This is a genomic window from Desulfocicer niacini, assembly GCF_054657595.1.
Genome location: NZ_BAAHYK010000002.1, coordinates 1 through 57,671 on the forward strand (window position 1 = coordinate 1; position 57,671 = coordinate 57,671).

The window sequence follows — 57,671 nt, forward strand, 5'->3', positions numbered from 1 at the left end:
AGCCAAAATCATGGATGTCGCTCCTGTTTAAGGGCATTGGTGCGTCCTCTTACCGGAAATCGGTGAAAAGAGCACAATCGGAAACAAAATCGAATAAAATTCGTTCGAATTTGCTTCAAATCAGACGTTTTTTCGATATTTTTTTACTATTATTTTATTGATTTTTAATTTTTTTTACAGCGGTTATAAAATCCTGGAGAATATGCTTTTCTTGCAAAGCTCTCCAGGTATATTTGGCTGAAAAATCCCGATAAATTTAAAAAAGACCAATCAAAACAGCTTGAAGAACTGAAAATTCCGAAATTAAATCTAAAAATAGCCAGAGCTTATCACATCAAACTGAATTTTCAGGAGTTTTGGACACAGACACCGGAAAATGCAGAAGCGTTTTTGAAAAAATGGTACTTCTGGGCGACTCACAGTAGGCTTGAACCTGTCAAGTAGGCTGCTTATACCGTTAAACGTCATTGGGACGGCATCTTAAGATGGTTTCATTCCCACATTAATAACGGAATCCTTGAGGGCATCAACAGTCTGATCCAGGCGGGCAAAGCAAAAGCCAGAGGGTATCGTTCGTCTCGAAACTATATCACCATGATCTACCTCATAGCGGGTAAGCTGGATTATACGCTACCCACATGAAACAGCGAGGAGCCATATTTTTTATTAAGATAAAATATATAATATTTCAGTATTTCCCGAACCTTAATAATTGATTTCATATTAAAATATTTCTTCAATTGACGAATTATCTTTTCATCCTCAAAAGGTGGTTGTCCTAAAAAGTCAAAACAACACTGCAAATCTATGTGTTGAGATGCATAAACATTCTCTTTTCGTTTCTTATTTAGATTTCCACAATGAATTCCGCTTCCATCGTGTCCGTGATTCCTTACCTTCGACACAGAGGGAAAGACGCAATATCGATCATAAATTATATTATTTATAAAAACAGAAAAATCTCCGATTCGTGGTGTATTTGTTCTTATAGAAGTTAAGGTGTTATAGTAATGCCGCCCAGACAGCCTATTTAATTCTCTGACATTTTTTCCGTCTAAAATAAATTCTTTTAATTTTTTGGGATTGAGTCTTGGTATTTGAAATTTACTTTTCCAAATTCCGTTACCCCAAGCAGAAAATTCTCTATGAAAATAATAATTATAGGTATAAGACGAAGGCATTTTGATTGGATAGTTATAACCACATATTGAATAAACATTTTGCCAATTTTCAAATTTTTCTAAGCCTTTGTTAATATATTCCAAAAAATTAGGTGAAAATTCATTATCATCTTCAGACAAAATCATCCTGTCATATTTTTCAAAAATACTTTTTCTTGCATCATATATATTCTCCTGAGCCCCAAAATTTTTTTGTCTTCCTATAATATTAACAGAATTGAAGCCTTTTATGTCCTGCAGATACGCTTTGCTTTTTTTATAACCATCCCAATGAGACTCTGATAAAGGATAATCCAGAGCAACATACAAATCAGTTTTATCAGCATGCGTGCATGCTGATAATGACTCAACACACCTTTTGAAATGCTCATATCTGTTTAGCGTAGGAATTAAAACCGGAGCAAGATTTTCCATAATTACCTTTTTAATTTAATTGCCTTTTGGGCTACCCACTTAAGGCGGACAGCCTTTAAAATTAAGGTTCTTAAAAACTCTTAAATTGGGGGACTGCAATCAACTTATCCAAAAGCCTTGAAAACATCCCGGCTTAAGTGGGTAGCCACCTTTTTCAAGGTAAATACAATGACTTTTCGTTCAATTTTTCCTAACCTGACTAAATTTATCCACGAATTTTGAATCTCAAAAATATTTTTTTAATAATGCCAATTGCAAATATCTTCTCTTGCTTTTCCAATCCTACAAAAGAAATTGCTATAAAAAGCACACAGGTCGAAAAGAAAGAAAAACAAAAAAAACGTATGGTACCATAATGAAAAATATTCTTGATAAAAAAAAGCGGTGCTATCAGTAGAACAACGTATAATATTCTCAAATACGAAATTTTTATAAAATGTTTTACATCAAAATCAATAATTCTTTTTAATAAAACTTGTCTTACAACAACATTTATTAAGGCTGTAGAGATAAAAGCAATTTGTATTGAATATGGTGGATAGCCTGCTTTAAAAAGAAAGTATGCAAATGGTAGACTCATCAAAGATGTTGAGCTTAGAATAATTTGAAAATATTTTATTTTTCCGGTTGCCTGAATTACAGCAGGAATGCCAGCACCAAGACTTCCTATCAATGCATCAAAAATCATAAGTTGACAAAAGATAACCGCATATGGAGGCACATCTCGCAACCAAATATTTAATAAAAAATCAGTTTCCAGCAAAATAGGCAATGATGGAATTAACATTAAAAAACAGGTATACTTTGAAATATGGCTGGCCAAGTCAATACTTCTCTTGGTATTACCACTGCTAAAGCTTTTTGTAATCTGGGGAATGGCCGCTTGTCCCAGATTTTTAGAAAACATCAAAACCACACTGTTAAGCTGTCTGGCTATACCAAAGGCAGCGTTTAGAGTAGTACCAAAGAAAGCATTAATGATAAGAGCAGAACCCTGCATCTTTCCCACAGCGGCGGCAGCTCCGATCATAATCCACCCTGAAAAGGTCAACATTTCTTTATATTTGAAACGATCTTTTTGAAACGTCCATCTGGTTATTTCTTTATATTTTTTATTGCAATATATCCAAAACAGCAGTGCTGGAGTACCATTGGCAATAGCTATAAGAATAGCGAATAACCTGAGCTTCTCCTCAGAATAAAAAATTATTATCGCTGCGCAAAAGGCCAACAAACTTCTTACGATTTCTATGCTTGCCCGCACAACAAAATTCTCATTTGCTGTTACCAAGCCCTGATAGGGAATACTTGCCACGGAAAAGAAGGTGGCCAATGCTGAAAATCGCATTACAAACAAAGCATCGGCAGTCTTGCCAGGTTCAACCTGGAGATAATGCTCCACATAAAAGACACCTGCTGTTTCAGCCAAAATTAAAACCAAAATCGCTAAACTAAGATGTATAACCAAGCTGATATTAAAAATTTTATTGACACCGACAGCACTTTTCTTTCCCATCTCAAAAGTTATGAAACGATATGTTGTCGAAATCATGACGGTGTTAAGAAAGGCCAGCATGGCTACAATACCGCCAACAACACTGTAAAGTCCAAAATCTGATACCCCCAGCCCCTGGATAACAAAACGCGAGGCAAGTAGGCCCAATATCGACGTAATGATCAAGCGAGCATAAAGGATTCCGCTATTTTTAAGTATTAAAAAATTATCTTTTGTCACTCGATTGTGTCAATTCCAGTTAATTTGGACATTATTGGGGTAATATCTTTGATTATTTTGATAATTTAGGGAGGAAGTTATTGCTTTGGGCTAATTTTTTTTAATTATTCTCGCTGGATTACCAGCCACAACAGTATGAGAAGGCACATCCTTCAAAACAACAGACCCCATACCAACAATACTGAACTCCCCTATCGTAACATCCTCACGTATGGTCGAATTACTACCAATATGCACACCTCTCTCAACACACACATTCCCTCCTACAGTTGCATTATTGGCAACAGATACAAAAGCCTCCAAGGTTGAATCATGTCCCACAAATGAATTGGGCAGCAAAAAGCAATGATCCCCAATTTTCGTATCAGGACTCAAGTGAGCCAAAGGGGCAAATAAGACACCATGGCCAATTGAGCAGTAATCCTCGGGAATAAAGGCCGTAGGATGAATCAGGCTAATAAAACGATCTTTTTGAATACCTAATGCACTTATTTTTTCATACACAGGTAGCTTGTCCAACATCCCCAAATAAGCAATGAAAAAATTGACACTTTCATCATCAGCATATTTTTCAATTTCCTGTGATGTGCCAATGACCTCAATGTTTTTATATCGCCCGACTTTTTGCCCCACAGGGACAACATCATTAAGGAAGCCCAATAATTTATAATCAGGATACGCATCAATTATGGAGGAGGCAATCATTCCAATCCCCCTTCCCCCCAATATAATTATTTTCTTTTCCACTGAGCCCCCTTTTTAGTTTTGCTTTCCCATAGATTCCACTTTATCAATATCAACAACTCTCTTTAATAACTTTTTAGCCTGCTTCAATGTCGGAGGAGAAACAAAATTACCTTTTACGATAACAATCCCTCGCCCTTCCTTTTCTGCTTCATCCGCAGCTCTGACGATGTCTGTGGCAGTTTCTATTTCTTCTGCACTGGGGGTATAGCATTCCTTTGCAACCTGAATTTGCCTTGGGGACATGACAAGCATCCCTGACATACCAAGATCCCGGCCAAGGGTGGCAAATCGCTCTAACCCATCAAGATCATGCACTTGTACATAAGGAGTATCAAGTGGTTCGACACCAGCAGCTCTGGCAGCCATGGCCATCATGCTTCTGGGTGCAAACAAAGAACGCTCCTCGATTGAATACCGGCTTTCCATTTCAGCCATGTAATCTTCACAGCCAAATAACAGGGCTACAACTCTGTCAGATGCGGTTGCAATTTCGTATGCCTTTAAGATAGCAAGTGGAGTTTCCACTAAAACCACTATTGAAAAATGCCCTTTTTGCAAGTCCAACTGATTTTCCATCAAGCTTAACTGTGCATCAAAGCTTCTAATATCATCAGGAGTATAAGCCATGGGGTAGACAAAACCGTCCAGTTCCTTGCATGCCACCGCCTGTAAATCAAGCAATGTTAATCCGGTATCCATTGGATTGATGCGAACAAAAACAGGCTTATTTTCAAACAAGCCCTGGGATAAAACTTTTCGAATGGTTTTTCTGGCATTTTCTTTTTGATCGTATGGGACGGCATCTTCCAGGCACAATGCCACACAATCGGCATCCGACTGGCTTCCTTTTGTTAGAAATTTTTCTATATGACCCGGCACAAAAAGAAATGTTCTCATTACCCAGGGGCCTTTATATGGTTTGTCCATATTTTATCTCCTTAAATTGTCTATATTTTTTTAGGTAATAACACACGCCTTCGTAAAGTGATCACTTGTTCCTTTTTCTGGTTAAAAGCAGCGGTTTCAACATAAATTATTCCCCGATCAGCTTTACTTTTAGATTGCCTTACCTCTAAAATTTTTGATTCTGCACAAATAGTATCCCCTATAAACACAGGCGCAATATGGGCAACTTTTTCATATTCCAAGTTTGCAATGGCAGCCCCCGAAATTTCAGGCACTGACATGCCAACAACAAGACTTAAAACATAGGTGCCAACAACCAGTATCTGCCCATGCTGACTTTTTCTTGCCAATTCAAAATCACTGTGAATGGGGTGATGATTCATAGTTAAGAGACAAAACAGATTGTTATCGCTCTCGGTTATGGTTTTGGGAGGATAGTGTTTGTAGATTTGTCCAACCTGAAAATCATCCAAAAACATTTTGTATGGTTTGTTCGTCTGCATATTACCCCCTTTTGGCTAATATATCGCATACCTTGTTTACATCATCTTCTTCCAAATCCATATATATGGGTAAAGTCAATATTTTCTCGGCCACTTCCTTGGCTATGGTTAATGGGCGCGTGATGGACACCGATTGGTAACAGGCAAATTCATTGAGCAAAGGATAAAAATATCGACGGGCAAAAACATTATATTCTTTCAACTTCATATACAGGTCGTCTCGACTCATTCTAAATTCTTTTTCATCAATCAAGATGGGCACATAGGCGTAATTGTATTCAACACTATTATCTGGGTCGGGGCTGAAAGAAATTCCAGGCACGTCTCCAAGTCGCTCTCTGTATATCTGATAGAGTTTCTTTCGCTTGGCTACCAACTGTTCCATATATCTCAACACCACAGATCCCATCAGCGCCTGCATCTCGTTCATCTTGGCATTGGTGCCGGGCATGACCACTTCCGTCTCACTTTTAAACCCAAAATTTTTCAGGTAATTAAACGTCTGAGAAAGACCTGAATCTTTAAAGGTGAGCATACCGCCTTCAATTGAGTGGTAAAGCTTGGTGGCATGGAAACTGAACATACTCAGGTCACCATAATTACCTATGGGGTTGCCGTTGACACGAACGCCAAAGGCATGGGCAGCATCATAGATCAGGGTCAGGTTATGACGTTTGGCAATATCTGCCAGGGCCTCTAACTGACAGGGCCTTCCAAAAACATGCACCGCCAGAATGGCTGTGGTCCAGGGAGTTATAAGCTCTTCCACTTTGGCCGGGTCCAGGGTGAAATAGTCCGGTTCTATATCACAGAACACCGGGCGGATCTTGTTCCAGTAAAGTGCATGGGTGGTGGCCACAAAGGTAAAAGGGGTGGTGATCACTTCCCCGCTGATCCCCATCCCCTGCAGTGCAATCTGCAGGGCAAGGGTGCCGTTGTTGAACAGGCAGATATTGTCGGTTTCACAATATGTTTTAAGTTCTTTTTGGTATCGCTGCAGCACAGGCCCATTGTTGGTCAACCACTGATTATCCCAAATTTCTTTGAGCCCTTTACAAAACTCCTCCTGGGGTGGCATAAAGGGCTTTGTGACGTAAATGGGCTTGTCAAATTTTTTCATATTTAAAATCCTTGCGACAACAATTCTTGATTGCTTTAAACGGTACAAGCCATTTCAAATGCCATGGTGTTGTAATCAAAGCTCGAACAGTTTCAACATATTTTTTAGGGGATCACAACCGATCGGGGAAGGCTTCACACCACTGAGCTCAACATGAACCTTTTTTAATTTTTAACAGGCAACAGGCTGTATAAATATGTGCCATAGCTTGATTTTTTCAATGCGTTTGCCAATACTTCGAGCTGATTATGGTCAATAAAACCTTTTCGGAATGCGATCTCTTCAATGCAGCCAATTTTTAATCCCTGACGTTTTTCAATGGCCTCCACAAAGGTTGCCGCTTCCAGCAGGGATTCATGGGTGCCGGTATCCAGCCATGCAAATCCGCGACCTAAAACCTGTACTTTCAAATCACCCCGTTTCAGATAGGCGTTATTGACATCGGTGATTTCCAACTCACCCCTGTCAGACGGTTTCACTTTGGATGCAATGTTCACAACGTCATTATCATAGAAATAAAGCCCTGGTACCGCATATTTTGATTTGGGTTTCTTTGGTTTCTCTTCTATGTTCAACGCATTTCTGTTTTCATCAAACGCTACAATGCCATATCGTTCCGGATCTTTTACCTGGTATCCAAAGATGATCCCACCTTTTTTAAGGCTGGTGCATTCCTCCAGTATTGGATGAAATCCATGGCCATAGAAAATATTATCCCCCAGTATCAGACAGACGGAATCTGATCCGATGAAGTCTTTCCCCAGAATAAATGCCTGGGCCAAACCTTCTGGCTTTGGCTGCGCCACAAATGAGATATCAAGACCCAGTTGACTTCCATCCTGGAACAGAGATTTAAAGCTTGGCAGGTGTTCAGGACTGGATATGATCAGAATTTCCCTGATACCGGCCAGCATCAGAATCGACAGGGGGTAATAAATCATGGGTTTATCGTAAATCGGCAGAAGATGTTTGTTAACTTCCCGAGTCACCGGGTACAGCCGCGTACCGGAACCGCCTGCTAAAATAATGCCTTTCATTCATAACCTTTTTAAATTCGGGGTTGTAATTCTTAATTCGGGGTCTGACCCAGATAAGTCTTTGTTATTTAATATCAATCGGTTCAAAAAAGCGCAGATTCAGCTCTTAAAACCCACTTTTGGGGGGCAAAAACAGCTGTTTAAGGATCACAGTGCGTGGGATCAGGCCTGCATTGTTGTCGTCCTTGGGGGTTAAAGTATGCTTGTTTTGCATTGTGGATGTGGGGTCACATGGGCTTATGGGCGTTTTAAGAAATCCTTGTAGGCCAGCTCGACACCTTTTTTCAGGTCTGTTTTGGGTTTCCAGCCTAAGTTCATCAACCGGGTGGAGTCCATAAGTTTTCTGGGGGTGCCGTCGGGTTTGCTGGCATCAAAGAGCAGCTTGTTTTTAAATCCCACAACCTCCCGGACGGTTTCGGCCAGCTCCCGGATGGTTATCTCCCGGCCCGATCCGATATTGATATGGGCCTGGATCGTGCCGCTGGCATCTTCAAAGGCAATGTTTTTGTAATTGATATTTTCCAGGAGGAACACGCAGGCTTCGGCCAGATCATCGGCGTAGAGAAACTCCCGCAAGGGGCTTCCGGTTCCCCAGATGGTGACGTTGTCGGCGTTGGTCTCTTTTGCTTCGTGCATGCGCCGGATCAGGGCGGGCAGCACATGGGAATTTTCCGGATGGTAATTGTCCCCCGGACCATAGAGATTCGTGGGCATGGCCGAGATAAAATTGGTGCCGTACTGTCGGTTGTAGGCGTCACACATGCGGATACCGGCAATCTTTGCAATGGCGTAGGGCTCGTTGGTGGGCTCCAGGGGCATGGTGAGCAGGGCATCTTCCTTCATGGGCTGGGGAGCAAGCTTGGGATAGATGCAGCTGGAACCCAGGAACAGGAGCTTTTTTACGCCATGGGTGTGGGCTGCGTGGATCACGTTGGACTGGACCATTAAATTCTCATAGATGAATTGGCCCCGGTAGGTGCTGTTGGCACCTATACCGCCTACTTTGGCCGAGGCCAGTACCACGTATTCGGGTTTTTCCTGGGCAAAATAGTCTTCCACATCTTTTTGGCGGATGAGATCCAGATCGGCGTGGCTCTTCCCGATGATGTTCGTATATCCTTTGGCGGCAAGGCAGCGATGGATGGCGGAACCCACCATGCCGCGGTGGCCTGCTATGTAAATTTTCGAAGATTTCATCATATTTGGGGTCTGACCCAGTTAAGTAGTTGTTTTTAAAGCGTTATGGATTCAAAAAAGGGGGTTTTTTGCGCTTAGAGTGCACTTTTTGGGGTCAAAAAGTGGTGTTTAAGGATTTTGATTCTTGTTCTTGGGGCTGGTTACTCATTGTAATTGTAGGTGTTGAAACCGTGGGTTTGGCACAGGTTATCTTTTTTGGCGTCTTCCAGATCATGCTGCACCATTTCGGTTACAAGCTCTTTAAAGGATATTTTGGGGGTCCAGCCGAGTTTTTCTTTGGCTTTGGCCGGGTTGCCAAGCAGGGTTTCCACTTCTGTGGGCCGGAAGTATTTGGGGTCCACGGCCACAATAGTGTTGCCTGTTTTAGTATCGATACCCTTTTCATCAATGCCGGTGCCTTCCCAGGTAATATCTATTCCCAAGGTGGTGGCAGCGATAGTTACAAATTCTCTCACCGAATGTTGCTCACCTGTGGCAATGACAAAATCTTCGGGCTGGTCCTGCTGGAGCATGAGCCACTGCATCTTAACGTAATCTTTGGCATGTCCCCAGTCGCGCTTGGCATCCAGGTTACCAAGGTAGAGACAATCCTGAAGGTTGAGGCTGATGCGGGCCAGGGCACGGGTGATCTTGCGGGTGACAAAGGTTTCGCCGCGCAAGGGGGATTCATGGTTAAAGAGGATGCCGTTGCAGGCATATATGCCATAGGCTTCCCGGTAGTTCACACAAATCCAGTAGGCGTATAGCTTGGCCACGGCATAGGGGCTTCGGGGATAGAACGGGGTGGTTTCCGTCTGGGGGACCTCCTGTACCTTGCCGAACAACTCCGATGTGGAGGCCTGGTAGAACTTTGTCGTCTTTTCAAGGCCCAGAAGCCGGATGCCTTCCAGGAGTCGCAGGGTGCCAAGACCGTCGGTGTCAGCCGTATATTCCGGAGATTCAAAGGAGACCGCCACATGGCTCTGGGCCGCCAGATTGTACACCTCATCGGGTTGCACCTGCTGCAAAATACGAATCAGGTTGGTGGAATCAGTAAGATCACCATAATGAAGAATAAAGCGCCGGTTGGCTTCGTGGGGTCCCTGGTAAAGATGATCAATACGATCTGTATTAAACAGAGATGCGCGGCGTTTGATGCCGTGGACTTCGTAACCTTTTTTCAGGAGGAACTCGGCAAGATAGGCGCCGTCCTGCCCGGTGATTCCGGTTATCAGTGCTTTTTTCATATGAGATTCAATCCTAATTTTTCTTGTTTCTTGGGGTCAGGGCCAGGCTTGGCTTATGGGTGTTATTGAATGATTAATTTTCCATATGCCCAAGTATTTTTTTAAACAAGGGAAGAGTTAAAATGACTCTGCTGTATATCTCTTCAAACTGCTTGTTGTTATATATGTGACTGAGCATATTCCTATCGTTTATCATTTCCATGACCTTTTCGTACTCTTCAGTTGTCAAAAAGTCTAAGGCATAGTAATCTTTTATCACTAATTTTGGACTTTTTGAATCTATCCCATTCACTTCCCATAGATATATTTTTAAAGTCTTCCACAATAGCTCAGTACAAAATTCAAATTTCTGAATCCTTCCGCTTTTAACACTATCGGCAATTTTTTCTGACAACTCATCAATGTTTATTGACAGTGAATCTTCAAAATTTTTCAGCGCATCCTTATATTGACAAATTTTGTATTTCAATCGGTCTTCCATATAATAATGTCTCGCTTTGCAATTTTTTTGAATTCAGAATCGGCATGATCAAAATAAACAAGGTCAACTTTATGAGGGACAATGCTTTCTTCCCAGAAATCATCAAATTTTACCTTCAACCGCCTGAAAGTATTAAATTCTACAGATTCAATTCCAATATCAAAATCAGAATTTTTCCTGAAATCTCCTTTTGCCCGCGATCCAAACAAAAAAATCACAGCCCCTGTACCCTCAAACAACTCAAGGAGTTTGTTTTTTATAATCAGTTCATATTTTTTCATTTATGATATGATGGGGTCTGACCCAGCTAACACTTTGTTATTAAAGTTTAATTGCTTTATAAAACATCAATTTCATCTCTTAAACCCCACTTTTGGGAGGCAAATTGTCTTGATTTTGCTCGATATATTGACGGCTGTCCACGGCCAGCAGATGGATATGGTTGACTGGGCCAGCCCCCTACGCTTCCTTACCATAATAGGCCGCGTAATATTTCTGGTAATATTTGTAGTAATAACCACCTTTTTTGACATCCACACGGTTCAGCACCACGCCCAGGATGGGCAGTTTGGCCGTGCGAAATTTTTCCACCACCTCTTTAATGACCTTTTTATTGGTATGCCCGGAACGCACCACCAGAAGAACACCGTCGGTGCGGGGGGCCATTAAAAGGGCATCCGTGGCCGGCAGCACCGGGGGGGTATCCACCACCACAAAATCATAACGCTGCCGGAGCACATCCATGAGAAACTCGGCTTTATCCGAACCAATGATTTCGGCAGGATTGGGGGGAATTTTACCCGAAGGAAGCAAAAAAAGATTTTCCGTATCCGTTGAGAACACAGCATCATCAATGGCTTTATTGATATAAATCAGCTCATCGCCCTGGCCGAAAAAATCCCGGTAAAGTTTCTCAAAATCCAGGCTGGGCGCAACAGCCGACTTCACATCCTGCTCCTTTAAAGCCGTAAACTTAAAGCTGCCCTGGGTCATGAGAGATGCCACACGCAGGGCTTCAAGGGCATTCATGCCAAGTATTTTTTCAAGTTCAGGCCTGGCAACAAACCCCATGGTATAAAAAATATCCCCCAGACGTTGTCGGGTTTTTTTCTGGTGCTCCAGGGCAATACCGGCATCTTCTCTGGTGATTTTTTTCTGATTCATCAGTTGAGCCACAAGTTTCCGGGCCGGCGGACAGGTATTCCACAAAATATCGGTGACCTTACCGTTGATCACATAAAAGGTGACCAGATTTTCCGAAGCATTCACCTTCAAAATCCCGGTGCGCTTCTGGTATTTCATAAATTTTAGAATATCCCCGATGGCGTATTGGGCAAGGTTTCCCGAGGTAACTTCCGAACCCAATGTGTCTGACACAAGATCTGTAAACCCGATAAGCCTTTTCCTGTCAAACATTTCTGTTAAAAGGGGTTTTCGAAGATCGGCATCCACCAGCAGGGTTCGTTTTCCTGTCTGGGCAATGGTAAAGGCAAGGTTTGTGGCGGTGTTAGTTTTACCTTCGGCAGGGACAGTACTTGTCACAATCATAGATCGAAGGTTTTTTTCCATGGCTGAAAAATATAGGTTGGTGCGAAGGTTACGATAGGATTCAGCATACCGGGAGCCCGTGGGAAAATCAGTCAGAAGTTTTTTTTTACGTAGTTCCAGATCCGCTTTCTTATTTTTTTTATTACTGAATAATTTCATCGTCTGGCTCCATAGGTGTATCCATATCCGGAACTTTTATCGGCTTCGGGGATGACGGAAAGTACGGACAGGTTCAGATAGTTCTGAATATCCTCTTCTGTTCTCAGGGTCTGGTCCAGGTATTCAAAGAAAAAGGCAAGCCCTACCCCCCCCATCAGCCCCAGAACCATACCCAGCAGCAGGTTCCGTTTTTTATTGGGAGACACCGGAACAGGGGAAATGGCAGCATTTTCAACCACACGGATATTGGAGGTATCGCTGGTTTTTAAAATATCCGACTCCTTCACCCGGGTCACCATGATGTCATACAGGTTCTGGCTGGTGTTTACGTTACGCTGGAGGATGGTGTATTTGAGCTCTTTGCCGCTGGTATCCAGGGCATCCTGCTCAAACTCTCCAATGGTTCTCTCCAGCACATCCTCCCGGGCTTTCAGCACCGTACGCTGGGATTTCAGATTGGCAAGCTCCTTGGCGAGTTCTTCATTCATGCGGGTTTTGCTCTTGGCAAGCTCGCTTTGGAGCTGCACCAGCTTGGGATGCTTGGACTTGTAAACCTTGGAAAGCTTGGAGTACTCAATTTCAAGATCGTTGATCTTGTTATAAAGATTTTCAATGAACGCATTGTTTAAGAGGGATCGCACCTTGGCAAGCCCCCGGGAGCTTTCCAGATGCTTCTGGAGCTCAGAAATCTTAGAGTCCAGTTCCATGCGCTGGTTCCGGGCCTCCAGATATTTGGTGTTGAATTCAGAAATTTTCTGATCCACCACCTTCTGCTTGCCCTCCATGGAAAAAAGTTTGGACTTCTGCTTGTACTCGAAAAAGGCCCGCTCATCATCTTCGAGCTTTTTCTTTAACCGGTACAGCTCGTTGTTGAGCCAGTCCAGGTTATCCTTGGATGATTCCACCCGGTTGGAAAGGTTGAAGCGGATATATTCCCTTGCCAGGGCATTGGCAATATCTGCGGCCATGACCGGGTCTTTGTCTTTGACGGAAATATTTAAAAGCCGGGTGTTTCTCACCTCTTCAATGTCTATTTTTTTCTGAACACCCTCTACCAGGAGATTCATTTTTTCCGTGGCCGGATCAATGAGGGGGGCGTCCTTTTCCATGGTGGTATCATCGGCACTGGACAAGAGCAAAGCCACATTTTCCTTGAGCTGGCGGACAAGGTTTTGTATGGGACTGATCTCCAGGTCTTCTTCCTTCATCTGATCCAGGCGAAGGGTCCCCACCACATTCTGAATCACCGGGGTGGATTTAATGAGCTTAAAGTGGGTCTGAAAAGTCAATGTCTCAGAGGCATACCCTTCAAACTCCATGCGTTCCCCGGTGATGGGGGAGGTATTTCGCTCTTTGTCTATGATCAGCTGGGCCGTGGATTGATAGATGGGCGTGGTCTTAAGGGTGAAAAGAACCGTGACAAGCACGGTCAGAACAAAAAACAGGATAATGAGTTTTTTTCTTTTGGTCAGAATCTCGATGTACTCGGACAGGTGAATCTCTTTTTCCGGAAACATCTCATCTGAAAAAGGCTGCTCCTGAAACTGTCGCTGGTGGAACTGGTTTTCCATAATCACTCCAGAACGGATAAGGGGGTTGGGTACTGGGTAACTGGGACCCGGTCAGTCAAAACTGGCAAGAAGGTTGATTTGTGGGTTCACATCAGAAGGGTTAAAGCCAGGATTCGGGGATGAAAATACGATCACCTGGTTCCAGTGGAAAATCAGGTTTATCTCCCCGCTGTACCTTTTCCAGGTTTATCTTAAAAATCTCCTGCTCTCCGTCCGCTGTGTTACGGATCACTCTTGCCCGGTTGGGCGCCGCATATTTGGCAAACCCGCCAGCCATGATACAGGCACTGAAAGCCGTAAGCCCCGGCTGATAATCAAACACTCCGGGGGATTTCACCTCCCCTTCCACATATATCTTGGTAAAGGTCTGATTCAAGGATTTATTCAGGGGAATATAAACCGTGTCTCCGGACTCCAGTATAATATTTTCTGTCATATCCCCCTGGTCCAGGAGTTTGAGTAGATCCACCCGGATGGGCTCCCGCTTGATGATGGCATTTTCCAGGACATCGGCATCCGTTGTGCCGGCAAGCAGTTCGCCTGTGTCAACCCCCTTGGCTCCCCGGAGGATATAGGCCACGTTTCCACGGCCTTCGGCTGCACCGCCTGCCTTGGCAATGAGATCCATGATGGTGGGATGAAAGTTGAGCTCAAACATCCCGGGATTTTTCACTGCACCGGAAATAAAATACTGAAGGCTGTGATAGGCCGTTATCTGTACCTGAACCTGGGGGTTCACAAAATAGTCCCGTTCCAGGGGAGTGCGGATGACCCGTTCCAGCTCCTCCTGGGTGAGCCCCACAGCCCGGATACTGCCCACCAGCGGCATATTTATGTCGCCACTGCCGGTGACCACCAACTCCGTGGACATCTGGACCTCACCGCCGGCCAGCACGGTTATCTGGATTACATCCTGGGCTCCCAGTCGATAATCGGCAGACCCACCAGGCTCTGCTCCAGAAACCGTAGAAACACCACCAGATAAGATCATTATGGCAAACACCGCCTGCACCACAAATGCCATAACCCGTTTGGGGTAACATAAAAGCAGGTGGATCTTCCAGACATCCTGCTCAGGCTGGTTTCCATCATTTATATTTTTTTCATTTGTCATAGGACACCCTGGAGCTGTTTATTTCAAGGACTTCTGTGTCCCTGCCGACATAAAAACTTATCATAAGAACAAAAAAAGCATGGAAAGTGGGGATGAACCACCCGAATCGGGCACTTTCCATGCCGGTTTATTTTTTTGGTTTCACCCAGCGTTAATCAATCCACACCAAAAGTTGAGCAAGTGAGTTAACTAAGGGGCTACATTCTGCCGCCAAGGTCATATTGAGCCTTTACGTTGAACAGAATATAGGTATTATCATAGTCCCTTCCGCTTTCATTGGAATCCCTGGTTTCATAACCGGGTTCCAGAGCAAAGGAGAACATGTCATTGAGTCGATAGTTGGCACGACATGCCAGTGACCACTTGTCATCTTCCCGGGGACTGTATTCATAATCACTGTTCTGATACAACCCCTTCAGGGTCAGGTCAATTCTCTCCAGAAACGTATGACCTGCCATTACTGCAAATTTTGTGGCGGTGTAATACGCTTCTCCGGAACCGGAGTCATTATAATTCTGACTCAAAACTACGTCCAGCCAGCTTTTAGGTGCAGATTCATCACTGGAGCCCGTCTGGCCTTTAAACCCGAGTTTCCAGGTCATGCCGTCAAAATCCTCCCGGCTTGCCAGATCAAAATCCCTTTCCTGATACCCGGCCCCTGCCTTTAAAGCAAAGTTTTTATAGGTTTTTTTCAGATTGAGCATTACCTGATTGGAGGTGTAATCCGAAGTTGCGCCTTCATAATCCCTGGTCCACACCTGATAGTTCAACTCCAGCAATGTGGAACGGTTAAGATTGTAATTCGCAACAAATGTTCCCCGGTTCTCATCGGAATCTTCACTGATACCTTCTGAGTAGTCGGTGATAAGATTTGTATATTTCGCGCCAATGCCGAATTTTTCACCAAAACGGTAAAACACATTGGGTGAAAAACGGTTGATGGAGTATTTATCCCGTGCCACATCATTGGAGTATTCATCGGAAGATGCAGGATCTCGGGTCTTAATGTAATCGTTTTCTATTCCCATGGTGAGGCGATCGGTCACCTGGGCTTTACCCAGAAGTTTTGCCAGATGTCCCGTGTAGTCGTAATCGTCAATATTACGCTCTCCGCTGTACTGGTTCACATCCAGAGAATAATCCAGGGTCAAACTGCTTTTGTCAGTCTTATATCCCAAACTGATCCCGGGACGAATAATAAAAGTATCAACACTTCTTTCATTGCTTTCGGCTTTGAAGTAATTGGAATCATGGCGGTAATCCAAATCAAGCTTCGGAACAACAGTCATCCTTTCTGCCCGAACATTCTGAATAAAACCGCCGGACATGAGGAAACATAACGCCAGGGCGAATATGATATTTTTTTTCCTGTTCAGCATTTTTTTCTCCGTAATTTTTATTTTTTCTGACACGTCTCTAGTTTCTTCATAGTGTATCATGTCGGACTGCCGGCTTCGGCATCTTCAATGGTGATGGTATCCTGAATGTCAGGCGTATCTTCATTATCAAATCCCTGGGGCTGAACAGAAGGTCCACCAGGCTCCTGGGGCTGGGGCTGACCTGGAAACTCAGGGGGTGTCGCATTTTCGGCGGCAATGGCGTCAATGGGCTGTGCAAGGGTGTCACTTTGGGTCGCCAGATCCGTTGAAGACTCTATTACAGTATCACCATCAGGAGAAATAAGGGAGACCGTGACATTTCCCGACACCTCTTTGGTGGTGGTTCCATCCGCATTGGGGGTGTAGGTTGTCACGGTAACCGTTTCCGTCGCCCTTGTTGAGGTGGTGCCATCATCATTTTGGACAACCTCCTCAACCACGGCCTTCTGTGTGATGGTCTGTTTCACCGCCACACCGTTCACGTAAGACGTCTCCGTAACCACCACGGAACCATCTTCGGCCGTGACGGTTTCAGCTACAACCACCGTGCCATCTTCCAGCGTCTTTGTAACCGTACCATCTGCTGCGAACACCACCGCTGAGAACAACAGACATGACATTACCAGCGCAACTGCCATAATCAGGCCCACTCTTTTTTTACATTCTTTTTTCATTTTCCCATCCTCCCTTATCTATATATATTACACTGTGCACTTCTGAATTCCAGTACTGAATTGGATCCTCATTTTTTGGGATTACTTGGACGCACTCCCATTTTCCCGCCTTGCTCACAATATGGCCTACTTGTCATAATTGGCCTGACCCCTCCCTGATTAAGCGTCAAGCCCTGATTAAGCGTCAAGCCTGGAAAATGGGGAATGCGCCCGATTACTCCCTCTTTCAAGCCATGGTGTTGAAAGGTGCCGCCATGGCTGTCAATTCACAATATTGCCGAAACACATTATCTCCGGTGATTTTATTTAACAAAGCCATGCCCCTGGCCATGGCAGGGGGTCGATGTGTGGCGGAATGGGCATCCGAGCCCAGAAAATCCACAACGTCCATGCCGGCAAGACGCACGGCATGTTTTTTAACATTTCGACCGAACTGTCCGGTGAAACTGCCTGCAGTCACCTGAAACAATGCTCCCCTGAAATGAAGCTCTTCCACCATGGACATGTTGGACATGAGCGCAGGATTACGCTCAGGATGGGCAATAATCGGTATGAGACCCAAAAATCTGATCCGTCTCACCATCTCCGGCAGGTACTGGGGAAGCACATGAAGGGGAAGCTCAATGAGAAGGAAGTTAGAGTTATTAAGGGTCAGTACCTGGTCTGCATTTATGAGATCAAGCAATTCCGGAGTAAGACGCACCTCCTGGCCGGGCAGAATATGCACAGGCACCCCCTGTTGCACCAACACTTCATTCAGTGCACGGCATCCATCAATTACGTCCGCCTTACGGGTATTATATACCCCGTCGCAGGTATGGGGTGTGGCCACCATGGCGGTTGTGCCCTCCGCAGCCGCCATGCGAGCCATGGCAACCGCCTCTTCCATGGTAGCGGCTCCGTCATCAATGCCGGGCAGAATATGGGTGTGTATATCAAACATTAGGAGAACTTTACATAACCCTTCTTTTTTCAGGCGTGCGGCCTGTAATGCCTTGTTGATATTAATACTAAATCTTAACGACACGTATTATTCAAAGGTCTCGGAAATATCAAAATACCGGAAATTGTGTTGATATAGCTCCGCCTTTTGGATTACAAAACATAATCACAACAAAATAAATCCAGGCCCATTGGCAAAAAAACAGTAAAAATCCAGAAGGATATAAAAGTGCCTGAAAATCAAATTTAATATTCTATCATTATCAGACATAAAGTCAAATTAAGAATTCAATTTGACTCATGTTGTGACCAAGCCCTTAAATTTTATGGGGCTGATATTGAGCATATTGGCTTGGTATATCAGACACAAAGAAACAAATTGAGACCAATCAAAGCATTGATCATAAATATCGGCCGGTTTCTGGCGGGTTTGGTCATGATATTTTTAGCAAATGTTTATTTTTATACATTATACATATGGTTTTTTACAAGTTTTTTATAAAAATTTACAAGCTTTTTATAAAAAAAGGATCACACCCCCATGCAATCGGCAATCACCTCACAGACATTGCTGCATATCCCCTGGGTCTGCTGGGGATCCGGTCCTTCCACCATCACCCGCAGCAATGGCTGGGTACCGGAATAGCGCACCAGAATACGCCCCTGTCCGATCAGGGTTTTTTCCGCGGCGTTTATGGCCCGGGCAATGGGCGCAATGGCCATGAAATCAGGACGGTCGGGACTGACTGGGACGTTCTGCAACACCTGGGGATAGACCTTCATGACCTTGGCCAGCGCAGAAAGGGGTTTTCCTGTTTCTGCCATGACAGACAGCAGTCGCAGGGCCGTAAGAATACCGTCCCCTGTGGTGTGAAAATTGGAGAAAATCACATGCCCTGAATCTTCGCCCCCCATGGTGGCACCGGATCTCTGCATGGCTGCCATGACCTGGCGGTCTCCCACCCCGGTAATCTCATGGTCAATACCAAGGTCTGCCAGGGCAAGCCCCAGACCGATGTTACTCATGACCGTACTCACCACACGGTTATGGGGCAGTTGTTTTTGGGCGGCAGCGTGACGGGCACAGATGGCCAGAATAACATCCCCGGTAAGCGGCACACCGTTTTCATCCAGGGCAATGAGGCGATCGGCATCCCCATCAAATGCCAGGCCTGCCCGGGCATTGTGCTTTTTCACGGCAACTGCCAGATCTTCGGTGTGCTGGGACCCGCACGCTTCATTGATATTTCGTCCATCGGGCGTATGATGAATAAACCGGGCATCCAGCCCCAGCGCTTTGAACACCTCCTCTGCCACCCCCGATGCCGCCCCGTTGGAGCAATCCACCACCAATGGGGTCAGGCTTGGCTTATGGGTGTTATTGAGGGTAATGCATTGTTTTAAAAAGGCAACATAGCCTTTTCGGGCATGGGACATGGTATAAATCCGTCCCGGTTCCGGCGGGGTTTTCAGTCCGCCATGGGAAAGATCCGAAGCTTGGGAATCATCCATACCATCCATACCGGAAATCAATGCCAGCACCCGGGCCTCCACGGCGTCTTCTTGTTCATCAGAAAGTTTATGCCCATCCCCCGTAAAGAGTTTTATCCCATTGTCCTGGTAGGGATTGTGAGATGCGGAAATGACAATGCCCGCCCCTGCCCCGGACGTCCGGGAAACCAGAAAGGCCACCCCCGGGGTGGGAATTACCCCTGCAAGGGACACATCCAGGCCCTCTGCGGTGATACCGGCTGCCAGAGCTGCTTCCAGCATGGTGCCGGAAAGACGGGTGTCCCGGCCAATAATAGCGCTTTTTTTTCCCTGTTGTCTTATAAAATCTGCCACGGCCCTGCCAGTGGCCATGGCCACATCCACTGTCATGGGGTATTGATTTGCCACCCCGCGTATGCCGTCGGTTCCAAAGAGCTTTCCCATTGTTTTCCTTCAATCCATGTCGTATTAGAGTCTGACCCCGTTAAGCACCCAGTGTGAGGGGTGAAACATCTTATGATCAAGCCCTTTATTTCAAAACAAACTATCAATAACACAAGCTGGAATTCACATTGTTGTCAGAAATCACCGCCAAGAGATTCAAGCCAAGTCATACCAAGATGACGCATGTCCGGAGACAGTGCCTGAATCACCGTCACATAATCGGCACCGCACCTTCGGATACCACGCTCCACGGCCGTTAAAAAAGATTCCGGTGCGTTGGAAAAACGGGGAGCCAGGGCAAAGGTTTCCATTCGTTCCCGGACATCGGGCCAGGTGTTGAGAAGGGCAGAATGGGAATCCATCTGGGGAGAGGGTTTTTTATCTGCCGTTCCCGGCATTGCCTCCCGGGAACGCAAAATATTTTTACAGAAACCGTCCAGTCTGTGGATGCGTTCTATAATGCATTCCTTCAGGGTAGACTGCATGCCCTTGAGAAGTTCCCGGGTCAGAACATCAGACACCAAAAGGCTACGTACCTGTTCATACCAGGCCAGCAGGGCACACAGCCCGTTAATATACGCATAATTTTTTTTAAATATCCCTTTGACATCCCCAAATATTTTTCTGGAATTGGGAATGGAACCAGCTTTTAATGAACCGCCATATACAAGTCTGTTCGGATGGATCTGATCCGCGCGACAAATGGTACCGGCTGCCACAACCGTGCCAAAAGCAAGCAAACGAGGCCCCACAAGCCCCCCCTGCCCCCCCAGAAAAATGGGGGGTTGATCCAGCATCACCCCCTGATGAACATTGCCGATCATGGAAGGGGTGGCCTTGTCCTGATTGGGGGTATAATTGAAATGGATATAGGAACTGCCCACCTCGGAATGATTTTTCCGGCTGGTACCTCCGGACATGAGAAGATCGCAGAAGTTTATGAGGCTGCCCAGGGTGACAAAGGGAAAGAGGATGGTCTGTTTTAACCCCACGGTATGGGCGGCACAGGCCTCTTCTTCCAGGATGGTCCCCCCCCTGACGTGGGCACCGGAGCCAAAGCTATTCTTGCCTGCAAAGGCAGCATTCTGGAAAAAACCACCCTTAAGCCGGGTGTCTGAACCGATGTAGCAGTTATCCACGGTTACGGGGGCCTCTTCTCCCAGTGTGGTTCCAGACAGAATCAATGTGTTCTTGCCGATGATGCGGGTGCCGGGGTGAAGCGTAACGTTGTCGCCTGCAATGCGGTCAACATCCACCTCCGGACCTATGTACACCGTGGCGGGCAGGGGCATTTTAACCCCTCGTTCCATGAGGATTTCCACGCTGTTTTTAACCGGATTTAATTCCATGGCATATCATTTCCAATTTTTTGGATTTGGCCTGTCCAGGTTAGGGATTTTCCCATAATCGTTATTAAAAATAAGCTCCGGTCAAGTTCTAGAAGCGATAAGCTACGCCCCCCCAGGTAAGCCCGGCTCCAAATCCCACAAACAAAATGGTATCACCGGGTTTTCCCACCACACCCTGTTCCAGGGCTTCATCCAGGGCAAGGGGAATGCTGGCAGCAGTGGTGTTGCCATATTTATGAATATTATTAAACATCCGGGATTCATCAATCTTCATGAACTGGGCATAGGCCTGATTGATCCGAAGATTGGCTTGGTGGGGAAATACCATGGTGATATCATCCATGGTGATCCCGGCCTTTTCCAGGGTTTCCCGGGTGACCTGGGGCAATTTGCGAACGGCGGTTTTAAAAACGGCCTGGCCGTTCATGGTGGGGTAATACCGCTCGGAATCTATGGCAAGGCCCTTGGGAAAACGCTCGGGCAGGCGAGAAGCGGGAAGTTCCGTCATAAGGCTTGCCGCGCCCCGGCCATCAGCATGGAGACTCGATGCCAAAACCCCGATGTTTTCGTCTGTGTCCACGCCTTCCACACACACGGCGGCGGCCCCATCACCAAAAATCACGGCCACGTCCCTGCCCCGGGTTGTTTTATCAAGACCCGAAGAATGCACCTCTGCACCCACAACCAGAATTTTATTGGCAAGGCCACTTTTAACGTAGGCATCTGCGGTGGCAATCCCGTAAAGAAAGCCTGTACACTGCTGACGGATATCAAGGGCCGGGGTGGCTGTCAACCCCAATTTTTCGGCCAGCAGACATCCGGAACCCGGAAAAAAGATATCCGGGCTCAGGGTGGCAAAAATGATAAAATCAATGTCATCCGCCTGCCATCCGGCCTTTTCCAGGGCCTTGTGACTGGCGGTGAGGCCCAGATCCGATGCCCCCATTTCCCCGGTTTCCGGTACCCAGTAGCGCTGCTTTATGCCGGTACGCTGCTGAATCCATTCATCCGTGGTGTCCATGATCTTTGAAAGATCGTCATTGGTGACAAGGCGAGGGGCCAGGGCACGACCGGTGCCTCTGATGACGGTTTTTTTCATGAATTATTCCTTTATCTTCATTCCTAAATCTGAGTATCTGAAATAACACAACTTATAATATTTCAAATCCAAAGGCAAGAATCATATTGATTCATCAGAAAAAAAATGATGGTTAAAGGAATATTAAGTCGGGTTTCAGCCTTGGCTCGTATATGCTGTTTAAAAAAACAACCTATACAAGCCAAGCATGACCTAAAATTACAACGTTCTTAATTATAAGAGATTCCCTTAGAAGTCCTTTTTTGGGGGGGCAAGCCGATAAAAGATATAATTGGCTAAGGTATTATCACGTCAGATCTATTTAAATTCAAAATATCTGTCGGGGTCAGACCCCAAAGAAACGGTGATATTCTGGCCGTCCTTGATGGTGCCGTTTAAAAGCGCCAGGGCCAGGGGATTTTCCAGTTGCTGCTGGATGGTACGCTTCAGGGGTCTTGCCCCAAAGGCCGGGTCATAGCCGGATCGTGCCAGGGCCGTCTGGGCCGCTTCGTCCAGGGTAATCCGGATTTTTCGTGCAGCCAGTCGGTCATTGAGCTGACGGATCTGGATGCCGGCAATGGCCTTGATGTCTTCCATGTCAAGGTTCTGGAAGGTGATGATTTCGTCGATGCGGTTTAAAAATTCGGGCTTAAAGGCATCTTTCAATGCCCGGGCAATGGCGGCCTGGATCATCCGATCTTTTTCCGCTGGACCCTGGACATCAGTTTGTTCCCGATGGCCATCTGCAGCACTGACACCATGATGCCGGAAGCTGTCAATTCCTTCATGGAAGGAGTTGTCCTGTGCGCCATCCAACCCGGCATCATGATCCATGGCACCGATATAACCCACATCCGAGCTGATGCCCGCAGCCTCCTGGATAAACCGGGAACCCACATTGGAAGTCATGATGATGATGGTATTGGTGAAATCCACGGTGCGGCCCTGGCCATCGGTCATACGGCCGTCATCCAGCACCTGAAGCAGCACGTTAAACACATCGGGATGTGCCTTTTCTATCTCATCAAAGAGCAGCACCGAATAGGGTCTGCGGCGCACGGCCTCGGTGAGCGCCCCGCCTTCATCATAGCCCACATATCCCGGGGGCGCTCCAATGAGCCGGGCCACGGAATGTTTTTCCATGTATTCGGACATATCAATGCGCACCATGGCGGCCTCGGAGTCAAAAATAAACTCAGCCAGGGCCTTGGCAAGCTCGGTTTTTCCCACCCCGGTGGGTCCCATGAATATAAAGGTACCGATGGGTCGATCCGGGGACTGCAGGCCGGAACGGGCCCGGCGCACGGCATTGGACACGGCATCTATGGCTTTTTTCTGGCCGATGACCCGTTTTTTAATCTGGGACTCCATCTGTATGAGCTTCTCCTGTTCACCCTTTAACATGCGCGACACAGGAATACCGGTCCAGGCGGACACCACATCGGCAATGTCGGACTCGTCCACATCTTCTTTGAGCATGCGAAGTTCCTTCTGGGCCTGATCCAGTTCTGCTTTTTTATCAGCCAATGATTTTTTAAGGGTCTCCATGGTGCCATACCGAATCTGGGCCACCTTGGCCAGATCCCCTGCCCTTTCTGCCACCTGGGCCTGGGTCTGGGCCTGGTCCATCTGCTCTCTTATGGCGGTGATCTCCTGGATCAAGCCTTTTTCCATGTTCCAATGGATCTTCATGGGCTGGATCTCGTCCTTCATGTCGGCCAGGGATTTTTCAAGCTTTTCCAGGCGCTCCCGGGAGCCATCGTCCCTTTCTTTTTTCAGGGCCTGGCGCTCGATCTCCGCCTGGGTGATGCGGCGCTGGATCTCGTCAATGACCATGGGCATGCTGTCAATTTCTATGCGCATGCGAGAAGCAGCCTCGTCTATCAGATCAATGGCCTTGTCCGGCAGAAAGCGGTCGGCAATGTACCGGTGAGACAGGGTGGCCGCCGCCACAATGGCCGAATCTTTTATGCGCACCCCATGGTGCACCTCGTATTTTTCTTTCAGTCCCCGGAGGATGGAGATGGTGTCCTCCACCGTGGGTTCGGCGGCCAGCACCGGCTGGAACCGTCGCTCCAGGGCCGCATCCTTTTCTATGTATTTGCGGTACTCGTCCAGGGTGGTGGCCCCCACACAGCGAAGGGTACCCCGGGCCAAGGCGGGCTTAAGCATGTTAGAGGCATCCACCGAGCCCTCGGCGGCCCCGGCCCCCACCACGGTGTGCAGCTCATCAATGAACAGCACGATCTCCCCCTCGGAGGCCTCCACTTCTTTGAGTACCGCTTTTAAACGATCTTCAAATTCACCACGGTACTTGGCACCGGCCAGCATGGCCCCCATGTCAAGGGCAATCACCCGTCGGTTTTTAAGGCTTTCGGAAACATCCCCTTCAATGATGCGCTGGGCCAGACCCTCCACAATGGCGGTCTTACCAACCCCGGGCTCACCGATGAGAACCGGGTTGTTCTTGCGCCGCCGGGAGAGCACCTGAACAATACGGCGGATCTCCTCATCCCGGCCGATGACCGGGTCCAACTTCCCGGCCCGGGCAAGTTCGGTGAGATTTCGACCAAATTTTTCCAGGGCCTGGTATTTTTCTTCGGGGTTCTGGTCGGTGATGGTCTGGTTGCCCCGGATATCCCGCAGAACCTTTAAGATGGCATCCCTTGTAATACCCTGGGCCTTTAAAATATCGGCACAGGAGCCTTTGGCATCGGCCATGGCAAGCAGCAGATGTTCCAGGCTGACATACTGGTCTTTCATTTTGTCGGCTTCTTTAAAGGCCACATCAAAAAGGGACTGGGACTCCCGGGACAGATAGATCTGGGGTGCACTGCCGGTTATCTTGGCCTGGCTGGTCAAGGCACTATCCAGGGCAGTTATGACGCTGTCCAGGCTGCCACCTATTTTTGCAATGATGGATGCCGGAACCCCCTTGCGGTCCTCCAGCATCACCCGCAGCATGTGCAGGGGTTCAATGGTTGTGTGGTTATATTTCTGGGCCAGGGCTTGGGCGGAATGGATCATTTCCTGGGACTTGACGGTTAATTTTTCGGGGTTCATGTATTTCCTCCATGAGTTTTTTTATTCATGCGCATAAAGTAATACAAACCGATCTTTTGTCAAACCGAATGTTAAACGTGGAGGGAGTGGGGTCTGATTTGGCTTATAGGTGTTTTTATATGAACAAGAAAGTTTTGGGTGCTGGGTACTGGGTGTTTACAGAGATTGCTTTTTCATTGTTCGTTGTGCCGCCAACACATGTGGTTTACAAAAATAGACAGCCTCAAAAAAGCGAGAACAGAGCCCCCAACGGGTGGAGCAGTCGGCCCATTCGGAGCTAAAGGCGATCAGCCCATTTGCCCTGCCGGTCGTTAAGAAGCGCAGGCTGTTTGAGGACAAACCTGCCCGCAGTTCCTGCGCTTTAGGCCGGCAGGGCAAATGGGCCGCCGACGGTCCGGGGCCGGCTGCTCCACCCGTTGGGGGCGGCATAATGCCATTTTCATTCTTGGGCTTGCTCATAAGATGGGTCACCCTGGGGTGGGGTCAGGCTTGCGTTATTGACACTTTTGTTGAAAACTGTCTTTATACACAGTTGCTTGTCAAAAGCACAATAACACAAGCCTGACCCCGTTGGCCCAAGTGACAGGTGGCCCATGCTATGACCAAGCCCTCATTCTTCATTGGACTTAACAAGAAAATGCTCACCATATTAAACAACACCAATAAGCCAAGCCTGACCCCAATTACTGGGCGGCAGACAGGGCCGTCTCAAAAATAATTTCGCTCAAGGTGGGATGGGCATGGATGGTGTGGGCAAGCTCACTGACACTCAGACCTTTGTTCACGGCCAGGGTGCCCTCGGCAATGAGATCCGTGGCATGGGGACCGATAATGTGCACCCCCAACACCTTCCCCGTGGTTTTCTCTGCCACGATGCGGGCCTCTCCGGCAATCTCTCCCATGGCCTGGGCCTTGCCAATGGTGCGAAAATTCACCGCAGTACAGGTATAATCAATGCCCTGATCCCGGGCCTGGGCCTCGGTGATGCCCACATTACCTATTTCCGGCATGGTAAAAACGGCACCGGGCACAGCGGTATAATCCATCACCGCCCTGCCCCCCAGGGCATTTTCTGCAGCCACCATGCCCTCGTGGGAAGCCACATGGGCCAGCATGATGTGCCGTGGCCCCAGAATATCCCCGATGGCAAACACCCCCGGAACCTTTGTCTCCATGCTCGAATTAACGGGAATCCATCCCCTGTCATCCAGATCAAGGCCAATGTTTTCCAGGCCCAGCTCCCCGGACAGGGGGGATCTGCCGATGCACACCGCCATGGTGTCCGCCGTGAGTGTCACAGGTTTAATGCGCTTTTTCCGTTTTTCATGGGCAAAGGGAGAAATCCCCAGGGTAACGGCAAGGCCTTCCGCGGTATGTGCCATACCCTCCACCACCTGATCGGTGATAAAATTAATTTTGCGTTTTTTCATCTCCCGCTGGAGAATTTTAGAGCAGGCCTCATCCACCGACGGCAGGGGCAACAGCCGGGACATGGCCTCCACAATGGTGACTTCAGCACCCAGGGCGGAAAAAATACAGGCAAATTCACACCCGATAACGCCCCCCCCAACAATGACAATGGACCGTGGGATATAATCAATGCTCAACAGATCATTGCTGGATAAAATCCGTTCCCCATCAAAGGGAAAATCTGCAATATCAAGGGGTTCAGTGCCCACGGCAAGGATAAGACGATCATAATGAATTTCTTTTTCCCAGCTTTTTTCATCGGCCACAGAGACCACCCCCTGCTCTTTTATATATCCCCGGCCCTGCTCAAATTTCACATGGGCCTTTTCAAGCAGGCTCATGATTCCCTTGCGCTGGCTGTCTAAAATCTGCTGTTTCCGGGCCAGGATGGCCGCCATGTCCGCCGCAACGGCACCATCTATTTTTATGCCATAGGAAGCAGCCTCCCTGGTTTTGACCAGCAGATCCGCCGAGGTTTTCATGATCTTGGACGGAATGCATCCCCAGTTGAGGCAGGTACCCCCGGCATGGGCCTTTTCCACCACGGTGACATCCCCTCCCCGCCGTGCAGCTTCCAGGGCCGCCACATATCCCCCGGGGCCCGCACCGATAATCACTATTTTTTCCGCCATCTGTTTTTCTCCTTTACAAAATTAACAGAATTGATAAAATTACAGGATAAAATTCATTTTTTCCACAATTCACTGTTTTCGCATCGTTATTTAACACTGCTCATGCATTAAAATCAAGGGGCTGCTGCAGAGTCAATCTATTCAGGCGTGCTGGCATGCCCTGACAGCAAGTGACTGCTCCTTAGATCGGCAGTGTAAAAATACCACCAACTGTGCCCAAGCGCATGTAGCGGCCATTGGAAACGGTATACTTCCATATTCACCATTCTTTCTACCACAAATGAGTTGAGCTATATAAGAGCTAAACATCAAAAAATTGATATTAATTTGATGATTACATAAATTTATTTATTTTTAATTGACAATTCCATCATAACCCATTAAATACAAACTCGAGGACCGCACATATTTGAGGTTCTCAATAATTTAGAGCAGAGATTTAGACCATCATGAAAATTGACGATGTAAATATTGAGATTATCAAAGAACTTCGCCACGGCAGAAAATCGTTCAAGAAAATTGCTGACCAACTGAATATAACAGAAAACACGGTGCGTACCCGGGTGAACAAACTAAAAGAGGAAGGAGTCCTGGAAATATGCGGACTGTTTGATCCCTCTTGTCTTCCCGGACACCAGACAGTAATCATCGGTATTAAACTTTCCGCCGCCAATCTGGTGGAAAAGGGAGAGGAGATCTCAAAACTTATGGGGGTAATTTCCGCAAGTGTGGTCACCGGGCGATACGACCTGATCATTCAGGTGCTGTTCAAGCCGGGATTCGGACTTCTGGAATTTTACACCAACGAGATCTCCAAGGTCCAGGGAATCAATACCGTGGAGACCTTTGTGATTTATAAAGCCTATAATCTCAAGGTTCCCTATATATTATAAACGGCTCCAACAGTTACATTGCCAGGCCGAATATTTACCATTAAAAAGCTCCAGAAAAAATGGTTCCCCGGGTCAAGCCTCCCGGTGCATGGTGCTCCATGGAGCACCGCCAATACCAATCCGCAACATGAAGCCAGAAGGATAAGACCATGAAAACAACAATAAAAACAACACCCCTGAACCCCTGGCACCGGGATCATGGTGCCAACATGGCAGACTTTGGGGGCTTTGACATGCCTCTCTGGTATGAAACCGGTGTAAAAACCGAACATCTGGCCGTGATCCAGTCAGCGGGTATTTTTGACACCTCCCACATGGCATCGGTTATGGTCACAGGCAACGGTGCCTGGGATTTGCTACAGTATTGCCACACCAGGGATCTGTCCGGGCTTGTCAATGGTAGATGTGTGTATGGGGCTTTTTTAAATAAGCAGGGCCATGTCATTGACGATGCCATAGTCTATCGTTTTGGGGCAGAAGAATACATGGTGTGTGTCAATGCCGGCATGGGAACCACCGTTGCCGACCACCTCCGAGCCATAAATTCCAGCGATCTCAAAGAAAAAAACCATGACGGCACAAGCCCTGGCGCCGTTGACATCCAGGATCTTTCCGAAAACCTTGGAAAAGTGGACATACAGGGTAAGCATGCGGCCCGGGTGTTGCGTGGACTCATCCAAGACCCGGATACCGTTTTTAAAAACATGCCCTATTTTTCCTTCAAGGGTCATTTTGATGATAAAAACCCCCTTTCCGGTGGTGTCCGGCTGAAAAACGGTACGCCCATTCTGCTGTCCCGGTCTGGTTACACCGGAGAGTTCGGGTTTGAAATTTTCATCACCCCCTGCGAAGTGGTGAACCTGTGGGAAGATCTGCTTTCGGCCGGGGCCGCCTTTGATGTCATTGCCTGCGGTCTGGGGGCCAGAGATTCGCTGCGGGCCGGGGCCATGCTGCCCCTGTCACACCAGGACATAGGGCACTGGAAATTCATACACCATCCCTGGATGTTTGCCCTGCCCCTGACATCCAACGGCAGGGGGTTTACCAAATCATTCCTGGGGGACCAGGCCCTTATGGACCCGGTAGACACCTTTTATACCCTTGCCTTTGCCGGAGAAAATCTTAAAAAAGTGTCCAGCGGTCCCGGGTCCCAGGTGTTGGATGAAAACGGTACGGTGCTTGGAACCGTGCTCACCTGTGCCACGGACATGGCCATCGGGTGGCATGATGGCAAGATCTTAAGCATTGCATCGCCGGATCTGCCAGGTGATTTCAAGGCCCGGGGTATCAGCTGTGGCTTTATCCGTGTGGATCAGCCCCTGACGGCCGGCACCCGCCTGGTACTCCAGGAGAAAAAACGCAAAATCAATGTTACAGTGGTTTCCGATGTTCGTCCCCACCGCACGGCCCGACAGAAAATTGATCATTTTCTGAGTTCATTTTAGTTCGGCTGGGCAAAAGGGCCGTCGACGGTCCGAGGCCGAATCGGGTAACCCTTGGGGACGTCATCATGCCATTTTCGTTATTTGGGCTTGGTCATAAAATGGAGCATTCATCATAATTGGCAGGCCAACGGGGTCAGGCTATCGGGGATTAGATCCTGAGTCTTTTTCAGGCGCTATGCTTTTGACAACTTTTTGTGTTTCAAGGTGCATTTAAACTAAATCGTCAATAACGCAAACCTGACCCCCAATTTTACAAAGGGAGGATAGCAAAATGAAAGAGATCAATGAATTGAATCTGCCGGAAAATATCAAGTATTCTAAAGATCATGAATGGGCATCCATTCAGGGGGATGTGGTCACCGTGGGCATAAACGACTATGCCCAGGACCAGCTGGGGGAGGTGGTATTTGTGGAAATGCCCCAGGAAGGAGATTCCTTTGATGAGGGTGAAGAGTTCGGCACAGTGGAATCCGTCAAGGCGGTTTCTGAGCTTTACTGCCCGGTTTCCGGCGAAGTTGTGGAAATCAATGAAGCGCTGGAAGATTCCCCGGAGCTGGTGAACAATGATCCCTACCAGGGGGGCTGGATTATGAAAATAAAAACTGACAACCCTTCTGAAATGGACAACCTTATGGACAAAGCAGCATACCTTGAGATGCTGAAAGGATAAGGGTAAATGCCATGCGTTATCTTCCCCATACCCCGCAGGATATTGCCCAGATGCTTCAAAAAACCGGCCATGCCGGCCTGGAAGATCTGTTTGCAACCATCCCGGAAAAATTCAGGATAAACGGTAAACTGGAGCTTCCCGACCCGCTCACGGAATGGGAACTCAATGCCCACATGGACGAATTGTCATCCACAATGTGTGCCTTTCCCAAAAACAAGATCTTCCTGGGGGCGGGCAGCTATCCCCATCACATCCCTTCCGTGATTCCCTCACTTATCAATCGATCTGAGTTTGCCACCGCCTACACCCCCTACCAACCGGAAATCAGCCAGGGGACCCTCCAGGGTATCTACGAATTCCAGACCATGATCACGGAACTGCTGGGCACGGAAGTGGCCACCGCCTCCCATTATGACTGCGGAACGGCGCTGACCGAAGCCCTGCTCATTGCCCTCAGGAAAAAGAAAAAAGTCAATAAGGTGGCGGTGTCCTGCCTGGTGCATCCCCACCACCGCCAGATGATCAACACCTATTTTGCCCCGGCGGGATTTGAAATGGTGGAAATCCCCATGGCCGGTGATGGCACCACAGACCTTGCCGCCGTGGCTGCCATGGACGACATTGCCGCCGTGGCCGTGCAGTCCCCGAATTTCTTAGGCTGCATTGAAGATCTGGACGGGGTAAAGGCCATGGCCGACAGCAAGAACGCTCTTTTCATCACATCGTTCACCGAAGGCCTGGCCTGGGGTCTTTTAAAAAACCCTGGCAGCTTCGGGGCCGATATTGTGGCCGGTGAGGGCCAGAGTTTCGGTATTGCCCAAAGTTTTGGCGGTCCCGGCCTTGGTATTTTGACGGCCAAGAAAAAATATGTTCGCGACCTGCCCGGTCGTCTGGTGGGCCGCACCAAAGACCGTAACAACGAAGAGGGGTTTGTTCTTACCCTGTCCACAAGGGAACAGCACATCAGAAGGGAAAAAGCAAGTTCCAACATCTGCTCCAACAATGGCCTCAATGCCCTCACCGCAGCCATGTATCTGGCCACAGTGGGTAAAATCGGCATCCGGGAGATTGCACAAATCAACCATGACAAGGCTTCTTTTCTGCGGGATCAGCTGGTGGATGCGGGATTTGAGATTGCCTTTGAAAGACCTTTTTTCAACGAATTTGCCCTGAAGGCCCCAAAGGGGTATGGGGTGAAACGCCAGGCATTAAAGAAAAAGGGCATCCTGGCCGGATTGAGCCTGGAGTGCTACTACCCTGCCCTGAAAAATCACTACCTGTTCTGCGCCACGGAGGTGTTTTCCCGGCAGGACATGGAACATCTGGCCAAGGAGGTGAAAAATGGCTGATACCACCGGAACCGGCGGACTGATATTCAAGGAAGCCCTGTTGTGGGAAAAAAGCCGTGAAGGACGCTGTGCCATGTCCATCCCCACCCGGGATGTACCGGTGGCACCACTTGATTCCGCCCTTGTGGGAGAGGCACCGGAGCTGCCCCAGCTGGGTGAATTTGATGTGGTGCGCCACTATACAAGGCTTTCCCAGTGGAACTTTGGTCTGGATTCGGGCATGTACCCATTGGGGTCCTGCACCATGAAATACAATCCCAAAATCAATGAAGTTCAGGCGGCCCGACCGGGTTTTGCCGGGGCCCACCCCATGATTGATGATGAACTCTCCCAGGGCGCCCTGGAACTGCTCTATCATATGGAGCAATACCTGGCCGAAATCACGGGCATGGCCGCCACCACGCTGCAGCCCGCTGCCGGGGCCCATGGGGAACTCACCGGCATGCTGGTGATCCACGCCTTTCATGAAAAACAGGGACACCAACGCTCTAAAATCATCATCCCGGATACGGCCCATGGCACCAACCCGGCATCGGCCTCCCTTTGCGGGTATGAATCGGTGAACATTCGGTCCGGACCGGAAGGAATACTAACCCCGGAGGCCGTGGCTGCGGTTATGGATGAAGACACCGCAGGCATCATGATCACCAACCCCAACACCCTGGGGCTGTTTGAAGAAAACCTGCGGGAAATCGCCGACATCGTCCATGCCAAAGGCGGACTGGTCTACGGGGACGGGGCCAACCTGAACGCCATCATGGGCATTGTCAAACCAGCGGATCTGGGCATTGACGTTATTCACTTTAACCTTCACAAGACCTTTTCCACCCCCCATGGCGGTGGCGGCCCCGGGTCCGGTCCCATCTCTGTGGTGAAAAAACTTGCACCTTTTCTGCCCGTGCCCCGGGTGGAAAAAACAGCTGATGGATATCGTCTGGTACACACCACCCCGGATGCCATCGGCCGCATGCTCACCTTTCATGGGCACTTCGGGATCATTGTACGGGCCTATGCCTATATCCGGTCCATGGGAGCCCAAGGACTCACCGATGTGAGCAGGTATGCCGTGCTCAATGCCAACTACATCAAGGCAGGTCTGCGGGATGATCTTCATCTGCCCTATGACCGGCCTTGCATGCACGAGTGCGTGTTCACCGACAAAAATCAGGTGGACACCGACATCACCACCCTGGACATGGCCAAGCGCATCATGGACTACGGATTTCACCCCCCCACCATTTATTTTCCTTTGGTGGTGCATGGTGCCATCATGATTGAACCCACGGAAACCGAGAGCAAGCAGACCCTTGATCAATTCATTGAAGCATTCAAGGCAGTGGTGAAAGAGGCAAAGGAAACACCGGAAATCTTGAAAAAAGCACCCCATCTGTCCAAGGTCTCCCGACTGGATGAGGTAACCGCCGCCCGGAAACCGGTACTTCGGGGATAAAATCAGAGAGGGGTCAGGCTTGGCTTATGGGTGTTATTTGATATAACCCGCATGTCCTTGCAGTACAACGAATAATGGGCCGTAGACGCGGAGCCAAATGGTATTATACCGCCGTCCCCCCGACGGCCAATGGTCCCGGACCGGAACTGTAGACAGCTCAATTGTCCGGTTCCTATTGCCCATCGGGGGGGCGGCTCTGCTGAGGTTGCCTTGGAGGCTGCCTTTTCATATAACCCACATGTCAGGATACACACAACAAAACATGGGGCGTAGACGCGGAGCCAAATGGCAATATGCCGCCCTGAAAGGTCTCCCGATCCGGTCCTCCCTGAAAAGGTATTACGAATGACAAACAACGCCCATAAGCCAAGCCTGACCCCAATAATGGATCTGGGGCTGTTAGATTACCAGGAGGCCCTGGATCTGCAGCAGCAGTATGTGGAGGAGAAAAAGAGCGGTATCCGAAAACAAGATATTATTCTGGTGCTGGAGCATCCGGCGGTGTTTACACTGGGTCGCCGGGGGGGACGAGAAAATCTGGTGGTATCCGAGGCCTTTTTAAAGGAACGGGGGATACCCGTGGTGCAGACCGGTCGGGGGGGTAACATCACCTTCCATGGTCCGGGCCAACTGGTGGTGTACCCCATCATAGACCTGAACCGGGCCGGCATGGGGGTGGCTGATTTTGTCCATCTGCTGGAAGAGATCATGATCAAAACAGCTGCCCATGCCGGGGTGACGGCCCACCGCAGCCAGATGAACCATGGCATCTGGGTGAAAAACCGGAAACTTGGGTCCATCGGGCTATCCGTTACCCGGGGCATCTGCTTCCATGGACTGGCATTGAATGTGAATCTGGATCTCACCCCCTTTTCCTGGGTTAATCCCTGCGGCCTTACCGGGGTTTCCATGACCTCCCTGGAAACAGAAACCAGAAAAAAAGATCAGGGTGCCACGGTGTCCATGGACAGGGTGAAATCACATCTTCTCCATTCCCTCACCAATGCCATTGGGTGACAGCGCCGTTTTTTTATATAAAAAGGTAGCCTTCAAGTTTACCTCAGCAGAGCCGCCCTCCGATGGGCAATGGGAACCGGACAATTGGGCTGTCTACAGTTCCGGTCCGGGACCGTTGCCCGTCGGGGGGCGGCGGCATAATGCCATTCTCATTATTCGTTGTGGCTGGTGATTACAGCCATGTATGTTTATATGGAAGGGTAGCCTTCAAGTTTACCTCAGCAGAGCCGCCCTCCGATGGGCAATGGGAACCGGACAATTGGGCTGTCTACAGTTCCGGTCCGGGACCATTGCCCATCGGGGGGCGGCGGCATAATGCCATTTGGCTTCGCGTCTACGACACTATATTTGTGGTGTCCGACAGGACATGACCTTTATAAGAATTTACCATTTTCCCGGAGCTGTATCCATATAGTGCAGTGATCCATGTGATGACCAACCCCCAAAAAAAAGATTGCTTTGGTAACAATGAAAATAAAAACCAGAAAACCTGAATGGTTAAAGCGTCCCCTGCCCAGGGGACCGGAATACGAAAAGGTAAGACACCTGCTGGCAGGTGCCCGGCTGACAACGGTGTGCCAGGAAGCCAAATGTCCCAACATGTGGGAATGCTTTTCCAGGCGCACGGCCACCTTCATGATATTGGGCTCCCAGTGCACAAGAAACTGCCGGTTCTGCAACGTCACCCCGGGTGCACAGCCACTGCCCGACCCCCAGGAACCCCGACGGGTGGCCCAGGCAGCTCTGGAACTGGGTCTCTCCTATGTGGTGGTCACCTCGGTGACCAGAGATGATATGCCCGACGGCGGAGCCGGTCATTTTGCCGCCACCATACATGAAATCAAAACCCTGCTGCCGGAAAACACCCGGGTGGAGGTGCTCATACCCGATTTTATGGGGGATGCCAAAGCCCTTCAGCAGGTCATGGATGCACACCCCGATGTGTTAAACCACAACATAGAAACCGTGCCCGCCCTGTATCGCAAAGCCCGACCCGAAGCGGATTATCAGCGATCTCTCACCCTTTTACAACGGGCCTCCGCCATGGGAAAACATCATATCCCCCCCCGCGCACGGCCCATCCCCATAAAGTCCGGTATCATGGTGGGGCTTGGCGAAACCCGGGAAGAACTGGAGCAAACCATCAGGGATTTAAAAAACCATGGGTGTGACATTGTCACCATCGGCCAGTATCTCCAGCCGTCCAGGGATCATCTGCCCGTGGTGAAATACTATCCTCCCGAAGAATTTGAGCAATTGAAACGCTTTGCCCGATCCACGGGGTTTACCACCGTTGCCTGCGGACCCTTTGTCAGAAGCTCCTATCAGGCAGACCAACTGTGCCCGGGTGGCTGCTGAAACCAGTGGAAACATCCCCGTTGAGTCGCCCACTGTGACGGGTGGCCCATGTTGTGAGGGGCGGATTCCTATTCCCCCGGTCGAAGGCTTCATTGGCGCAGCAATGGCCTGATTACGGCAGATGTTATGGCAAGCTTCAAAATCTCATGCATGACAGTTGTTTCTCTATTGACACATTTATCCATCACAGGTACTATGCCCAACGTACCGTCCTCATGACGGGATCTCCAAGTGACCCTCTAAGACCATTTTGTGGAAGGATGATGCAATATGTTTTATGAAGCCATATATCAGCCCAAAAATGAAGATGCGTTGAGTGACAAGGCAAAAAAGTTCATCGGACGACTGATCGCCGTGCAGGATGGCGGGCAAGAGAAAACGTCGCCCGGAAAAAACCAGGTGGTATACATTGCGTCCCCCAACATTGGCTTGATTCCCAATACGGATCTTGACAATATTACCAGTATTCCCCACAAAAAATGGGTGGGGCTTAGCGAACTCAATAGCCAGGATTGATTCCACCGTCTCCGGCAGATATTGTTTGTTTGCTCACCTGAATTTCAATAAATTTTAAATTCCTCAAAAACGGTCTTCTCTCCCAGAGTGGACCGTTTTTTTATTTCTTCAGACCCATGGTACAGATGCTGATAATAAGATTTTCCAGAAGAACCAGGGGATGGTCGGTGGCGGATTTCATGCGATGATCCAGATCAGCAAGCTCCATGAGAATCCCTATCAGCTCCTTCTGGCTAAACCCGTCAGATTTTAAAAAAGTCTGATAAATGGGATATGCATTTTTGGGATTGGGAGCCATTAAAAGATCTGTGACCGGTTTCTTTTTACCAGCGGCTTTCTTGGCTGCCCCTGATTTCTTACCGGTACCTGCTTTCCCTTTATTTTTACCAGGTCCGGCTTTTTTGTCTGGGGCAGTGTCGGCCTGCTCAAGGGGCAGATTATCCTCCCATTTCGCTAAACGGGCAGTCATGGCTTCATCTTCCCGCACCAGCACCGGCAGGGTCCCCCGGGTGAACTGCTGGTAACTCTGCCCGGGATGCCACACCATTTCGCCTTTCAACACACAGGCATCCACAAAAGCCTTTACCCGGGTAATTTTTCGTATCTGGTTGGTCAATGCCTTTAAAAACTGCAGGGGATGGGTGCCCTCATGGGTCAGAGATCGGAAATAAAACAGGGCAGATGCAGCATTTCGATCTGCCACGGCATTGGTGAATTCAAAAATGGCATCCTTTCGGGTACGTTCCACCAGGTTGCGCACATCAGCTGCGGTAATGCCGGGCCGGGGACCGATAAAGGCCACCAGTTTTTCCAGATTATCCACCAGGGTGGCGGGATCAAATCCCACAAGTTCCGTAAGCAGTGTAAAGGCCTGGCCGTCAATGCCCTTTTCCGCCGGCGCCAGCACCTGTTCCATGAGGGTACGCAACAAGGCTGTCTGCTCTATCTTGTCAGCCTTGCGATTGCCCTGGGGCACGGAACAGTCCACCACCAGACCACAGGTACTGAAGGCTTTAAACAGAGTACGACGTCTGTCCGCTGAAGGTGTGGTAACCAGCAGATAATGCCCCGAAGGAAAACCTTTTTCCATGAGTTGCTGCAATGAGTCAAGATCGTCGGCGGTAAATCCCGGCTGACGATCCGTGGAAAACAAAGGGATCTCCTTGGCCGCCACCACCAGTCGATCCTGGAGCATGGAATAGGTGGACAGACGTTGCACCATCACCGGCACCCGGGCTTCCTCGCCATCCAGAAAATCGTACCCAAGCCCCCGCTGTTCCTGGGGCAGCAGGACATCAAGCACACGGTTAAATATTTTACGGCACAAAAAGGACTCACCATGGATGAGATACACCGGCGGCAAATCCTTAAAAGGGGTGGTTTTAAGCCATTGGGAAAGTTCTGTGTGTTTAATTTCCGCCAAGAATCACCGCCTGGACCGGCCATAAAGCCACACCAACATGATCACCGCCACCAGGGCCATGGCCATACCGATGGTCTGGGACGGAGAAATCACCTGGAACATGAACTCCCCCCGGTCATCCCCCCGGAAAATTTCCAAAACCGATCGAAAAATACCATACAGCAGAATATAGAGCCAGAAGAGTGCCCCGGAAAAAATTGATTTTCTATCCATGAGCAACAGCACAGCAAATATAATCAGATTGGATGCCACGGCATAAAGCTGGGTGGGATGCAGGGAAATGTTCAGGGGAGCCAGGGATTCGGGGTTGGTAAAGGTGATGGCCCAGGGAAGAGCACAGGCTTTACCATAACAGCATCCGGCAAACAGGCAGCCGAACCGGCCCACAGCATGGCCAAGCGCGATGGCCGGGGCCAGGAGGTCCGCCGTGGACCACAGGTCAAACCCCTTTTTTTTAATGTAGACCATGGCAGCCACCAGGGCCACCATGAATCCCCCGTAAAACACCAGGCCCCCGTTCCAGATCTTGAACACGTCCAGGGGATGTTCTGAAAAAATAGAAAAATTCTGAATCACATAAAAGAGCCGGGCACCCAGAATGGCAGATACGAGAATCACCAGAAAAAGATCGGTGATCTCCTGGCTTTTTATGGCAAGGGCTTTTGTTCCGGCACGCCTTGAGGCAAACCAGATGGCACTCATGAATCCCAGGGCCACAAAGAGTCCATAGGTGTACAGGGTGATGCTGCCGATTTTAAATAGAATGGGATGCAATGGGTGGCTCCTGAATTGAGTCTTGGGAGGTTATGGGTTTATGGGTTCTAGGTTCTGGGGATCCGCAGGGATGCCGCGACGGTACGGTGCCGGATCAGGCCATCGTTGGGGACGGCACAATGCTATTTCCATTGCGCGTTGTGCATCCGCCATACCTGCTTCCTTATATATCAGGAATACGATTGAGAAGGACGTGGTAACAGAGAATGCCCATGCCGATGCAGATGGCGCTGTCGGCCACATTAAAGGCAGGCCAGTGGTAACTGCCGATGTAAAAGTCCAGAAAATCCACCACCTGGCCGAACCGAAAGCGATCAATAAGATTGCCCACGGCCCCGCCGAATACGGCGGCAAGGCCCATGGACAAGAATACAAACTCCCGGGACACCTTGGCATAAAACCACAAAAGGGCCAGGGACACCACCGAGGAGACAAACAGAAAAAAGAACTGGCGCACCCCGGCGGACTGCTGGGCAAACATGCCAAAGGCCCCACCGGGGTTGAGTACATGGGTGATATTAAAAAAAGAAGTCACCTGAATACTGTCATAAAGGGCCAGGCGTTGCAGGATCACAGCCTTGGTGATCTGATCCAGCACCATCACGGCCCCGGCAATGAGAACAAGGCGTTTCAGGGTCTTTTTTTCCATCCACATCATGGGATATTATGCCTCGACACCAATGACATCCAGGGCACCGGCACACCGACTGCATGTACCGGGCAGATCCTCCCTGTGTCCGGTGGTGTCGTCGTAGCGCCAGCAGCGCTCGCACTTATCGCCCTTTGCCTTTGCCACCGTTACGCAGAGGCCTTCAATCTCTTTGCTGTGAAAGCCTTCTTCCACCGGGGCATTTAGAAGTGTTGCCTGGGAAACAATGAAAATATCCCGAAGATCAGCACCAAATCCCGCCAGGATTTCCTTTACATCGGAATCAGCCACATGGATGGCAATGGCGGCATCCAGGGGATGACCGATGAGTTTGGCGGTTCTGGCCTCTTCCAGGGCCCTTGTCACCTCGGCCCGGACATCCAGAATCTTCTGCCATCTGCGTCCCAGGGTTTCATCCTTCCAGGCAGGGTCCACCTGGGGGCGCTGGGTGAGATGGACACTTTCGGCCTTGCCTTTGAAATCGGGCATGTGGGTCCACACCTCTTCTGCGGTGAAGGGCAAAATGGGGGCCATGACCCGGATGATGCCGTCCAGCAGATAGTACATCACACTCTGGGCATTGCGCCTTGCCTTGTCCGCCGGTGGGGATGTATAAAGACGGTCTTTATTGATGTCCAGATAAAAGGCCGACAGCTCCACCACACAGAAATTGTGCATGGCATGGTAGATGGTGTGAAACTCGTAGCTGTCATAGGCCTTCAGAGATTTTTCAATCAAAGTCGCCAGACGGTGCAGCACAAATCGATCCATATCCGTCATGGCCGACACCGGCTGAAGATCGGTGTCCGGATTAAAATCGGACAGGTTCCCCAGCATGAACCGGCAGGTGTTACGAATGCGACGGTAGGCATCGGACAGCTGACGCACGATGTTGTCTGAAATCCGGACATCATCCCGGTAATCCGCCGAGGCCACCCAAAGCCTTAAAATATCCGCCCCGTGCTGTTTGATGATCTTTTCCGGGGCCACCACATTGCCCACGGATTTAGACATCTTCTTTCCCTGGGAATCCACCACAAACCCATGGGTGAGCACGGCTTTATAGGGGGCCTGTCCGGTGCGGCCCACGGCGGTGAGAAGAGAGGAGTGAAACCAGCCCCGGTGCTGGTCACTGCCCTCCAGGTACAGGTCGGCGGGTCGGCGAAGAGTTTCCCTTTCTTCCAGCACGGCGGCATGGCTCACGCCCGAATCAAACCACACGTCCAGGATATTATGGTCTTTTTGAAAATTGGCACCACCGCATTTTGCGCACACGGCACCTTCGGGCATAAGATCCCGGGCCTCTTTTTCAAACCAGATATCCGAAGAATGTTCCAGGAACAGGGCATGGATTTTATCCACGGATGCTCTGGTGACATACACTTCACGGCAGTCCTCACAATGAAACACCGGGATGGGAACCCCCCAGGAACGCTGGCGGGAAAGACACCAGTCCGGCCGGTGCTCGATCATGGAATAGATCCGGGCCTTACCCCAACCGGGAATCCAGTTGACATTGTCGATCTCTTCCAGGCTTTTCTTACGCAGGCCCTTGTTATCCATGGAGATGAACCACTGGGGAGTGGCCCGGAAAATCACCGGTTTTTTGCACCGCCAGCAGTGGGGATAGGAGTGGGTCATGGGGGAATGCTTAACCAGTGCCCCCAGGCTCTCCAGCTTTTCAATGATGCCCTGGTTGGCCTTTAAAATAAACTGGCCCTCAAAATCCGGTACCTCATCGGTGAAACATCCGCCGTCGTTCACCGGAGAATAGGGTTCAAGGCCGTAACGAAGGCCCACCACATGGTCATCGGCACCATGACCCGGAGCGGTGTGCACGCAGCCGGTACCGGCCTCCAGGGTGACGTGTTCCCCCAGGATAATCAGGGAATCCCTGTCGTACATGGGATGATTGCAGCGTCTGTTTTCAAGGTCTTTTGCCTCAATTTCCCCCAGAAGGGTGTAGCCTTCAATGGCAAATTCAGCCATGACCTTTTCCACCAGATCCCGGGCCACGATCATCACGCCCTGATCCGGGGTCTTTACCGCCGCATAGATGAAATCCGGATGCAGGCACACGCCAAGGTTGGCGGGGATGGTCCAGGGGGTGGTGGTCCAGATCACCATGGAGGCTGTCTGTTCGGAGGGTTCCGTTTTCAGGGCCGGCACCAGATCGCTGATGTCATCCTTTAAGGGAAACTTCACATAGATGGAGGGTGACCCATGGTCATGGTATTCAATCTCCGCCTCGGCCAGGGCCGTCCCACAGGAGCAGCACCAGTAGATGGGTTTTTTCCCCAGGAACATGTCGCCACTCAGGGCAAATTCACCGCACTCTTTGGCAATGCGTGCCTCGTAGGCGTTGTTCATGGTGAGATAGGGTTTTTCCCACTCGCCGGCCACGCCGAAACGCTTGAACTCATCCCGCTGAATATCCACAAAGCCTGCGGCATATTTCCGGCAGGCCTGGCGAACTTCCACCGGGGTCATCTCTTTTTTCTTTGAGCCCAGTTTTTTATCCACATTGTGCTCAATGGGAAGGCCGTGGCAGTCCCATCCCGGCACATAGGGGGCATCAAATCCATCCATCTGTTTGGACCGGATGATGATATCCTTTAAGATCTTATTGATGGCATGACCGATGTGGAGATGGCCGTTGGCATAGGGAGGGCCGTCATGGAGAATAAAAGAAGGACGTCCCTTGGCGGCTTGGCGCATTTTTTGATAAAGACCGTTTTCTTCCCATTCCTTCAGCTGGCCGGGTTCTTTGTTGGCAAGATTTGCCTTCATGGCAAACTTGGTCACCGGCAGGTTCAACGTTTTCTTATAGTCCATCTGTCCTCCACACTGGGGTGTATCTATTATATTTGTGTTATTTCAAATAAATGGCCGAGGTTGTGAGCAAACCCCAACAATTAAATATGGACCTCATTTTTTTACGGTAAAGCAGACGCTCCACACAAATGATGTTGACCACAGGCCCATAAAAACTGTAAACAGTCAATCTAAAGCAAACCAGACAAAATTGTCAAGAACTAATCAAGCTGTTCCCTTTAACGGCCATGCCGGGCTGCCGAAATAAGCGATAATGCAAATGGTAACCTGCGTCCCCCACACCCCACCGATCCGGCCCGGGATTGTCAGGGTTCCACCTTGCTCCTTACACCAAATTGAGTTATACTTGATAATCAAGTTGTTTTTATTATTCGGGCTTGGTCACAAGATGGGCCATTCTTCTCAATTGGCGGGCCAACGGGGTCAGGCTTGTGTTATTGTGTTTTTGACAAGCATCTAAGAATAAAGATAATTTTAAACAAAAACGTCAATAACGCACGCCTGACCTTGACGTGGACTTAGGGATCGAATCCATAGTGCATCCGGAAAGGTTTCCACTGATGTCCCAAAAGTCTGAAAATTACTTGGATAGTAAGGATTAACCAATGATTGTATCCAGGGTGAAAAAATGAAAGTCATTGTTGCAGCTGGCGGCACCCTGCGGGAGCCCGGCATCTTTACATCTATGGTCTCCCAAGCAGACCGGGTGGTGTGCGCCGATGGCGGGGCCGGGCATCTGGCTGCCATGGGCATTGTCCCCCATGTAGTCATGGGGGATCTGGATTCCATCAAGCCATCCCATCAAAGGGATCTTGAAGCTGCCGGTGTTTTGTTTATCCGGCACCCCGTGGACAAGGATTACACGGACACCGAGCTTGCCGCAAAATGGGCCGTGGACAACGGGGCAACCCACATCACCTTTCTTGGCACCACCGGCACCCGCATGGATCACACCCTGGCCAATATTTTCCTCATGGAGAAAATTTCCGCCATGGGGGTGGCCTGCTCCATGGTGGATGATCACAATGAGATGCACCTGGTTCGGGATCAGATCACCCTTGAAAACCGTCCCAACACCTTTGTATCCATCCTTCCCGTGTCCCGGAAGGTTTGTGGCATCACCCTCACCGGCCTTGCCTTTCCCCTCTTAAACGCCACCCTCTTCCGGGGGGATTCCACAGGTATCAGCAACCGGTTTACCGCATCAACGGCAAGCATCACCCTTACCTCCGGCCTGCTTCTGGTCACCCAATCCAAGGACTAAAGACTTCGTCAGTCATACGTTCTCACCATGGTTTCTTTTGATTTTAGATAACCCATTGAAATCATTAAGCCTGGACTTTGAGAATCCATTGGACATGGTATAATGATTTCAAGATGTTATGAGAACTTATGACTCTGGAGTAAAGACCAAAGAAAGGAATATCAGACCTGCCTAGACGGTCTGGTGTGGATGCTTTGGTGCTGATTTTTCTTATAACCGTCATTTCTGCCTGCCAACACAACAAATAATGATGGAAAGGGTAATATGCCGCCGCCCCCGACGGGCAATGGGCCCGGACCGGAACTGTAGACAGCTCAATTGTCCGGTTCCTATTGCCCGTCAGGGAGCGGCTCTGCTGAGGTAAATTTAAAGGTTACCTTTTCATATAAAAAGAAACGCCAATAAGCCAAGCCTGACCCCAAACGCTTGACCCCAAACGCTATTTATCAAAAGCGTGGATATCTGCCTGGTACTTCTCATACGGGGCTTCAAAGAGCACGGGCAGGCGCTGGTAAAAGGCAGCAAGCAAGGGCAGCATGATCTGGCGGATCTGGGGATGAGAGGCCTTGGAGCAGCGCAGGTTAAAGATATGACGCCACTCTCTGATGTTGGCCGTGGTGACAATATCTGTTTTAAGGCTGTTGGGCAGCACGCTGCGGGCCTCCTGGGGCCGGGCACCCATGTCCAGGAGCGACAGATATGCCTTTTCGGCAGCTTCCATGGAACGTTTCCACACCTCAAATTCAGGGCTGCCTTCCCCCCAGAAAAAGGGGCGGATCACGGTTATTTCCCGGCCGAATTTTTCCTTTCCATAATTGGCGTACCGGGTGCTCTCCTGGGAGAAGGAACAGAGGCGGTGACGCACCAGCTCATGGGTGATGCCCCGATCGCACACAATGCGCACGGAAATGGAAATATGCTCAATGACGCTTTCATGGCCGGTTTTCATCAAGCGTCGCAGCAGCTCCGGTGCTGTGCCCTGGGCAATCTTGTCTTCGGACTTATAACAGGTCCGGGCCGCCAGCTCCAGAAGGCGGTACACCTCCTCTTCTTCGGCCATGTGCAGTATTTCAAAATAGGGTTCGATTATTTTCATTGTTTTTTCCCCTGTCGGTGGTTCCCAGATAACTGCCATGTCCTGCCAGACACAACGAAGATAGGGTCGTAGACGCGGAGCCAAATGGTATTATGCCGCCCCCCCCGACGGGCAATGGGCCCGGACCGGAACTGTAGACAGCTCAATTGTCCGGTTCCTATTGCCCATCGGGGGAACGGCTCTGCTTAGGTAAACTTGAAGGCTACCTTTTCATATAAACCGCCATGGTCTGATGGACACAACGACGTATGACGATGGCGTAATACCGGCCCCGGCTCGATGGCTGTTTTTAATAATTCTGATCCGCAAAATCCACCCAGCCCCCGGCCTTGACCAGGGAAAGATCAAAATCACTGACGGTGAAGGGAATCTGCCGGGAAAGGTCGTCTGCACTGAGGGTAAAAACCCCCTTGTCAATGTCGGTCTCCAGGGTGGTCACCTTACCGGAAAAATCTGAAAAAATGCCATCAATGACATCTTTATCCAGCTCAATGGCCATCATGCCGCAGTTGAACATGTTCTGACGGAAAATCCGTGCAAACCCCGATGCAATGACAAGGTTGATATCGTTGACCTCAAAGGCCCAGGGAGCATGCTCTCTGGAGGAACCGCAGCCGAAGTTGTCCCGGGTGATAACCACAGCCTTGCCATCTATGTCCCGGGCGGGATCAAAGCCGTCCAGCACCAGATCTTCCAGAAGATTGGGTTTTAAAGCGATTTTAGTGCTTTCCGTCAGGTATCGGGCCGGTATGATCTCATCGGTATTAATGTCCGAGCGGTCCAGAAAGAGGACGGTGCCGTTGAAATTTTTCATCACTTATCTCCTTCTGACTGAAAAAGCGGGGAGTTGGAAATGGTGCCACTGAGGGCACAGGCCGCTGCCGTGGCCGGACTCATGAGATGCACCATGCCGCCCTTCCCCATGCGGCCGTTGAAATTTCGGTTGGTGGTGGCGGCACAGGCCTCGCCATCCGCCAGTACACCGTTGCTCATGCCAAGGCATGCGCCACAGGTGGGATTGGTAACACAGAACCCGGCATCCATGAATTTTTTTATAAGTCCTGCCGAAAGGGCCCGGCTGTAGATGTCCGGAGTGGCCGGGCTGACAATGGCCCGAACCAGGGGGTTAATCTGCTTACCGTCAATGATACCGGCGGCAATCTCCAAATCTTCAAACCGGCCGTTGGTGCAGGAGCCGATGTACACCTGATCAATGGGGGTGCCTGCCATCTCCGCCACGGGTTTCACCTGGTCGGGCTTAAAACCAAAGGTCACCTGGGGTACAAGATCGGAGACAGAAAAATCAATAACCTCGCTGTAAACGGCATCGGCATCCGGGGCAAAGGCCTGGAATGCGGTGAGTGCCGCCGCTTTTGTTTCATACTCGTCCTTGATAAAAGGCCAGAGATAATCCACGGTGACGGCATCCGGGGCGCAGATACCACTGGTGGCACCGGCCTCCACAGCCATGTTGCAAAGGGTCATGCGCTGATCCATGGTCATGGCCGCCACCACATTGCCGGAAAATTCCAGCACCCGGTTGGTGGCACCATTAACACCGATTTTCCCGATGAGGCCCAGGATCACATCCTTGGCAAACACGCCGCAGGGAAGTGTTCCGGTGATGTTCACCTTCATGGAAAGGGGTTTTTTAAAGGCGCAAACACCCTTTAAGATACCCACTTCCAGATCAGTGGTGCCCACACCGGCGGCAAAGGCCCCGAAGGCCCCATGTGTGCAGGTGTGTGAATCCCCCATGATAATGGTGTATCCGGGCCGGACAAATCCCTTTTCCGGAAAAATCGCATGGCACACCCCATTGCGGCCGATGTCAAAAAAATCGGTGATATCATGCCGTCGGGCCCAGTCCCGGAGAATCTTGCCCTGCAGGGCAGTTTTGGAATCCTTGGCCGGAGTGACATGGTCAATGACGGCCTTGATTTTTGTGGCATCAAACACCCGGTCTTTTCCCCGGGCCATTAGATCGGTGATGGCAATGGGGGTTGTAATCTCGTGACAGAAAACCGCATCCAGGCGAATCACCTGGATGTCCCCGGAGGGATTGTCCACCAGATGTCCCTCAAAAATTTTCTCAGCTATTGTTTTACCCATGGATTTTTCCTTCCAAACGATGTGCGTATCATGGGACCCAAGGCCGCGAATCCGGAAACTTTCCGAATCCGACAAAATCAGGTGCCCCTGGCAACAGAACCTGTACAGTTTATGTTACATGAAAACTTTTTGAATATCATTTTTGCCTGGAGCTGGCAAGGGCAATAAAAAAAAGGCGAAACCCCACAATGGGGGGAGTCGCCTTCTTTTATTATACGCGTATCAGGTCTCAGACCTGATGAGTGTTATGATGAACAGCAGGAACCGGTTGAACCGCAGCTGCCGCAATCTGATCCGCCAAGGTCAAGTTTGGATTCCAGGCTGAAACCCATACCTGTGAAATCAATCTTGATCATTTTGGCCTGCTGCATGAAAGTCTTGTCCACAACCAGTTTGTAACCCTTCACTTCGTACACATCATCGCTGTCTTTTGGCTCATCCAGAGCCATTGCAAGTGAGGGGCCGCCTCAGCCACCGGAATTTAGAAAGATCCTGATGGGAGAAGGCTCCCTGCCACTGAAATATTCTTCCAACTGCGTTTTTGCAGCATCGGTCATGTCAATCATTATAAATGCTCCTTGTTTTTTTGGGTGTTAGCTCAGCTCCCTATTCGCCGAATTGGTTTTAACTTAACCACATGGGAAAGGATTGTCAAGAAGCACCCGCAATTCTAATCTAGAGACAAGGGGAACGATGGGCTCACTATCCGCTCCTGACAACGGTTACACCAACCGCCCGGGGAAGCAGGTATTGACTTACCCCATAAGTTTTGGTAAATCCTGCACACGATATCAATATCTTTTACAATATCACGATATCACCCCCTTTAACAATATAAGGACAAAAAAATGGAAAGAACATTATCATTGATCAAGCCGGATGGTGTTGCAAAAAACATCATTGGTGAAGTAATCAAACGCTTTGAAACCGCCGGAATTAAAATTGTGGCCATGAAAAAAATGCAGCTGACAAAAAAACAGGCAGAAGGGTTTTATGCCGTACACAAGGAACGCCCCTTTTTTAACAGCCTAATTGAATTCATGACCTCCGGTCCCATTGTGGCCATGGTGCTTGAAGGCGAGGATGTTATTGCCAGAAACCGCAAACTCATGGGAGCCACCAATTTCAAAGATGCCGAGGAAGGCACCATACGAAGGGATTTTGCCACAGACATTGAAAAAAATGTGGTCCACGGGTCTGATGCCCCGGAAACAGCAGCCTTTGAGATCGGCCATTTTTTCAACAACATGGAAATTGTGGGTTAAGCAAGCTTGGGAATGGGGCAGGCTGCGTTACTGGCGCTTTTGTTTAAATCTCATCTTTAAAACACAGATAGTTGACAAAACCATAGAGCCTGAAACAAACTCAGCCTCTAATACCACATAGCCTGACCCCGTCGGCCCGCCAATGATGACGACTGGCCCTAAGTATGACCAAGCCCTAAATACAAAAAGGGCGTTAAAACCGGATAACCGGCATTAACGCCCTTTGTCATGCAAAAACTATCTCACTCGTGTATGGATCAGTGACCCGCAACGATCTTTGCAAATTCTGCAGCCTGGGGATGTGCATAGATAAGGATCAGTGCAACAACCAGTGCATAAATACACAGAGACTCGATCATGGCAAGACCGATGAGCAGGGTTACAGTTACTTTACCTGAAGACTCAGGGTTTCTGGCAATACCCTGAACAGCACCGTTAACGCCCATGCCCTGACCAATACCACAACCGAAAGCTGCGATTCCAATAGCAACACCAGCTGCCCATACACATGCGGTAAAAAAATCCATTTGTTTTCTCCTTCTAGCTGATTAAAATAAATTAATGTTTCTGCGGCTTCTTCCAGGTCCCCGCATTTTACCCAAACGTTGTGCCAGAACAACCTGCCACAACAAAAATCGCTTATATCAAAACAAAGGTCTTGTTTCTTTTTTCATTTATATAAAAAGGTAGCCTTCAAGTCTACCTCAGCAGAGCCCCTCCCCCGATGGGCAATAGGAACCGGACAATCGAACTGTCTACAGTTCCGGTCCGGGCCCATTGCCCGTCGGGGGAGGGGCGGCATATTACCATTTTCATGCTTCGTTGTGTCCGCCAGGACATGCCCATTATAATAAAGTCCAGACAAACAAGGCAAAATTTTCAATCTTAGTTGTGGGTGGAAGCTTGTACCACCCAGGACGGTCTGCCCGTGGCAGCTATATCAATGCGCGTGTTCCATGGCACCGGTGAAGTACATGACGGCCAGGAGAAAAAACACAAAGGCCTGTACCAGGGCCACAAAGATACCCAGAGCCATGATGGGCAGCGGAGCAAAGAACGCACCTGCCAGTGCAAAGAGGATACCCAGAACCAGCTCATGTCCCATCATGTTTCCAAAAAGACGGAAGGAGAGGGAAAGAATTCTGGCCACATGACCGATGAGTTCAATGGGCAGAATGATGGGAATCATCCACCACACCGGGCCGATAAAATGTTTGTAGTAGTTGGCACCATGGTATTTAATACCGATGACATGGGTCCAGATAACAGTGATAAGCGCCAGGGCTGCGGTGGTATTGAGACTGGCAGTGGGGGGAAAAAATCCGGGAACAAGACCGATGAGGTTACCCAGAAAGACAAAAATAAAAATGGTTGCCGCCAGGGGAAAAAGCCATCTACCCTCTTCGCCGCAGATACCAACCATGAACTCCTCGAGTCCTGAAATCAATACTTCAAAGACATTCTGCACCGGTGCCGGCACCAGCTGGGGATTTTTCCCCGCAAGCCATCCAAAACCAATAAGAATACCCATGACAACCCACATATAAATCACATGTACACTGGTATGAGCAAAATGGCCCAGACCAATCAACTCGAACAGCTTTACAAAAAATAGATATGGATGTTCCACCTTAGACCGCCTCCTTAAAAATAAGTCTTGTTAATTCCAGCGTGGTTGCTGCCATTATGCTGACAACCACAACCGAGAGGCCCAGAATCAGACCCAACGGATCAACAATATTTCCTTTTATAAGCGCGAATATCACAATTCCGCTTATTGCAAATCGAATATAATACTTGATAAGCACAACCCCCATCACCGATCGAGCCGATGATCCTCTGGATGGATCCAGGGCCTTGTACAGGGTGTGCCTTAAGAAATGAAAATTCAAGGTTACCAGAAGTGCACCGGTTAAAATACCCATGGCAAACAGATAGGGGGTATTAATAAACCCCAGAAGGCTTCCCACCACGAAAAGAAACCAGTTGGTGGTGGTCACAAATTTAATCATGCGCTGATGAATATTCATATACCTACAACTTTCGGCTCCTCTTTGCCGCCATGGCCAGATTCCGAAACCCGGCGGCGATGCCAAGCCCCAGGCCCACCAGGGTTAGAACCGGTTTTGTATCAAATTTACCATCCAGCCAGATTCCGACAAACAGTCCGAGAAATATGGAAATGGCCACGGAAAGCCCGAGACTGCTGTAATAGGCCAGTTCCCGAATGGTCTTTGATGTCTCTTTTTTCATGGTACCTTCTTTTTGGATCCTATCACGGCACCCATCGGGTACCAATGGACAAGATCACTTTGTTAAGTGGAATTAGCACATGATTCATACCAAGTCAATGTCAAAAAAAATTATACCAGGGTTACTTTGCCGCAGGTATGATCCCCCATGACCTCCCCCACCAGGGCGGCACCAATACCGTTGTCCTTCAGCGCAGAAAGGCATTCATCCACCTGGTTTTTTTTAAGACTGATGAGAAGTCCCCCCGATGTCTGGGGATCAAACATCAGATCCACCAATATTTTATCCATGGTTTCCGGAATTTCCATGCCCGACTCACTGTATTTGCGATTGCGATAAGCCCCGCCGGGGACCATGCCCATGGCAGCCCAGTTTTTCGCATTTGCGATGATGGGTACGTCCCGGGTGAAAAGAGAAATATGCCTGCGCCCTCCCCGGGCCATTTCCAGCAGATGTCCTGCCAGGCCGAACCCGGTGACATCGGTGCAGCCCCCCACATCAAACCGGGCCATGATTTCTGCGGCCCCGCGATTCAAGGTGGCCATAATTTTTACCATTTCCCGGGTGGTGGCCGCATCGGCAAGCTTTGCCTTCACCGCCGTGGCCACAATGCCGGTACCCACGGGCTTGGTTAAAAGTATTCTGTCACCTGTACGGATACCGTGGTTGGTGAGCACCCGGTCCGGATGAACCACACCGGTGACGGACAGCCCATATTTAAACTCGGGATCATCCACGCTGTGCCCCCCCACCAGGGTGGCCCCGGACTCGTGAATCTTGTCAAGCCCTCCCTGGAGGGTCTCCTGGAGCACCGATTCCGGCAGATCCTCACTGGGAAAACAGACAATGTTCATGGCCGGTAGAGGTGTCCCCCCCATGGCATAGACATCACTTAAGGAGTTGGCTGCGGCAATCTGACCAAAGGCATAGGGATCATCGGTGACCGGGGTGAGAAAATCCAGGGTCTGGATCAGGGCAATGTCTGGTGTTATCCGAAACACGCCTGCATCATCACTGGTACCAAGCCCCACAATAAGATCTGGGTGCGTTTTAGCTTTAAGTCCTCCCACAATTCGATCCAGTGCCCCTGGATCAATTTTGGCCGCTCAACCGGCCGCCTTTACCTTTTCGGTGAGCCTTATGATTTCGCTTTCTGTCATATTTTCATTCCTTTAATGGGGTAATAGGCCTGCAGCCACGGCAAATCGGCCCGTGGGTCGTTCATGGCGGTGGGAAAAAAACCGATCCGCATGACACCGGGTGCAGATATCCGCCGTTTCTATGTGATGGGGCGCTATGCCCTTTTCCTGGAGCTGATCCCGGCTGATACGCCAGAAATCAAAATGATGCCGCCCCTGGCGGTAGAGCAGAAAAGACCGGGGAAGTTCGGTTTCATAATGGATAAATTCCGCACAACAGGGGCCCAGGGACGGTCCGATACCGGCCCGGATATCTTTGGGATCACAGCCAAACTGGTCTGTCATCACCGTCACCCCCCGGCCGATGATATTACCCGCGCTGCCCCGCCAGCCCGAATGCACATTGGCCACCACTTGCTTTACCGGGTCATACATCACCACGGCCTGGCAGTCTGCCACCTGTATCACCACAAGCAGTCCGGAAATGTTGGTAACAGCACCGTCCGCCATCAGATGAACGCCGGGATCCGGGGGCTCTTTCACCACCGCCACCTCGGTGCCGTGGACCTGATGGAGATAAAGGCTTGTTTCAAAACCCAGATGCCGGGCAATACGCCTGCGGTTTTCCCGGACATGATCCGGCGCATCCCCTGCGGAAAGTCCCACATTAAGCGCATCATAGGGCGGGGCGCTGACCCCATTTCTGCGGGTAAATATACCATGTACAAAACCCGGGTGCCCCCCAAGGGATTTCAATTGAATCATGTCCATAAAAAAACTTCCTTTTTACTCAATGTTCAAATTTTTGCCAGCCGAATATGCCAAAACGAGGTCAGGTCACAATAATGGGACGTTGGCGTATCCTCAGCAGAGCCCCCCAACGGGCACCCGATCCGGCCCATTCGGACCCAAAGGCGATCCGCCCATTTGCCCTGCCGGTTACAAAAACCGATGAACAATCCGCTCAATTATAATGGTTGTGGAGATTTCCGGTTCCAGGGCAATGCGCACCACCCGGCCCCCGTCCTGCTTTACCGTATCCCCGCCGATGATATCGCTTTCAGCCCAGTCGGCCCCTTTGACCAGCACATGGGGACGCAGTTCCCGGATCAGATCACCGGGATCAGGTTCGTCAAAGATCACCACATGGTCCACACAGGCCAGGGCCGCCACCACAAGGCTTCTGTGCTCCTGGGAAATCACCGGCCGTGACGGCCCCTTGATACGACTCACCGAGGCGTCGGAATTAAGGCCCAGCACCAGCACATCCCCCTGGTCGGCAGCTTCCTGCAGGTAAGACACATGACCGGCATGGAGGATATCAAAGCAGCCGTTGGTAAATACAATGGTGCGGCCCTGGCTCCGAAGGGATTCCCCCAGACTGGCCACGGCCTGTCTTTCAATCAGTTTTGTGTTTTTCATGTACATCCGTTCTTTTTATTAGAAAATAAAACTTTGGGGCAACCTCTGCAGAGCCCCCAACGGGCGGCCGGTCCGGCACGATCGGAACGAAAGGCGATCAGCCCTTTTGCCCTGCCGGGCGTTAAGAAGCGCAGGCTGTTTGAGGACAAACCTGCCCGCAGTTCCTGCGCTTTAGACCGGCAGGGCAAATGGGCCGCCGATGGTCCGGGGCCGGATCGAGCGGCCGTTGGGGGGGGCGGCATCATGCCATCTTCCTTGCAACAGGATCTCCTGCATACTCACGCCCGGGCAAGCACCAGCACATCCACGGATGCGGCCCCGGCCCGGCGCAATGCCCCGGCCGCTTCCATGCAGGTGGACCCGGTGGTGTACACATCATCCACCAGCAAGACCAACTTGCCTTTTACCCGATGCGGGGCAGTGACAACAAAGGCGTTTTCCAGATTTTTTCTACGCTCCCGGCTGTTAAACCCGGTCTGGGAAGCAGTGTTTCTCCATCGCTTGAGCAAGGGGTAATCCACCTTCCAGCAGGGCTTTTTTCCATGGCAGAGACGCCATTTTTTTTCAAAGTGCTGCACCAGTAAAAATGCCTGGTTAAATCCGCGACTTACCATGCGGGACCTGTGCAGGGGAATGGGCACAATCAGGTCAATGTTCTGATTTGAAAAATAACGGCAGAAGGTCAGAAACAACAGCTGGCCCAGGGGCCGGGACAGGGCGATCCTGCCATTGTACTTTAACAGATGAATGGCATCAAGAAGCCCCTTACCATAGCCAGCCACGGCCCGGACCCGGCCAATGACGGCAGGGCTCCCGGCACAGGTCCGGCACAATTGCCCACAAGGCGTTCCAGGGGCAAGCGCGTCGGCGCATCGACGGCACCGGGGAGACGTCAGGGGCACAAGGCCCCCGGCCATGCACTCTGCACAGAAAAAAGGAGATAAAAGCAGATAAAATTGCTCGTCGATGAACACATCGTCGACCAGGTCTCCGGGTTTCATCCCCATTTCCATGGACACGGATCTCCCGGCACCACGGAAAGAATCTGAAGGAATAAGCACCCGGCACCCCATGCACCTTCGGGGGAACAATTGATCCACCCCGGTGTTCCACAAGTAGCCAAGGGTATCCCGGACAGCATGAACCAGGGGGGCAAACGCAATCATCTATTTATTGGGGTTTCCGGGCATCATTGCGTTGTCTGAGCACCTCATACATGGCAATCCCCCCGGCCACCGAGGCATTCAACGAGGTTACCCCCCGGGCCATGGGCAGAGAAAGGATAAAGTCGCACTCTTTTTTCACCAGGGGCCGGATGCCCTTGTGCTCCCCCCCCACCACCAGGGCAATATCTCCGGTGAGATCCGCCTGGAACACCGACTGCTCACCGTCGGCATCCAGACCTGCCACCCAGAAGCCTCGTTTTTTCAGGGAGCGGATCAGGCTGGTGGTGTTGGTAACACTCCAGATGGAGGCATGCTCCATGGCCCCGGCCGATGCCCGGGACACCGCAGGGGTGGGAGACGCTGCCCGATCCCGGGGCAAAACAATGTGATCCACCCCGGCGCAAAGGGCCGTGCGGATCAAGGCTCCGAGATTGTGGGGATCTTCCATGGATTCCAGGATGACAATAAAAGAACCGTCGGTGACCTTGTCCATTTCCGATAGGGCGGTTTCCGCCCGGATCAGGGGCAATGGCCCCACCACAGCCACAATTCCCTGGTGTCTCACATCCGGACACAGGATATCCAGGGCTTCGGAAGAAAGGATTTCCACGGGGATGTCCAAATCTGCGGCCTGCTCCACAATGCTGCGAAGCCGATCCCGGGGAGATGAGTCCGTAAGATGAACGCGATGAAACTTTCGCTTTCCGGCCTTCAGGGCCTCCCGGACGCAGTGCACCCCGGCCAGGACCTCCTGATCCGCATCCAGTCCATGTCCCTGAACCGGGGCCTGTTTTTTAAAAAAGGGCTTCCGGCCTGTGCCAGGGAGAGTATCCCCATGATTTTTCCGGGCAGTGCCGGGTCTTCTGCCGGCAGATTTCTTTTTCCGGTTTTCCATATCATTGGGGGATGTCACGCAGCACCTGCCCTGCAAATAATATCGGCCATTTCCCGGGCAGCTGTGTCCACATCGTCATTGACAATGACATGGTCAAAAAGAGGTATGTCTGCCATTTCCACAAGGGCATTTTCAAGGCGATGGGCAATCACGGCATCGGTGTCCGTACCCCGGTTTCTAAGACGGGCCTCCAGCACATCAACCGATGGGGCCTTGATAAAAATGCTGATGGCCCCGGGATATGCCTTTCGAATCTGCCGGGCACCCTGGACATCAATGTCCAGAAGAAGTGGATTTCCCTGTTCCAGCTGCCGGGCGATAAAGGCCCGGGAGGTACCATAATAATTGCCGTGTACCTGGGCCCACTCGGCCCAGGCATCCTGCTCAATGCGTTCTTTAAAGACGTGTGGCGTGATAAAAAAATAATCCACCCCGTCCCTTTCATTGCCCCGGGGCGCCCGGGTGGTGTGGGAAATGGAATAGGAAAGCTTGGGAAACATTTCAAGCATCCGGGTACAAAGGGTGGTTTTACCGGCCCCGGAGGGTGCGGACACCACAAAAAGCCCTGCCCGGTGGGTCCGGATTTGGGACATGCTTTTCTCCCCCTGGGCTTCCGTCTTGCATGCACAGGTCATTCGTTCTTCTCCTTTGTCTCTTTACCCACCAGGAGAAACCGCTGGGACAGGGTTTCTGCCTGGATGGCAGACAGGATCACATGGTTGCTGTCCGTCACCACCATGGCCCGGGTTTTTCTGCCGTGGGTGGCATCAATGAGACGTCTTTCATCCTTTGCCTCATCTTTAAGTCGTTTCATGGGAGATGAATTGGGTGCCAGTATGGTGACCACACGTTGGGCCACTACCGTGCTGCCAAACCCCAGATTTAACAGTTCTTTGTCCATTTTTTCACCTGCCTATTCGATGTTTTGTACCTGTTCCCTGATTTTTTCAAGCTCGGACTTTAATTCCACAATGGTGTGGGACAGAGCTGCCTTCCCGGACTTGGAACCCATGGTGTTAAACTCCCGGTTAAACTCCTGGATGAGAAAATTGAGCTTTCGTCCCCCGGGCTCATGGGCATCTGCAATGTCCCGGAACTGCTGAATGTGGCTCCTTGCCCGGACAATCTCTTCACAGATATCACTCTTATCTGCCAGAAGGGCCGCTTCCTGGGCCAGACGTACCGGATCAAAGCCTTCTACGCCCCGGGTGAGGGTTTCCATGCGGTCAAGGAGGCGCTGCCTGTAAAGCTCAGGAAGGACCGCGGCATCGGCTTCTATGCCGTCCATGCGGCTTTCTATATCATCCATGCGGGCCAGCAAATCCCGGGCCAGGTTTCTTCCTTCCACGGTGCGCATCTCATCAAGACCTGCTAGTGCCATGTCAACGGCATGGGTGACCACCGCCTCCACCTGATCGGCGTTGGTTTCCTTTTCTGCGGCCAGGATCATATCCCGGCCCTCCAGCAGTTGATCAAGGGTAATGGGATCTTTCAGCTGAAATTGTTCCCGCAGGGTGCAAAGGGCCTTATAATACCCCTGGGCCCGGGGTAGATCCACCTGAAACAGCGGGGTGTCTTGGGCCTGTTCTTCCAGATTTATCCGGATTTCCACCCGTCCCCTGGCCACGTATTGGGCCACCTGTTTTTTTATCCCCTCCTCCAGGCGACTGAAGGCCCGGGGCAGATAAAGGGCCACATCCAGATGTCGGGAATTGTAGGTTCTTATTTCCACATGGCAGGTGATGGGTGCCACGGTGTGGGTGGCCTCAGCAAAGGCGGTCATGCTTTTAATCATTTTATGTTAACAACTCCATTAAATTTATTTCGGGCCTGGTCACAAACTCGGCCAGCCGGGATTTATGAACAGGGCCTTTATTTCAGGTCGGCCACGTAACCCCGGCGCACAGACAAAAGAAAATTTGTCATCTCGGCGGAGGCATAATCGGGATAGGTCCATGCCAGGGTATGGAATGCCCCTTTTTTAAACATCAGGGTCACCTCGGCATAAATACCCCGGCCAATATAAATACGATGGGAAAAATCCTTGCCCGTGGCCAGCACAAACCGGGACAGCAGGAGATATCCGGGATCAATGTTTAAGTTCCGTCGCTCCCCCACAGACCAGGTCTTTTCCATGGCATTGGTGGTTTCCTTAATGCGGGCCAGATCATCCTGGGCAATGAGCTGCTTAAACGAGAGCATACGCCGGAACAACGGGCTTCCCATCTCCCCCTGGTAATAGTCGGTGTAATCAAAATCAAACCAGTCGCTGACCTGTTCCACCGGACCAAAGGCCGTTTCCAGCACCGGCAACAGTTCATCAAACAGCGTTTTATCATTCATGAACACGCTGATGACAAGTTTTGCCGCATCGGGTTTTTTCGGGGTACTCACTTATCAAGCGCCTTTGCTTCTTCCACCAGCATGATGGGAATATCATCCCGGATCTCATATTCCAGCCGGCATTTATCACAGATCAAACCGTTCTTTTCCTCGTTCAGGTAAATATTCCCCTTGCACTGGGGACAGGCCAGTATATTGAGCAATTCTTCCGAAACCGCCATTGTTTTCTCCTTTTATAAAAAAATTATCCCAGGACTTCTCCCGGGTTCTGCATGGTGCGAAGGGTGTAATATTTCCCCTCCAGGGCCATGAGCTCTTCATGGGTGCCCTGCTCCCGTATCCGCCCCTTTTCCAGCACCACAATGCGGTGGGCATGATCCACCGTGGACAGGCGATGGGCAATGACAAAAGTGGTACGACCCTTGATGAGATTGGCCAGGGCCTGCTGAACCACCTGTTCTGCCTGGGAATCCAGAGCAGAGGTGGCTTCATCCAGGATAAGAATGGGCGCATCCTTGATCAAGGCCCGGGCAATGCAAAGGCGCTGTTTTTCTCCACCGGACAACCGACTGCCAAGCTCTCCGATAAGGGTATCATAGCCCTTGGGAAACCCCATGATAAAGTCATGGGCAAAGGCTTTTTTTGCCGCCGTCTCAACATCCTTATCCGTTGCCGATGCACGACCATATCGAATATTGGCGGCAACTGTGTCATTAAAAAGCACCGGTTCCTGGGTGACAATGGAAATTTTCTCCCGCAGGGATTTAATGCCTAGGCTTTTTACATCCCGCCCGTTGAGGTAAAGTGCCCCCGACGTGACATCATAAAACCTGGGGATAAGATTCACCAGGGAGGTTTTCCCTCCGCCGCTCATG

Annotated in this window: 56 protein-coding genes and 1 pseudogene (1 of these 57 running past the window's edge); 11 read left to right on the forward strand and 46 right to left on the reverse strand. The window is 49.8% G+C overall.

The window, feature by feature from the left end; genetic code table 11:
• Positions 1–225: 225 nt before the first annotated feature.
• Positions 226–642, forward strand: a pseudogene (locus ACYQ2M_RS00980) (transposase); the annotation flags it as partial.
• Here the strand turns inward: ACYQ2M_RS00980 and ACYQ2M_RS00985 are convergent.
• The 23 genes from ACYQ2M_RS00985 to lpdA form a co-directional block, all read right to left on the reverse strand.
• Positions 624–1,595, reverse strand: a complete 972-nt coding sequence (locus ACYQ2M_RS00985) for a glycosyltransferase family A protein (RefSeq protein ID WP_459914437.1) — start codon at positions 1,593–1,595, stop codon at positions 624–626. The pseudogene ACYQ2M_RS00980 and the gene ACYQ2M_RS00985 sit on opposite strands and share 19 nt — an antisense overlap.
• A gap of 205 nt (positions 1,596–1,800) precedes the next feature.
• Positions 1,801–3,330, reverse strand: a complete 1,530-nt coding sequence (locus tag ACYQ2M_RS00990) for an MATE family efflux transporter (protein ID WP_459914438.1) — start codon at positions 3,328–3,330, stop codon at positions 1,801–1,803.
• A 90-nt stretch (positions 3,331–3,420) separates the two neighbouring features.
• Entirely contained in the window at positions 3,421–4,077 is a 657-nt protein-coding gene (locus ACYQ2M_RS00995; RefSeq protein WP_459914439.1) for a NeuD/PglB/VioB family sugar acetyltransferase, read from the reverse strand.
• Between the two features lie 12 nt (positions 4,078–4,089).
• On the reverse strand, positions 4,090–5,004 hold the full coding sequence (locus ACYQ2M_RS01000) for an HpcH/HpaI aldolase/citrate lyase family protein (protein WP_459914440.1): 915 nt from the start codon (positions 5,002–5,004) through the stop codon (positions 4,090–4,092).
• A 20-nt stretch (positions 5,005–5,024) separates the two neighbouring features.
• Positions 5,025–5,486, reverse strand: coding sequence for a MaoC family dehydratase (locus ACYQ2M_RS01005; RefSeq protein ID WP_459914441.1), 462 nt, complete (start codon positions 5,484–5,486; stop codon positions 5,025–5,027).
• A gap of 1 nt (position 5,487) precedes the next feature.
• Entirely contained in the window at positions 5,488–6,606 is a 1,119-nt protein-coding gene (locus ACYQ2M_RS01010) for a DegT/DnrJ/EryC1/StrS family aminotransferase (protein WP_459914442.1), read from the reverse strand.
• Between the two features lie 164 nt (positions 6,607–6,770).
• Entirely contained in the window at positions 6,771–7,643 is an 873-nt protein-coding gene (rfbA, locus tag ACYQ2M_RS01015; protein ID WP_459914443.1) for a glucose-1-phosphate thymidylyltransferase RfbA, read from the reverse strand.
• 237 nt (positions 7,644–7,880) lie between these two features.
• Positions 7,881–8,843, reverse strand: coding sequence for a GDP-L-fucose synthase family protein (locus ACYQ2M_RS01020; protein ID WP_459914444.1), 963 nt, complete (start codon positions 8,841–8,843; stop codon positions 7,881–7,883).
• Between the two features lie 137 nt (positions 8,844–8,980).
• A complete protein-coding gene (gene gmd / locus ACYQ2M_RS01025; RefSeq protein WP_459914445.1) occupies positions 8,981–10,066 on the reverse strand; it encodes a GDP-mannose 4,6-dehydratase in 1,086 nt (361 codons plus the stop codon).
• Between the two features lie 73 nt (positions 10,067–10,139).
• Positions 10,140–10,535, reverse strand: a complete 396-nt coding sequence (locus ACYQ2M_RS01030) for an HI0074 family nucleotidyltransferase substrate-binding subunit (RefSeq protein WP_459914446.1) — start codon at positions 10,533–10,535, stop codon at positions 10,140–10,142.
• Positions 10,532–10,828: a nucleotidyltransferase family protein gene (locus ACYQ2M_RS01035; RefSeq protein ID WP_459914447.1), complete on the reverse strand. Its 297-nt coding sequence runs from the start codon at positions 10,826–10,828 to the stop codon at positions 10,532–10,534. Before ACYQ2M_RS01035 ends, ACYQ2M_RS01030 begins: the two co-directional genes overlap by 4 nt.
• A 178-nt stretch (positions 10,829–11,006) precedes the next feature.
• Positions 11,007–12,254: a polysaccharide biosynthesis tyrosine autokinase gene (locus tag ACYQ2M_RS01040; protein WP_459914448.1), complete on the reverse strand. Its 1,248-nt coding sequence runs from the start codon at positions 12,252–12,254 to the stop codon at positions 11,007–11,009.
• Positions 12,251–13,825 (reverse strand): GumC family protein, encoded by a 1,575-nt coding sequence (locus ACYQ2M_RS01045; RefSeq protein ID WP_459914449.1) that lies wholly within the window; start codon positions 13,823–13,825, stop codon positions 12,251–12,253. The genes ACYQ2M_RS01040 and ACYQ2M_RS01045 overlap by 4 nt, the downstream gene beginning before the upstream one ends.
• A gap of 100 nt (positions 13,826–13,925) precedes the next feature.
• Positions 13,926–14,939: a polysaccharide biosynthesis/export family protein gene (locus ACYQ2M_RS01050; protein WP_459914450.1), complete on the reverse strand. Its 1,014-nt coding sequence runs from the start codon at positions 14,937–14,939 to the stop codon at positions 13,926–13,928.
• 197 nt (positions 14,940–15,136) lie between these two features.
• Positions 15,137–16,318 (reverse strand): outer membrane beta-barrel protein, encoded by a 1,182-nt coding sequence (locus ACYQ2M_RS01055; protein WP_459914451.1) that lies wholly within the window; start codon positions 16,316–16,318, stop codon positions 15,137–15,139.
• Positions 16,319–16,374: 56 nt separating this feature from the next.
• A complete protein-coding gene (locus tag ACYQ2M_RS01060; protein ID WP_459914452.1) occupies positions 16,375–16,992 on the reverse strand; it encodes a hypothetical protein in 618 nt (205 codons plus the stop codon).
• A gap of 226 nt (positions 16,993–17,218) precedes the next feature.
• Entirely contained in the window at positions 17,219–18,019 is an 801-nt protein-coding gene (locus ACYQ2M_RS01065) for a tyrosine-protein phosphatase (protein WP_459914453.1), read from the reverse strand.
• 446 nt (positions 18,020–18,465) lie between these two features.
• Complete coding sequence (gene glmM, locus ACYQ2M_RS01070) at positions 18,466–19,869, reverse strand: phosphoglucosamine mutase (protein WP_459914454.1); 1,404 nt, start codon at positions 19,867–19,869, stop codon at positions 18,466–18,468.
• Positions 19,870–20,003: 134 nt separating this feature from the next.
• The gene (locus ACYQ2M_RS01075) at positions 20,004–21,218 is read right to left on the reverse strand and encodes a protein GlmU (RefSeq protein ID WP_459914455.1); all 1,215 of its coding nucleotides are present in this window, start codon (positions 21,216–21,218) and stop codon (positions 20,004–20,006) included.
• A gap of 88 nt (positions 21,219–21,306) precedes the next feature.
• Positions 21,307–22,317: a 3-oxoacyl-ACP synthase III family protein gene (locus ACYQ2M_RS01080; RefSeq protein WP_459914456.1), complete on the reverse strand. Its 1,011-nt coding sequence runs from the start codon at positions 22,315–22,317 to the stop codon at positions 21,307–21,309.
• A gap of 297 nt (positions 22,318–22,614) precedes the next feature.
• Entirely contained in the window at positions 22,615–25,359 is a 2,745-nt protein-coding gene (locus ACYQ2M_RS01085) for an ATP-dependent Clp protease ATP-binding subunit (RefSeq protein WP_459914457.1), read from the reverse strand.
• A 156-nt stretch (positions 25,360–25,515) separates the two neighbouring features.
• On the reverse strand, positions 25,516–25,818 hold the full coding sequence (locus ACYQ2M_RS01090) for a hypothetical protein (protein ID WP_459914458.1): 303 nt from the start codon (positions 25,816–25,818) through the stop codon (positions 25,516–25,518).
• A 224-nt stretch (positions 25,819–26,042) separates the two neighbouring features.
• Positions 26,043–27,461, reverse strand: a complete 1,419-nt coding sequence (gene lpdA, locus ACYQ2M_RS01095) for a dihydrolipoyl dehydrogenase (RefSeq protein ID WP_459914459.1) — start codon at positions 27,459–27,461, stop codon at positions 26,043–26,045.
• Between the two features lie 449 nt (positions 27,462–27,910).
• On the opposite strand from lpdA, the gene ACYQ2M_RS01100 reads away from it, so the two are divergent.
• The 8 genes from ACYQ2M_RS01100 to ACYQ2M_RS01135 all read left to right on the forward strand — a co-directional run bounded on the left by ACYQ2M_RS01100 (position 27,911) and on the right by ACYQ2M_RS01135 (position 36,160).
• Positions 27,911–28,354: an Lrp/AsnC family transcriptional regulator gene (locus ACYQ2M_RS01100; protein WP_459914460.1), complete on the forward strand. Its 444-nt coding sequence runs from the start codon at positions 27,911–27,913 to the stop codon at positions 28,352–28,354.
• Between the two features lie 149 nt (positions 28,355–28,503).
• The gene (locus ACYQ2M_RS01105; RefSeq protein ID WP_459914461.1) at positions 28,504–29,799 is read left to right on the forward strand and encodes an aminomethyl transferase family protein; all 1,296 of its coding nucleotides are present in this window, start codon (positions 28,504–28,506) and stop codon (positions 29,797–29,799) included.
• Between the two features lie 271 nt (positions 29,800–30,070).
• Entirely contained in the window at positions 30,071–30,469 is a 399-nt protein-coding gene (gene gcvH, locus ACYQ2M_RS01110) for a glycine cleavage system protein GcvH (protein ID WP_459914462.1), read from the forward strand.
• Positions 30,470–30,480: 11 nt separating this feature from the next.
• Positions 30,481–31,818: an aminomethyl-transferring glycine dehydrogenase subunit GcvPA gene (gene gcvPA, locus ACYQ2M_RS01115; protein ID WP_459914463.1), complete on the forward strand. Its 1,338-nt coding sequence runs from the start codon at positions 30,481–30,483 to the stop codon at positions 31,816–31,818.
• Positions 31,811–33,268, forward strand: coding sequence for an aminomethyl-transferring glycine dehydrogenase subunit GcvPB (gcvPB, locus tag ACYQ2M_RS01120; protein ID WP_459914464.1), 1,458 nt, complete (start codon positions 31,811–31,813; stop codon positions 33,266–33,268). The genes gcvPA and gcvPB overlap by 8 nt, the downstream gene beginning before the upstream one ends.
• A 345-nt stretch (positions 33,269–33,613) precedes the next feature.
• Positions 33,614–34,285, forward strand: coding sequence for a lipoyl(octanoyl) transferase LipB (gene lipB / locus ACYQ2M_RS01125; RefSeq protein WP_459914465.1), 672 nt, complete (start codon positions 33,614–33,616; stop codon positions 34,283–34,285).
• Between the two features lie 468 nt (positions 34,286–34,753).
• Positions 34,754–35,644, forward strand: coding sequence for a lipoyl synthase (lipA, locus tag ACYQ2M_RS01130; protein ID WP_459914466.1), 891 nt, complete (start codon positions 34,754–34,756; stop codon positions 35,642–35,644).
• 270 nt (positions 35,645–35,914) lie between these two features.
• Positions 35,915–36,160, forward strand: coding sequence for a hypothetical protein (locus tag ACYQ2M_RS01135; protein ID WP_459914467.1), 246 nt, complete (start codon positions 35,915–35,917; stop codon positions 36,158–36,160).
• 100 nt (positions 36,161–36,260) lie between these two features.
• On the opposite strand, the gene holA is transcribed toward ACYQ2M_RS01135, so the two are convergent.
• The 4 genes from holA to ileS all read right to left on the reverse strand — a co-directional run bounded on the left by holA (position 36,261) and on the right by ileS (position 41,841).
• Positions 36,261–37,583 (reverse strand): DNA polymerase III subunit delta, encoded by a 1,323-nt coding sequence (gene holA / locus ACYQ2M_RS01140; RefSeq protein WP_459914468.1) that lies wholly within the window; start codon positions 37,581–37,583, stop codon positions 36,261–36,263.
• Between the two features lie 3 nt (positions 37,584–37,586).
• The gene (lgt, locus tag ACYQ2M_RS01145; RefSeq protein WP_459914469.1) at positions 37,587–38,357 is read right to left on the reverse strand and encodes a prolipoprotein diacylglyceryl transferase; all 771 of its coding nucleotides are present in this window, start codon (positions 38,355–38,357) and stop codon (positions 37,587–37,589) included.
• A 163-nt stretch (positions 38,358–38,520) separates the two neighbouring features.
• Positions 38,521–39,015, reverse strand: coding sequence for a signal peptidase II (gene lspA / locus ACYQ2M_RS01150; RefSeq protein WP_459914470.1), 495 nt, complete (start codon positions 39,013–39,015; stop codon positions 38,521–38,523).
• Positions 39,016–39,021: 6 nt separating this feature from the next.
• On the reverse strand, positions 39,022–41,841 hold the full coding sequence (gene ileS / locus ACYQ2M_RS01155; RefSeq protein WP_459914471.1) for an isoleucine--tRNA ligase: 2,820 nt from the start codon (positions 41,839–41,841) through the stop codon (positions 39,022–39,024).
• Between the two features lie 628 nt (positions 41,842–42,469).
• Between ileS and ACYQ2M_RS01160 the strand changes: the two genes are divergently transcribed.
• Positions 42,470–43,105, forward strand: a complete 636-nt coding sequence (locus ACYQ2M_RS01160; protein WP_459914472.1) for a thiamine diphosphokinase — start codon at positions 42,470–42,472, stop codon at positions 43,103–43,105.
• Between the two features lie 439 nt (positions 43,106–43,544).
• On the opposite strand, the gene thyX is transcribed toward ACYQ2M_RS01160, so the two are convergent.
• The 4 genes from thyX to ACYQ2M_RS25615 all read right to left on the reverse strand — a co-directional run bounded on the left by thyX (position 43,545) and on the right by ACYQ2M_RS25615 (position 46,762).
• Positions 43,545–44,201, reverse strand: a complete 657-nt coding sequence (gene thyX, locus ACYQ2M_RS01165; protein WP_459914473.1) for an FAD-dependent thymidylate synthase — start codon at positions 44,199–44,201, stop codon at positions 43,545–43,547.
• Positions 44,202–44,490: 289 nt separating this feature from the next.
• A complete protein-coding gene (locus ACYQ2M_RS01170; protein WP_459914474.1) occupies positions 44,491–45,015 on the reverse strand; it encodes a 3-isopropylmalate dehydratase small subunit in 525 nt (174 codons plus the stop codon).
• Positions 45,015–46,313: a 3-isopropylmalate dehydratase large subunit gene (locus ACYQ2M_RS01175; protein WP_459914475.1), complete on the reverse strand. Its 1,299-nt coding sequence runs from the start codon at positions 46,311–46,313 to the stop codon at positions 45,015–45,017. Before ACYQ2M_RS01175 ends, ACYQ2M_RS01170 begins: the two co-directional genes overlap by 1 nt.
• A 245-nt stretch (positions 46,314–46,558) precedes the next feature.
• The gene (locus tag ACYQ2M_RS25615; RefSeq protein WP_487247200.1) at positions 46,559–46,762 is read right to left on the reverse strand and encodes a hypothetical protein; all 204 of its coding nucleotides are present in this window, start codon (positions 46,760–46,762) and stop codon (positions 46,559–46,561) included.
• Positions 46,763–47,161: 399 nt separating this feature from the next.
• On the opposite strand from ACYQ2M_RS25615, the gene ndk reads away from it, so the two are divergent.
• Positions 47,162–47,578, forward strand: a complete 417-nt coding sequence (gene ndk / locus ACYQ2M_RS01185) for a nucleoside-diphosphate kinase (protein WP_459914477.1) — start codon at positions 47,162–47,164, stop codon at positions 47,576–47,578.
• Positions 47,579–47,835: 257 nt separating this feature from the next.
• On the opposite strand, the gene atpE is transcribed toward ndk, so the two are convergent.
• The 15 genes from atpE to ACYQ2M_RS01260 form a co-directional block, all read right to left on the reverse strand.
• On the reverse strand, positions 47,836–48,105 hold the full coding sequence (atpE, locus tag ACYQ2M_RS01190; RefSeq protein WP_084066811.1) for an ATP synthase F0 subunit C: 270 nt from the start codon (positions 48,103–48,105) through the stop codon (positions 47,836–47,838).
• Between the two features lie 413 nt (positions 48,106–48,518).
• Positions 48,519–49,208, reverse strand: coding sequence for a F0F1 ATP synthase subunit A (gene atpB, locus ACYQ2M_RS01195; protein WP_459914478.1), 690 nt, complete (start codon positions 49,206–49,208; stop codon positions 48,519–48,521).
• 1 nt (position 49,209) lies between these two features.
• Positions 49,210–49,590, reverse strand: a complete 381-nt coding sequence (locus ACYQ2M_RS01200) for an ATP synthase subunit I (RefSeq protein ID WP_459914479.1) — start codon at positions 49,588–49,590, stop codon at positions 49,210–49,212.
• A 22-nt stretch (positions 49,591–49,612) separates the two neighbouring features.
• A complete protein-coding gene (locus tag ACYQ2M_RS01205) occupies positions 49,613–49,831 on the reverse strand; it encodes an AtpZ/AtpI family protein (RefSeq protein ID WP_459914480.1) in 219 nt (72 codons plus the stop codon).
• Between the two features lie 110 nt (positions 49,832–49,941).
• Positions 49,942–50,991, reverse strand: a complete 1,050-nt coding sequence (gene selD / locus ACYQ2M_RS01210) for a selenide, water dikinase SelD (protein WP_459914481.1) — start codon at positions 50,989–50,991, stop codon at positions 49,942–49,944.
• A gap of 12 nt (positions 50,992–51,003) precedes the next feature.
• On the reverse strand, positions 51,004–51,741 hold the full coding sequence (gene pgeF, locus ACYQ2M_RS01215; RefSeq protein WP_459914482.1) for a peptidoglycan editing factor PgeF: 738 nt from the start codon (positions 51,739–51,741) through the stop codon (positions 51,004–51,006).
• 168 nt (positions 51,742–51,909) lie between these two features.
• Complete coding sequence (gene rfaE2 / locus ACYQ2M_RS01220) at positions 51,910–52,392, reverse strand: D-glycero-beta-D-manno-heptose 1-phosphate adenylyltransferase (protein WP_459914483.1); 483 nt, start codon at positions 52,390–52,392, stop codon at positions 51,910–51,912.
• A 278-nt stretch (positions 52,393–52,670) separates the two neighbouring features.
• Entirely contained in the window at positions 52,671–53,558 is an 888-nt protein-coding gene (locus tag ACYQ2M_RS01225; protein WP_459914484.1) for a ComF family protein, read from the reverse strand.
• A gap of 4 nt (positions 53,559–53,562) precedes the next feature.
• A complete protein-coding gene (gene rlmB / locus ACYQ2M_RS01230; protein WP_459914485.1) occupies positions 53,563–54,471 on the reverse strand; it encodes a 23S rRNA (guanosine(2251)-2'-O)-methyltransferase RlmB in 909 nt (302 codons plus the stop codon).
• Positions 54,468–55,088: a guanylate kinase gene (gmk, locus tag ACYQ2M_RS01235; RefSeq protein ID WP_459914486.1), complete on the reverse strand. Its 621-nt coding sequence runs from the start codon at positions 55,086–55,088 to the stop codon at positions 54,468–54,470. The genes rlmB and gmk overlap by 4 nt, the downstream gene beginning before the upstream one ends.
• Positions 55,085–55,354 carry a DUF370 domain-containing protein gene (locus ACYQ2M_RS01240; protein WP_459914487.1) on the reverse strand — a complete coding sequence of 90 codons (270 nt, stop codon included), beginning with the start codon at positions 55,352–55,354 and terminating at the stop codon, positions 55,085–55,087. Before ACYQ2M_RS01240 ends, gmk begins: the two co-directional genes overlap by 4 nt.
• 12 nt (positions 55,355–55,366) lie before the next feature.
• Complete coding sequence (locus ACYQ2M_RS01245; protein WP_459914488.1) at positions 55,367–56,248, reverse strand: YicC/YloC family endoribonuclease; 882 nt, start codon at positions 56,246–56,248, stop codon at positions 55,367–55,369.
• A gap of 77 nt (positions 56,249–56,325) precedes the next feature.
• Entirely contained in the window at positions 56,326–56,847 is a 522-nt protein-coding gene (locus tag ACYQ2M_RS01250; protein ID WP_459914489.1) for a DUF4416 family protein, read from the reverse strand.
• The gene (locus ACYQ2M_RS01255) at positions 56,844–57,017 is read right to left on the reverse strand and encodes a Trm112 family protein (RefSeq protein ID WP_459914490.1); all 174 of its coding nucleotides are present in this window, start codon (positions 57,015–57,017) and stop codon (positions 56,844–56,846) included. Before ACYQ2M_RS01255 ends, ACYQ2M_RS01250 begins: the two co-directional genes overlap by 4 nt.
• Positions 57,018–57,040: 23 nt before the next feature.
• Positions 57,041–57,671, reverse strand: partial view of an ABC transporter ATP-binding protein gene (locus ACYQ2M_RS01260; RefSeq protein ID WP_459914491.1) — the final stretch only. It continues 1,133 nt past the right edge of the window; only the last 631 of its 1,764 coding nucleotides appear in the window; its start codon lies off the right edge, out of view; its stop codon occupies positions 57,041–57,043.

Coding starts and splice junctions, on each gene's coding strand:
- ACYQ2M_RS00985 (WP_459914437.1), bottom strand. CDS start 1,595: ATGGAAAATCTTGCTCCGGTTTTAATTCCTACGCTAAACAGATATGAG.
- ACYQ2M_RS01000 (WP_459914440.1), bottom strand. CDS start 5,004: ATGGACAAACCATATAAAGGCCCCTGGGTAATGAGAACATTTCTTTTT.
- ACYQ2M_RS01005 (WP_459914441.1), bottom strand. CDS start 5,486: ATGCAGACGAACAAACCATACAAAATGTTTTTGGATGATTTTCAGGTT.
- ACYQ2M_RS01010 (WP_459914442.1), bottom strand. CDS start 6,606: ATGAAAAAATTTGACAAGCCCATTTACGTCACAAAGCCCTTTATGCCA.
- rfbA (WP_459914443.1), bottom strand. CDS start 7,643: ATGAAAGGCATTATTTTAGCAGGCGGTTCCGGTACGCGGCTGTACCCG.
- ACYQ2M_RS01020 (WP_459914444.1), bottom strand. CDS start 8,843: ATGATGAAATCTTCGAAAATTTACATAGCAGGCCACCGCGGCATGGTG.
- gmd (WP_459914445.1), bottom strand. CDS start 10,066: ATGAAAAAAGCACTGATAACCGGAATCACCGGGCAGGACGGCGCCTAT.
- ACYQ2M_RS01035 (WP_459914447.1), bottom strand. CDS start 10,828: ATGAAAAAATATGAACTGATTATAAAAAACAAACTCCTTGAGTTGTTT.
- ACYQ2M_RS01040 (WP_459914448.1), bottom strand. CDS start 12,254: ATGAAATTATTCAGTAATAAAAAAAATAAGAAAGCGGATCTGGAACTA.
- ACYQ2M_RS01045 (WP_459914449.1), bottom strand. CDS start 13,825: ATGGAAAACCAGTTCCACCAGCGACAGTTTCAGGAGCAGCCTTTTTCA.
- ACYQ2M_RS01050 (WP_459914450.1), bottom strand. CDS start 14,939: ATGACAAATGAAAAAAATATAAATGATGGAAACCAGCCTGAGCAGGAT.
- ACYQ2M_RS01055 (WP_459914451.1), bottom strand. CDS start 16,318: ATGCTGAACAGGAAAAAAAATATCATATTCGCCCTGGCGTTATGTTTC.
- ACYQ2M_RS01060 (WP_459914452.1), bottom strand. CDS start 16,992: ATGAAAAAAGAATGTAAAAAAAGAGTGGGCCTGATTATGGCAGTTGCG.
- glmM (WP_459914454.1), bottom strand. CDS start 19,869: ATGGGAAAGCTCTTTGGAACCGACGGCATACGCGGGGTGGCAAATCAA.
- ACYQ2M_RS01075 (WP_459914455.1), bottom strand. CDS start 21,218: ATGGAATTAAATCCGGTTAAAAACAGCGTGGAAATCCTCATGGAACGA.
- ACYQ2M_RS01080 (WP_459914456.1), bottom strand. CDS start 22,317: ATGAAAAAAACCGTCATCAGAGGCACCGGTCGTGCCCTGGCCCCTCGC.
- ACYQ2M_RS01085 (WP_459914457.1), bottom strand. CDS start 25,359: ATGAACCCCGAAAAATTAACCGTCAAGTCCCAGGAAATGATCCATTCC.
- ACYQ2M_RS01090 (WP_459914458.1), bottom strand. CDS start 25,818: ATGAGCAAGCCCAAGAATGAAAATGGCATTATGCCGCCCCCAACGGGT.
- lpdA (WP_459914459.1), bottom strand. CDS start 27,461: ATGGCGGAAAAAATAGTGATTATCGGTGCGGGCCCCGGGGGATATGTG.
- ACYQ2M_RS01100 (WP_459914460.1), top strand. CDS start 27,911: ATGAAAATTGACGATGTAAATATTGAGATTATCAAAGAACTTCGCCAC.
- ACYQ2M_RS01105 (WP_459914461.1), top strand. CDS start 28,504: ATGAAAACAACAATAAAAACAACACCCCTGAACCCCTGGCACCGGGAT.
- gcvH (WP_459914462.1), top strand. CDS start 30,071: ATGAAAGAGATCAATGAATTGAATCTGCCGGAAAATATCAAGTATTCT.
- gcvPA (WP_459914463.1), top strand. CDS start 30,481: ATGCGTTATCTTCCCCATACCCCGCAGGATATTGCCCAGATGCTTCAA.
- gcvPB (WP_459914464.1), top strand. CDS start 31,811: ATGGCTGATACCACCGGAACCGGCGGACTGATATTCAAGGAAGCCCTG.
- lipB (WP_459914465.1), top strand. CDS start 33,614: ATGACAAACAACGCCCATAAGCCAAGCCTGACCCCAATAATGGATCTG.
- lipA (WP_459914466.1), top strand. CDS start 34,754: ATGAAAATAAAAACCAGAAAACCTGAATGGTTAAAGCGTCCCCTGCCC.
- ACYQ2M_RS01135 (WP_459914467.1), top strand. CDS start 35,915: ATGTTTTATGAAGCCATATATCAGCCCAAAAATGAAGATGCGTTGAGT.
- lspA (WP_459914470.1), bottom strand. CDS start 39,015: ATGATGTGGATGGAAAAAAAGACCCTGAAACGCCTTGTTCTCATTGCC.
- ileS (WP_459914471.1), bottom strand. CDS start 41,841: ATGGACTATAAGAAAACGTTGAACCTGCCGGTGACCAAGTTTGCCATG.
- ACYQ2M_RS01160 (WP_459914472.1), top strand. CDS start 42,470: ATGAAAGTCATTGTTGCAGCTGGCGGCACCCTGCGGGAGCCCGGCATC.
- thyX (WP_459914473.1), bottom strand. CDS start 44,201: ATGAAAATAATCGAACCCTATTTTGAAATACTGCACATGGCCGAAGAA.
- ACYQ2M_RS01170 (WP_459914474.1), bottom strand. CDS start 45,015: ATGAAAAATTTCAACGGCACCGTCCTCTTTCTGGACCGCTCGGACATT.
- ACYQ2M_RS01175 (WP_459914475.1), bottom strand. CDS start 46,313: ATGGGTAAAACAATAGCTGAGAAAATTTTTGAGGGACATCTGGTGGAC.
- ACYQ2M_RS25615 (WP_487247200.1), bottom strand. CDS start 46,762: ATGGCTCTGGATGAGCCAAAAGACAGCGATGATGTGTACGAAGTGAAG.
- ndk (WP_459914477.1), top strand. CDS start 47,162: ATGGAAAGAACATTATCATTGATCAAGCCGGATGGTGTTGCAAAAAAC.
- atpE (WP_084066811.1), bottom strand. CDS start 48,105: ATGGATTTTTTTACCGCATGTGTATGGGCAGCTGGTGTTGCTATTGGA.
- ACYQ2M_RS01200 (WP_459914479.1), bottom strand. CDS start 49,590: ATGATTAAATTTGTGACCACCACCAACTGGTTTCTTTTCGTGGTGGGA.
- ACYQ2M_RS01205 (WP_459914480.1), bottom strand. CDS start 49,831: ATGAAAAAAGAGACATCAAAGACCATTCGGGAACTGGCCTATTACAGC.
- pgeF (WP_459914482.1), bottom strand. CDS start 51,741: ATGGACATGATTCAATTGAAATCCCTTGGGGGGCACCCGGGTTTTGTA.
- rfaE2 (WP_459914483.1), bottom strand. CDS start 52,392: ATGAAAAACACAAAACTGATTGAAAGACAGGCCGTGGCCAGTCTGGGG.
- ACYQ2M_RS01225 (WP_459914484.1), bottom strand. CDS start 53,558: ATGATTGCGTTTGCCCCCCTGGTTCATGCTGTCCGGGATACCCTTGGC.
- gmk (WP_459914486.1), bottom strand. CDS start 55,088: ATGACCTGTGCATGCAAGACGGAAGCCCAGGGGGAGAAAAGCATGTCC.
- ACYQ2M_RS01240 (WP_459914487.1), bottom strand. CDS start 55,354: ATGGACAAAGAACTGTTAAATCTGGGGTTTGGCAGCACGGTAGTGGCC.
- ACYQ2M_RS01245 (WP_459914488.1), bottom strand. CDS start 56,248: ATGATTAAAAGCATGACCGCCTTTGCTGAGGCCACCCACACCGTGGCA.
- ACYQ2M_RS01255 (WP_459914490.1), bottom strand. CDS start 57,017: ATGGCGGTTTCGGAAGAATTGCTCAATATACTGGCCTGTCCCCAGTGC.